Source organism: Streptococcus sp. A25, from assembly GCF_043674095.1.
In the GTDB taxonomy this organism is placed as follows: Bacteria; Bacillota; Bacilli; order Lactobacillales; family Streptococcaceae; genus Streptococcus; species Streptococcus suis_V.
On sequence record NZ_JBIMJO010000004.1, the window covers coordinates 57,672 to 115,342 of the forward strand.

The window sequence follows — 57,671 nt, forward strand, 5'->3', positions numbered from 1 at the left end:
TGCAAAGAAGAAATAAGATGAAAGACAGTCATTTGGCTGTCTTTTAGGTTTTTATAGTTTTTTCTGCTATAATTATCTCATGAATGATTTTATTATCAAGTATTTTTCTCAATTTAATATTGAGGTCATTGTGACAGCAGGTCTAAATAAGGTTCTATCGCTAGTTTTACTCTTTGTTGCATTTTACATTATCAAGAAGATAGCCAAAGCTTCTGTGAAAAAGGTTTTGGTTCCCTCTCTAAAGGTATCTACACAAGACATTGGTCGCCAAAAAACGATTAGCCGTCTGGTGGAGAGTATTCTGAATTATTTGCTCTACTTTATTCTCATTTATTGTATCTTGAGCATTTTAGGCTTACCGGTATCTAGTCTTCTTGCAGGAGCCGGGATTGCCGGGGTAGCTGTTGGGCTGGGGGCACAAGGTTTTCTCTCAGACTTGGTCAATGGATTCTTTATCTTAATTGAACGACAGTTTGACGTCGGAGATGTGGTTAAGTTAACCAACGGTCCCATTACTATTTCAGGCACCATTGTGAGCATGGGTATTCGGACGACACAAGTACGTGATGCAGATGGGACCTTGCATTTTATTCCCAATCGTAATATCCTTGTCGTGTCCAATCAATCTCGTGGAGATATGCGAGCTCAGGTAGATATTCCGCTTAAATTTAACACCGATTTGGAGCAGGTAAGTCGAGTAATTGAGGAAGTCAACCGTAGAGAAGTTGGCAACTTTGATCAGATTACAGGTGTGACAGTTCTTGGACCGCAAAATACGACCAATGGTCAGTTTGTTTTCCGTGTCAATCTATTTGTAGCACATGGTCAACAAAGCAATATCTACCATCAATTTTTAGGATTTTATCAAGATGCCCTACGCCAGGCAGGCATCGACCTGCCTACAGCCAGCTTGAAATAAGGAGTTCCTATGCAGCAGAAAGATTTCGTCGTCGAAGACGGCTATATGTACTATCCTAAGAAAGCTCTCTACAAACAGCCCCTCTTTTGGACCACCATAATTGGCGCTGTAGCCAGTCTTGTGCTAGGGGTGACTTGCTTGTTACTCATCATTGGTCTTGGCTTTAGCGAGCTTTCTCTGGACCAGCCTTCTACGGAATTTGATAGCACCAGGACCTATCGAGAGCACGAGGTCGGAGAAAGTGTTGACTTTGCGGATGGCCTGCGCGTGACGGTGCAATCCATGGGACAAGACGACAGCGTGGATCTGGTGGATGATTATTACCCTTCGGCCTATGTGGTAGATTTGGAAGTGGAAAATCCTGGTCAGGAAGATATTTACTTTGACGAATATTATTTTAACCTGATTGACCTTTCAACGGACTTCCCTTTGACCCTGGACTTACGGACCTATGATGTCAATCTGGCTGAGAAAATAAAGGCCGGTGAGAAGATATCTGTCCGTCTTATCTATGGTTTGGACGGTGAGACCAATCTTGGTTTTGTCTATGATGATGTCATGTGGACGGAGCAGCTGATTGGCCAGGGGATTTGATACTCTTCGAAAATCATCTTATCCGTTGTCAAGAGCCTTGGTGAGTGAAAAGATCCGGGGGAGGTTTTCAGCCTGTCGCCTTGAAACGAGAGAGCGACAGAGTTCTACCTTCGGCATTTTTGAGGCGAACAAGTTCGCTCTATTTCCAGCCTTCAACTGTTCCCCAAACAGTTGAAGCTGGGCTAGATTGATTTTCATTGAGTATGAGTAAAGCGGGTAATTAACATAAAATTATATGTAAGTTAAAAAGCTGAAACTTCAGCTTTTTTTCAGTTCTTTCTCAAAACTCTCCGACCTTGCTTCTACACTAATTTCTTCGAGTGTCAGTGGGTGGGTCAGGCTGAGGCGGGCTGCGTGGAGCATGAGGCGGGGAGCGCTGACTTTGCTATAGAGTGGGTCGCCAATGAGGGCATGACCGTGGTGGGCTAGGTGGACGCGGATTTGGTGGGTGCGTCCAGTTTCTAAGCGACAGGAAATCAGGCTGTTCTTGCCGACTTTTTCCAGTTGTTTGACATGAGTGACAGCCTCCTGACCCTTGCGGTGATCGACCAATCGTTTCCTGCGATCATGACGGTCGCGCCCGATTTTGTCTGTAATGGTCCAACTCTCCTGCTTGAGATGACCTTGGCAGAGGGCTAGATAATCGCGATAGATGACCTTATCCTCTAAGAGACGGTTGAGAATGGGCAGGATAAAGGGATTTTTGGCAAAAAGAATGGCTCCGCTGGTCTCCATATCCAGCCTGTGGACCACATAGCAGGTTTGACCGACATAAGCTGATACATGGTTGAGCAAGGCGATTTCCGTCGGCTCATTGCCGTGGGTCTTCATTCCTTCGGGCTTGTTAACGATAATCAGATGTTCATCTTGATAGAGCTCTTCGACCAAGTCTGCCTGCCCCATAGGAATCGTCTTTTCCGGATAATCTTCCTCATCAAAGGTCAATTCTAGCAGGTCACCGGGAGCAATGGAACTCTGCCAGTTAACGGTTTGCCCATTGACGGTGACGTGTTTTTTGGTGCGGAGGAAGTGGCGGATTTTTCTGGGAATGAGAAAATAATCTTCCAAGACTTCTTTGACAGTCAATTCTGGAAAGGCTTGGGGAATGCGAATGTTAATTTTCATCATAGGCTGGTTGAGTGTTTTGGTTGCACTTTTTCGTTTGGATTGATGTAGTTCATGGCATTGTTGACGGCAGTCGGAGCCTCGCCAAAGCCTGTAGCAATCAGGTCAACCTTGCCTTCGTAGTAGCAACAATCGCCGATAGCATAGACGCCGGCCTGTGAGGTTTCCTGTTTGCTGTTGACTAAAATGCGGTGACGATGCAGGTCTAATCCCCATTCTTTCAGGGTTCCGACCGATGATTTGAAACCGTAGTTGACAAAGAGGTGGTCGAAGTTCAGGGTGAGCTGGTCCTCGCTCTTGACCTTGTCGAAACGAATAGCAGCAGCTCTGCCATTTCCCCCAGAAAGTTCCTTAGGAACATAGGGAGTGTGGATGGCGACGCTAGACTTTTTTAGGTCCTCGACGCTGTGCTCTAGGGCACGGAAATTGTCGCGTCGGTGGACGATGCTGGTGGTTTTGGCGATTTTTTCAAAGGCCAGAGACCAGTCAACAGCGGAGTCGCCACCACCCAAGACAAGGACGTCCTTGTCTGCGTACTGCTGGATATTGGACACATGGTAGTGAACGTTTTCATAGCTGTCAGCTCCGTCAATCTCCAGAGGACGGGGCTTGAAGGCTCCGCCACCCATGGCGATGATGACCGACTTGGTCTGGTGGGTGTCCTTGTTGGTTGTCAAAGTGATGACTTCACCCGGTTGGATAGCTATCAGGGTTTCATTGAGGCAAATAGTGGTGTCAAATGGGGCTAACTGGGCAAGCAGGTTGTCCGTCAATTCTTGACCAGTCAGGCTTGGGAAGGCAGGAATGTCCAGGATGGATTTTTCAGGATAGAGGATGGCGGGTTGTCCACCGAGTTGGGGCAGCGAATCAATCACTTTGACTTTGGCCTGGCGCAGATGGGCGTAGAAGGCAGCAAAGAGCCCAACAGGACCACCGCCGATAATGGTAATGTCGTAGATTTCAGTCATAGTCTTTTCCTTATCAATAGAGAATAGTCCTATTCTACCATATTTTCAGTCCTAAGACCGATTTTATGGGCTGTCACAGTTCAACCAAAGGATTGGTAGCTGAAAAATTTGGGCCGATATAGTATAATAGTCCAAAACTAGAGAAAGAGGAGGGGGCATGGACAAGGACGATTTGCAGTTTGAGCCCATTGAAGTGCCAGAGGATTTCGAGTCTCTGGACCAGACCAAGGCCTATACTAGCGACCAATTTACAAGCGCAGAGTCTGACATGGGAGAAACGAAAAACATAGACCTACCAGGTTTAGAAAGTGGGAAGAAAATCAGATTTAGTCGTCGCTCAGCCCGAGGCAGTCGTGACAGGTCCGATAAACCTAAAAAGGAAAGTCGGATTCCAGAGCCTGCTCGCAAATTTTGGCGCCGTTACCAGCTGACTAAAATTCTGCTGATTATTCTGGGTGTTTTGATACTGACGGTGGGAGGCTATCTCTTCTTCCTAGCCAAGACCGCAAATGTTGGCGATTTGCAGGAGGCCCTCAAGGCCAAGACGGTTATCTATGACAAGGACGGTTTGGAAGCTGGTACCCTGTCGGGGCAGAAAGGAACCTATGTGGAGCTGGATGCCATTTCGGATAATCTGGAAAATGCCGTCATCGCTACGGAAGACAGGACTTTTTATGAAAATTCTGGTATCAACTACAAGCGGACCCTACTGGCCTTCCTCACCTTGGGCCGGTCTGGCGGTGGTTCGACCATTACCCAGCAGTTGGCCAAAAATGCCTTCCTGACTCAGGACCAGACCATTAGCCGGAAGGCGAGGGAGTATTTCCTGGCCCTTGAAATCAATAAAAAATATAGCAAGCAGGAAATCCTGACCATGTACCTCAACAATGCCTATTTTGGCAACGGGGTCTGGGGGGTTCAGGATGCTAGTCTCAAGTATTTTGGGGTTAATGCTAGCGATTTGAGTCTGGAGCAATCGGCTGTTTTAGCCGGCATGCTCAAGGGGCCTGAGATTTACAATCCTTATTATTCCATTGAAAATGCGACCAACCGCCGTAATACTATTTTGCAGGTCATGGTGGATGCCCAGTTTATTGATCAGGCAACTGCTGATGCAGGAATGCAGGTGGACGTGGGCAGTCAGCTCTACGATGCTTATGCGGGCAAGGCTAGCAACTATGCCTATCCCTCTTATTTTGATGCGGTTATTGCAGAGGCCATTGACCGATATGGATTGAAAGAAAGTGACATTATCAACAACGGCTACCGGATTTATACGGAGATGGACCAGACCTCTCAGGCTAATCTCCAGGTGATTTTTAATGATGAGAGTCTCTTCCCGCAGTCTGCCTATGATAGTTCCTATGCTCAGGGGGCAAGCGTGGCCCTGGATCCGTCTACAGGTGGCGTTCGAGCGCTGGTTGGGCGGGTTAATTCATCCGAAGATTATGCCTTCCGTAACTTCAATTTCGCAACCCAGGCCAAGAGAAGTCCGGGTTCGACCATCAAGCCCTTGGTTGCCTATGCTCCGGCAGTGTCGGCAGGCTGGGAAATTGATAAAGAGCTGGACAACCACACGACGACCTACGGGACCTATACCTTGCAGAATAATGACCTGTCTACATCGGAATCTATTCCAATGTACCAAGCCTTAGCCCTGTCTTACAATTTGCCTGTGGCATCCATTGTCGACACCTTGGGGATTGACACCGCCTTTGAATACGGGAAAAAATTTGGCCTGAACATGAATAAGGTTGAAAAGGTACTAGGAGTGGCTATAGGATCTGGTGTGGAGACCAATGCCCTGCAAATGGCCCAGGCCTATGGTGCCTTTGCCAACCATGGGACCATGAAGGATGCTCATCTGATTAGCCGTATTGAAACGGCCAATGGCAAGGTCATTGTGGACCACCGTTCTCAGTCGACCAAGGTGATCGATAAGTCAGTGGCAGACAAGATGACCTCTATGATGCTGGGAACTTTTACCAACGGTACAGGGGTCAATGCGGATGTCTACGGCTACAATCTAGCCGGAAAGACGGGGACTACCGAGACCAACTTTGATGTCTCTCTTATCAATGACCAGTGGATTATCGCCTATACACCTGACTTGGTTATCAGCCAGTGGGTTGGTTTTGAAAAGACTGACGAGACCCACTATATCGATGCCAATAATTCCTGGAAGGCGCCTGTGCTCTTCCAAACAGTTGCGGCCAATCTCTTGAGTCAGACCAGCGGGACACCATTTACAGTGGACAATGCTTACGCCATGAATGGCATTGTGCCTATCAATCAAGTGGAGACAGGACCGACAGAGCCGGTCATCAGCCCAGAGCAAATCCAGGAAATCAGTGACCGAGCAAGACAGCTTCTAGAAGAAACCAAGCAACAAATCATTGATGCCCAGCTACCTGAGCGAGCACGCACCCTCATAGACAATATAAGAAGTTGGTTTGAGTAGTTGTCAAATGAGCTAAAACATGATAAAATAAGGTTTATTGGAGGGCTATATGGCACTAAAAAAAGCAAGCCTAGCTTGTACAGTTTGTGGATCTCGTAACTATTCTATTTCCCTATCGAGCAATCCCAAGCCAACACGGTTAGAAGTAAATAAATTTTGTAAACACTGTGGTCAGTATACGGTCCACAAGGAAACTAGATAGGAGTAGCAGGTGAAATTCGTCGCAGATATTTTCCGTATTTTAAAAGACACTGCCTGGCCAACGCGCAAGCAGAGTTGGAAAGATTTCTTCTCAGTCGTAGAATACACAGCCTTCTTCGTGGTACTTGTGTATATATTTGACCTCATTTTGTCCAAGGGCTTGATGAGCTTGATCAATCTTTTCTAGTAAAATACTTGCCATTTGTAAAATGGAAGTGGTATAATAAAGAAAAGCGAAAGCCTTCGGGCTTTTTTTAGCGTCTTCAATACAGCTTTCAAAAGAAAGGAACGACTATGTACGATAGTTTTGATAAAGGCTGGTTTGTTCTACAAACCTATTCAGGATACGAGAACAAGGTAAAAGAAAACCTTCTCCAACGTGCGCATACCTACAATATGTTGGAAAACATCTTGCGCGTGGAAATCCCAACCCAGACGGTTCAGGTAGAAAAGAACGGCGAGAAGAAAGAAGTGGAAGAAAATCGCTTCCCAGGTTATGTCTTGGTAGAGATGGTCATGACTGACGAGGCTTGGTTCGTGGTTCGTAATACGCCAAACGTTACAGGTTTCGTGGGTTCTCACGGTAATCGTTCCAAACCAACTCCACTCTTAGAAGAAGAAATCCGCCAAATCCTGGTATCTATGGGACAAACAGTCCAAGGAGATATCGATGTCAAGGTGGGCGACACAGTCCGCATCATTGACGGTGCCTTCACAGACTACACTGGTAAAATCACTGAAATCGATAATAACAAGGTTAAGATGGTTATCTCCATGTTTGGTAATGATACCATTGCAGAAGTGAATTTGAGCCAGATTGCAGAATTATAATATCCATCAGACAGAACAGTTAACAACTGTTTTGTCTTTTTTATTAAAAATACTTGACCAGTTAACTATTTTTATGTTATAGTTAACTGGTTAACGAAAAAACAAGGAGAAATCTAATGAAGTGGATGAAATATCTCTTTTTATCACTCATGCTACTAGTCCTCTCGGCCTGTGGCCAGCAGAGCCAGTCTAGCCAAGTCCAATCTGGTCTGCGGATTGTGACTTCCTTTTACCCAATTTATTCACTGGTTAAGGAAATTTCTGGTGACTACAATGACATCCGTATGATTGGCTCCAGAAATGGGATTCATTCTTATGAGCCCTCGCCAGCAGATGTCAAGGGAATATACGACGCAGATGTCTTTATCTACCATTCTAAGATTTTGGAGTCCTGGGCCGGTCGCCTGGAGCCGAATGTGCAAGGTTCCAAGGTCAAGGTCCTGGAGGCCTCCAGTGGTTTAGAGCTACAGCGAGTTCCTGGTCTGGAGGATGTGGAGGCGACAGAGGGCATGGACGAGGCCAGTCTATACGACCCCCATACCTGGTTGGACCCAGTTCTGGTGGGGCAGGAGGCGGTCTTGATTGGTAATTTACTGGCTGAGGCAGACCCTGAGCGGGCTAGTTACTACAACGAAAATGCCAGCAAGCTCCAGCAGCAATACCAGGATTTGGCAGACAAATACAAGCCTATCTTTGAAAAAACAAGATCCAAGACCTTCGTCACCCAGCACACAGCCTTTTCCTATATGGCTAAGCGCTACGGCCTCCAGCAACTGGGCATAGCTGGTGTGTCAGAGGAAGAGCCTAATCCACGAGAATTGGCAGAAATCAAGGAATTTGTCGATACCTACGATGTCAAAACCATTTTTGTGGAAAAGGGCAAGTCAGACAAGCTGGCCCAGACCTTGAAGAGCTCCACAGGTGTTGACCTGAAAATCTTGGACCCGCTTGAGGCAGATCCAGAAAACAATCTAACCTATCTGGAAAATCTAGATGCCGTCTTAGACACCCTCGCCAAGGAATTACAGTAAAGGAGAAAACATGAAAAACAAGAAATTAGTTGGTTCAGTAGCCGCCCTGGTTCTGGGCATGAGCATTTGTAGCTACCAGCTGGGACGTTACCAAGCCACGGAAGACAGCAAGAACCGAGTAGCCTACATCGAAGACAGCCAGACAGAAAAGAGTATGCTGGCTGAACAGTTGACGCCAGAGGAAGTTTCTGCCAAGGAAAATATCGACGCCGAGCAGATTGTGGTCAAAATCACCGACCAGAGCTATGTGACTTCTCACGGTGACCATTTCCATTACTACAATGGCAAGGTGCCCTTCGACGCGATTTTCAGCGAAGAGCTGATTATGACCGACCCAGCCTATGTCCTCCAAGACAACCACATTGTCAATGAAGTCCAGGATGGCTATGTGATTAAGGTAGATGGCCAGTATTACCTCTATCTCAAAGATAAAAAGCAGCAGAAAAATGTGCGGACCAAGGAGGAAGTTCAGAGACAGAAGGGGGTATCCTCTTCGGACAAGACCTATCAGGAGGCTGGTGGCGGCCGGACAGCAGATGGTCGCTATAAGACCGATGACGGCTATGTCTTCAACCCTACTGATGTGATTGAGGACACGGGAGACGGCTTCATCGTGCCTCACGGTAGCCACTTCCATTTTATTCCTAAGAAGGACCTGTCTCCGTCCGAGTTACAGGCAGCCCAGGCCTATATTGACGGCAAGTCCTCAAACAAGGGTCAGTCGACCAAGGACACTTACCCGTCTCAGGGCCAGACTGGCTCGACCGCCCTTTCAAGCCACTCAGGTCAAGATTTGAACAGCCTCTTGGCCCAGCTAGATGCTACACCGCTCTCCCAGCGCCATGTAGAGGCCGACGGTCTGGTCTTTGACCCACGCATGATTAGTAAAAAGACCGCTGCCGGCGTCATCATCCCCCACGGCGACCACTATCATTTCATCCCTTACAGCCAGATGTCGCCACTGGAGGCTCGGATTGCTCGGATGATTGGGGAAAATAGCAGAGCAGGCTCAGGGCATACAGCTGCCCAGCCTACGCGGACTGACTATCCGACAGGCACAACCCAGCCAGCCACACCAGCCAATCCCCCTCATCAATCCCAGCCAAGTCCTGCACCAAAACAAGGTCCTACTGATTCCCAAGCCACTAACCAGCCATTTGTTACCTATCTAGGTCGTCGCATCCCTGCCTACGGCAAGGGATTGGATGGCAAGGTCTATTTCACCAGCGACGGCTACACCTTCAGCAAGGCCAGCATCACATCTGTTGATGACCAGGGCTTGATTGGTAGCCACGGTGACCATTTCCACTATGTCGGCTTTGGCGAATTAGAAGACTTTGAAATCAAGCAAGTCGAAGAATGGGTTCGGGAAAAGAAAGGCTTGACAGGAAATACTAAGCCTGCTAATAAACCAGCCACTCCAAAACCAAGTCAGCCGACGGCGCCGACACTTCCAGTCCTGCCAAGCCAACCAGCTCTTCCTGAACAACCGGCTCAACCAAGTCCAGTTGATACGAGCGTAAACAAACCAGTCTTTGATCCGCAAGCCGTGACTGGCAAGCAGCTTGAGGCAGGCAAGGTCTTCTACCAAGTTCAGTTGGACGGCAAAAGCTACCGTTACAGCCGAGATGAATTGGACCTGATGAAAATTTCCTTTGCAGAATTGCGCCTGATGGAACTGGACAAGGACTACCGCTTTGACACGGCTCCACAGGTTGCTGGAGATTTGGCACCAGCTATGCACGTCAGCATTGACAAGATCCCAATGAAGGGAGCCAACGCGACCTACGATACAGGCGAGTCCTTTGTCATTCCCCATATCGACCATATCCACATCCTGCCTTATAGCTGGCTGAGCAAGGAGCAGATCGCGACCATTCGTTACATTATGCAGCACCCAGAGGTTCGTCCTGCAGCTTGGACCACAGCAGGTCATGGCGATGATGTCATGGATCCAAATGCCCTGAAACCGATTGCCAATGCGACCGACCAGGCTCAGCGTACCGGCCTGAAAAACTGGCAGATTATCCACACGGCTGAGGAAGTGGCAGCAGCACGCGCCCAGGGCCGCTTTGCTACCAACGACGGCTATATCTTTACCCCAGAGGACGTCCTGGATCCGGCCAGCTTTATCTTCAGCGGCGCCTTCAGCCTGCCACGGGCGACCGGTGGTTCCCTCCGATCTATCGCCAAAAAAGAGCTGTCAGACCAGGAGTTGGCGGCAGTCCAGGCTCTCTTGGACCAGTGTGATGCAGAAATACTGGCTAAAAATGTTACACCGATTGAAAAACGTGAAGGGTTGAAAAACTGGCAGATTGTTCACTCTGCAACAGAACTGGCTGAAGCTAAGTCTGCAGGGAAATACACAACAAAAGATGGCTATATTTTTGATCCAGCAGACCTATTAGATCCCAAAGTGAAAATAGGTACGGATAACTATCGCATCCCACGTGTAATTACAGATGGTTACCGTCGGATTAACAAGAGTGATTTGAATTACTTAAGCGAGCTAATCCCAGCAGAGGCTATGGTGGCTCAACGTGAGAAATCTAATTCTAGTTCACCGTCAACACCTGTACCAACTGAAACAGAAGCAAGTGCAGGCGAGACAACAACGCCAGAACAGCCGCAAGTTGCCAAAGAAACAGCAGAGGAAATTTACAACCGAGTTGAAGCGAAGAAAGTCGTTCCTTTCGAAGCACTGACCTACAATGCTGGCTATGCGACCGAAGTACGCAACGGGACTCTGGTAATTCCGCATCAAGATCACTATCACTATGTATCCTTTAAATGGTTTGACCAAGGTAGTGCAAGAAGTCCTGAAGGGTATAGTCTAGAAGATTTCCTAGCAACAGTTAAATACTACATGACTAATCCACAAGAACGCCCAGTTTCAGACGATGGCTGGGGAGTATTTACACCAAATACACCATCTGAATCGACAGAAGAAATAGAGACGGAAGAAAGTGATGAAGAAATTATTTCTGAGGAAACTGAGGAAATTGACGAGTTTACAGAAGAATTAAAACGAAGAGCAGAAGAGTTTGGCATGGACTTCAAAACCTTTGAACAAAGTCTGGTCACACTCTCAGACCGTTACAGAGTTTCTTTTGAAGCTTTCGAATATGATGCAGCAAGCAAAGTTGTTCGACTTGTAGATAAGGATGGGGTCAAACGGACCATCTCCCTTCCAAGTTTAGAAGAACAAGTATAGTAAACAAAATACCTGTAGCGCTGAGCTCTGCAGGTATTTTTTACAGAAAAACGATAAAGATTATCTTTGACTATTTGCTTTTTTTAGCGTAAAATAGAAAGGAAAGACAAAAAAGGAGAAAAGCCTTGGAACTTAACGTATTTGCAGGACAAGAAAAAAGCGAACTTTCCATGATTGAAGTAGCTCGTGCTATTTTGGAAGAACGTGGACGTGACAATGAAATGTACTTCAATGACTTGGTCAATGAAATTCAGAATTATTTAGAAAAATCAAACAGTGAGATTCGTGTAGCCTTGCCAACTTTCTATTCTGACTTGAATGTGGACGGTAGTTTCATTCCGCTAGGTGAAAACAAATGGGGTCTTCGTTCATGGTATGCCATCGATGAGATTGATGAGGAAGTTATTACTCTCGAAGAAGATGATGAAGATGCGCCAAAGCGTAAGAAAAAACGTGTCAATGCCTTCATGGATGGTGATGAGGATGCTATCGATTATGGCAACGATGATCCAGAAGATGAAGATAGTTACGAAGACAAGCCTGGTTCAGAATACGATGATGAAAATCCAGATGATGAGAAGGATGAAGTAGAATCATACGACTCAGAAATCAATGAAATTATCCTCGATGATGAATTGACGGATGATGAAGAAGTTGATGTCGGTGAAGAAGATGACGACTATTCTGACGACGAGTCGACAGAAGACTAAGTTCAAGATTGACAAACGCATCGAATTGAGTTAGTATATTATCGGGCACCTCTTTTGAGGTCAGGGCTCCCTAGTTGATAGGGAGCTATTTTTGTTTTTTCTTCATGTTGCTTACCCCCTCCATGCGACATGAGCAGAGGAAAGGAGTTTGCATGACAAAATATATTTTTGTAACTGGTGGTGTGGTTTCGTCGATTGGTAAAGGAATTGTGGCGGCAAGTCTGGGTCGTTTGTTGAAAAATCGTGGTCTCAAGGTGACCATTCAGAAATTTGACCCCTATATCAATATTGACCCAGGGACGATGAGCCCTTACCAGCATGGTGAAGTGTTTGTTACGGGTGACGGTGCGGAAACGGACTTGGATTTGGGACATTATGAGCGGTTTATTGACATCAATCTTAATAAATATTCCAACGTGACAACAGGGAAAATTTACAGCGAAGTCCTTCGAAAAGAACGCAAGGGCGAATACCTTGGGGCTACTGTGCAGGTTATTCCACATATCACGGATGCTTTGAAGGATAAGATTAAACGCGCTGCTCGGACAACAGATGCCGATGTGATTATTACAGAAGTCGGTGGAACTGTCGGTGATATTGAAAGTCTGCCTTTCCTTGAGGCTCTGCGTCAGATGAAAGCAGACGTGGGCGCGGACAATGTCATGTATATTCACACGACGCTCTTGCCCTATCTCAAGGCGGCTGGGGAAATGAAAACCAAGCCGACCCAACATTCGGTCAAAGAATTGCGCGGATTGGGCATTCAGCCCAACATGTTGGTCATTCGTACAGAAGCGCCAGCCGGCCAAGGGATTAAAAATAAATTAGCCCAGTTCTGCGATGTGACACCGGAGGCGGTTATTGAGTCACTCGATGTGGAGCATCTTTATCAAATTCCGCTCAATTTACAGGCCCAGAATATGGACCAGATTGTCTGCGACCATTTGAAATTGGATACACCGCCAGCGGATATGACAGAGTGGTCAGCTATGGTTGACAAGGTACTCAACCTCAAGAAAAACGTTAAGATTGCTCTTGTTGGAAAATACGTCGAACTCCAAGATGCCTACATTTCAGTTGTAGAAGCCTTGAAACACTCTGGCTATGCCAACGATGCTGCGATTGAGTTGGATTGGGTCAATGCCAACGACCTGACAGCAGAAAATGTAGCTGACCGACTTGGACAAGCCCAGGGAATCATCGTACCTGGTGGCTTTGGTCAACGCGGTACCGAAGGAAAAATTCAAGCCATTCGCTATGCGCGTGAGAATGATGTGCCTATGTTAGGCGTCTGCTTGGGCATGCAGTTGACCTGTGTGGAATTTGCTCGCCACGTTCTTGGATTAGAAGGAGCCAATAGTTTTGAGTTGGATCCAGAAACCAAATACCCAATCATTGACATCATGCGTGATCAAATTGGTGTCGAAGACTTGGGCGGCACCCTCCGCCTTGGCCTCTATCCAAGCAAGCTCAAACGAGGCTCCAAGGCTGCTGCAGCCTATGACAACCAAGAAGTTGTCCAGCGTCGCCACCGCCACCGCTACGAGTTTAACAATGACTTCCGTCAGCAATTTGAAGAAGCTGGTTTTGTCTTCTCTGGTGTATCGCCAGACAACCGCTTGGTTGAGATTGTTGAAATTCCTGAGAACAAGTTCTTTGTGGCCTGTCAGTATCACCCAGAACTCCAATCTCGTCCAAATCGTCCTGAAGGACTCTATACTGCCTTTGTCACAGCTGCAGTTGCGAATGAAAGCAAATAAGTATTGACAAGCGCATTTGAGTTGAGCACCCTTAGGATGCTCAACTTTTTGGAGCAAGGCTTGACGAATTAGTGGATTCTGTTAGTTTTTTAATATGTGTAATGAGTGATCTAGGAAAAGGAGGGAGAAGAAGTGAGGAACCTTCATTTTATCGCGACATTGGTGGCGATTAGCTTGGTAGCAGGATTAAACGTGCTCTTTAACTACCAGATAGCAGGAATAACCGATAGTTTAACTAGTGGGGATAGGGCTGGTTTTATGGTACAGATTTGGCAGTTGCTTGCGATTTTATGCTTGATGCTGCTAGCAGAGTTTGTTCGTCAAGTCTGCAATCAGCGATTTTTGAATAGGGTTGGTTACAAGATTCAGGCTACTCTAGTCAATCGTTTTTTGCAGGGGCCCAGCTTGCTCAAGCAATCAGAAGTAGCGGAACGGGTTTCAGCTATTCATAATGATAGCGAGATGGTCAAGGAACTCTACTATGATACCCTGTTTTCCCTCTATCAAGGAGTGGTGTCCTTCTTGTTTGCCTGTCTGGCTCTCTTTGGTTTGGATAGCCAGGTATCCATAGCAATCCTGCTTTTGACCTTGGTACCGATTGGGCTACCCTACCTTTTTCAAAATAGTCGGCAAAGGGTTCAGGAGGCCATCTCGCGGGAGAAGGCTGTCTATCAGATTCTGCTCAATGACCTCCTTTCAGGTCTAGCCATTATCAAAAATGCCAATCGTAGCCAGTATTTTTCTGACAAGACAAATGATCAATACAAACGAATCTATCAACTGGAAGACCGGAGGGCTTTTCTGTCAGCCTTGTTGAATGTCCTATCTGGTTTGTTCTTCTATCTATTGACGGTTCTGATTCTCTTTTTGGGAGGTCAAAGGATTTTGGCAGGTCAAATGACAGTAGGAGCCTTGGTGGCAATTTATAGTATTTCTTTAGAATTGACCATGCCGATTAGTTTGATTGCATCGTCTATCGCAGATATGGCTTCTGTTCGTAATCTACGTGAACAGCTCTTAAAACAGGAATCAGCTCCGCCTTTTTCCAAAAAAATCAAACACCCATTCACCTCTCTTCAGGTGCGCAATCTTTCTTTTTCTGTAGAGGGAACTCCCTTGTTTTCGGGGTTGAGTCTAAACTTTGAGCCTGGGAAGAAGTATCTGATTCAGGGAGAGAGCGGCGTAGGTAAATCGACCTTAGCTTACCTCCTGATGGGACAAATGGGTCAGGGTGATGAAGGGGTCTATCTGAATGGGCAGCCTTTGAAGGAAGTGGTAGAAGAGGTGGTTCAAGCTAATCTTGCCTTTCTGCCACAAAAAGTGAAACTCTTCCATGCCAGCATCTGGGAGAATATTAGTTTGGGAAGGGATATTGACGAGTTGGAGGTTCTTACTTGGTTGCAGTTGGTAGGCTTGGGACAACGTTTTGCAAGTCGTCAGCAGTTGGAAAGTGAGCTATTTGATGCAGAATCAACTCTTTCAGGTGGGCAACAACAACGCTTGGCCTTGGTGCGGACCCTCTTGCTCCACAAACCTGTCTTGCTCCTAGATGAATCCCTTTCAGGTTTAGATGATCGGACCTTTGCCATGGTGGAACAAGCCCTGCCTGACTTGGAGAGGACAACGGTCATTCATATTAGTCATCGTTCATATCATGAGGCAGACTATGATCAGATAGTGGTGCTGGAGAGAAGAAAGTAATAAATATGAACTTTTTTTCAAAAAAGTGTTGACAAGGGTATTACCCCGTGATATACTTATCTAGTGTTCAGCGGGGATGGCGGAATTGGCAGACGCGCAGGATTAAGGATCCTGTGACCGCTTTAGGTCGTGAGGGTTCAAGTCCCTCTCTCCGCATAGGACTTTCAGACTGGTTTAACCAGTCTTTTTTTTTTGTGCCTGAAAGTTATGTGAAAATTTTCTCATACGGATACAGTTTCAGCTAGCATTTTTTTGAGAATCGTGTTAAAATAAGAGGGTATGGGGGATGACTCCCAAAAAATATTAGGAGGCTCTTAGAATGCCATTAGTTTCAGCAGAAAAATTTGTCCAAGCAGCGCGTGACAACGGTTATGCAGTTGGTGGATTTAACACAAACAACCTTGAGTGGACTCAAGCTATCTTGCGTGCAGCAGAAGCAAAACAAGCTCCAGTTCTTATCCAAACTTCTATGGGTGCGGCTAAGTACATGGGTGGTTACAAAGTAGCTCGCAACTTGATCGCAAACTTGATCGAGTCAATGAACATCACAGTTCCAGTTGCTATTCACCTTGACCACGGTCACTACGAAGATGCACTTGAGTGTATCGAAGTTGGTTACACTTCTATCATGTTTGACGGTTCACACCTTCCAGTAGAAGAAAACCTTTCAAAAGCAAAAGAAGTTGTAGAATTGGCACACGCTAAAGGTATCTCAGTTGAAGCTGAAGTTGGTACTATCGGTGGTGAAGAAGACGGTATCGTTGGTACTGGTGAATTGGCTCCAATCGAAGATGCAGTAGCAATGGTTGCAACTGGTATTGACTTCTTGGCAGCTGGTATCGGTAACATCCACGGTCCATACCCAGAAAACTGGGAAGGTCTTGACCTTGACCACTTGCGTAAATTGACAGAGGCTGTACCAGGTTTCCCAATCGTATTGCACGGTGGTTCTGGTATTCCAGATGCACAAATCCAAGAAGCAATCAAATTGGGTGTTGCTAAAGTTAACGTTAACACTGAGTGTCAAATCGCATTTGCAAACGCAACTCGTAAGTTTGCAGCAGCTTATGAAGCAAACGAAGCAGAATACGACAAGAAAAAACTCTTTGACCCACGTAAATTCTTGGCTGACGGCGTAAAAGCTATCCAAGCATCTGTTGAAGAGCGAATCGACGTATTTGGTTCAGCGAACAAAGCTTAATGTTATATAAGTAATGCTATCTAAACCAACCGCAAGGTTGGTTTTTTGAGTTTTATCTAATCTACTGTTTCAAACAGTCCTATTCTGTGAAGCAATCTCTGATTGCGAACAAGGAAATCCGTTTTTTCAATGGCTTGTCCTTAGAAGATTTGAAACAAGCTTGGTCAAATGTCAATTCTGTCTGATAGACAGGCTTCAATATTCTTGGAGAACTGTCGAAAGAAAAAAATAAAAATATTCCTTGCCAACTTCATTCTTTTCTGTTAGAATAGTATGGTATGTGGTGCTAGCACATCCGATATATTTGATCAAATGAGGAGGAAGATACAATGGCTAAAGTATGTTATTTCACTGGTCGTAAGACTGTATCAGGTAACAACCGTTCACACGCAATGAACCAAACTAAACGCGCAGTTAAACCAAACCTTCAAAAAGTTACTGTTTTGATTGACGGTAAACCTAAAAAAGTTTGGGCTTCAGCTCGTGCCCTTAAATCAGGTAAAGTAGAACGCGTTTAAGAAATGACCCTTTTGGGTTATTTTTTTTGCCAAAGAAACCTAGTCTTCCGTCTGCTGTCACAAGCTTGTTTTTTACAGAATGGCGAAAGTATGGTAAAATGGAGTGATAAAACTATTTGAGGTAAAGTAATATGACTGTTAAAATCAATACAAAAGACGGCCAAATTGAATTGACTGACGACGTGATTGCCACAGTTGTCGGTGGAGCTACGACCGAGATTTTTGGTGTGGTCGGCATGGCTAGCAAATCCGCCATCAAAGACAATTTCCAGGCTCTTTTGAGAAAGGAAAACTATGCCAAGGGCGTTGTCATCAAGACCTTGGAAGATGGTCGTATTGCAGTTGATGTCTACACTGTTATGAGCTACGGTGTAAAAATCAGTGAAGTATCTCGCAATATCCAAGAACGTGTCAAGTTCAACTTGGAAAATCAATTGGGTATCTCTGTGGATGCCGTTAATGTTTTCATCCAAAATATTAAAGTCGTAGGAGAATAATTGTGTCTAAAATTACTACTAGTTTATTTCAAGAAATGGTGCAGGCAGCATCAACTCGTCTGAATAAACAAGCTGAATACGTCAACTCACTTAATGTTTTCCCTGTTCCAGATGGGGATACTGGTACCAATATGGGTATGACCATTACCAATGGAGCCAAAGAAGTTGCGGATAAGCCAGCAAATACAGTTGGTGAAGTCGCTCAAATCTTATCAAAAGGTTTACTCATGGGTGCTCGCGGAAACTCTGGCGTTATTACGTCACAATTGTTCCGCGGTTTTGGCCAGTCTGTTAAAGGCAAGGTTGAATTAGATGGTAAGGATTTGGCACAGGCCTTCCAACATGGTGTAGAAGTGGCTTATAAGGCCGTTATGAAGCCAGTTGAGGGTACCATTTTGACCGTTTCTCGTGGTGCAGCGACGGCTGCCCTAAAAAAAGCAGAAGAAACAGATGATGCCATTGAAGTCATGCGTGCAACTCTTGAAGGTGCCAACCGTGCCCTCAAGAAAACACCTGATATGCTTCCAGTCTTGAAAGAAGTTGGGGTTGTTGACTCTGGTGGTCAAGGTCTTGTTTATATCTACGAAGGTTTCTTGTCAGCTTTGACTGGTGAATACATTGCTTCTGAGGATTTTGAAGCAACTCCAGCAGTCATGACAGAAATGATTAATGCAGAACACCACAAGTCAGTTGCTGGTCATGTAGCGACTGAGGACATTACCTTTGGTTACTGTACGGAAATCATGGTTGCCCTTCGCCAAGGTCCTACTTATGTGAAAGACTTTGATTATGAAGAATTCCGTAACTACCTCAACGACCTAGGAGATTCACTCCTTGTAGTCAATGATGATGAAATTGTAAAAGTTCACGTCCATACAGAAGATCCAGGCTTGGTTATGCAAGCAGGTCTCCAATATGGTAGCTTAGTCAAGGTAAAAGTAGACAATATGCGTGAACAACATGAAGCGCAAGTTGAAAAAGAAGAAGCCTACCAAAAACCAGCTGAGCAAAAAGAATACGGCATTATCGCTGTTGCAGCTGGAGAAGGATTGACAGAGATCTTCAAATCACAAGGCGTTGATTATGTGATTTCAGGTGGTCAGACCATGAACCCTTCAACAGAGGATTTTGTCAATGCTATTGAATTGGTCAATGCTCGCAATGTCATCTTGTTGCCAAACAACAAGAACATCTTGATGGCGGCTCAGACTGCAGCAGAAGTTGCTGAAGTGGCGGTTAAGGTGGTAGAAACCAAGACTCTACCACAAGGCTTCACTAGCTTGCTTGCCTTTGATCCAAGTCGTGATTTGGACAGCAACTTTAAAGCGATGACGGCATCACTTGCAGAAGTGAAAAGTGGTAGCGTGACAACTGCAGTCCGTGACACAACTATCGATGGTCTGGAAATTCATGAAAATGATAACTTGGGTATGGTTGATGGCAAGATTGTGGTTTCTAATCCAGATATGATGGAGACGCTTGTTGCTACCTTTGATAAAATGTTGGATGAAGATAGTGAAATCGTGACTATCTATATTGGTGAGGATGGTGACGAGGATACAGCACAAGCCCTTGCTGATCAATTGGAAGAGAAATTTGAAGATGTAGAGGTTGAAATCCATCAAGGAAACCAACCAGTCTATCCATATCTATTTAGTGTAGAATAATCCATGAGAAGAGCAGTCTGACTGTTCTTTTCTTGTGTATTTTGTGGATGTTTTTCTTGCTATTTGGTCCAAATATGATATAATAGTTTCTTGTGAGTATCCCTCACTTCCCACAGGCTAGGACCTGGGGGCATTAGACCAAAAGGAGGAACATATCAATGGCTAAATACGAAATTCTTTATATTATTCGTCCAAACATTGAAGAAGAAGCTAAAAACGCTTTGGTAGCACGCTTTGACTCTATTTTGACTGACAACGGTGCAACAATCGTTGAATCAAAAGCATGGGAAAAACGTCGCCTTGCCTACGAAATCCAAGATTTCCGTGAAGGTTTGTACCACATCGTTAACGTTGAAGCGACTAACGACGAAGCTCTTAAAGAGTTTGACCGTTTGTCAAAAATCAACGGCGACATTCTTCGTCACATGATTGTGAAACTTGACGCGTAAGAAGGTTTTATATGATAAATAATGTAGTATTGGTTGGTCGTATGACCCGCGATGCAGAACTTCGTTACACTCCGTCAAACCAAGCTGTTGCGACTTTTACACTTGCAGTTAACCGTAATTTTAAAAATCAAAATGGCGAGCGTGAAGCGGACTTTATCAACGTAGTTATCTGGCGTCAACAAGCTGAAAATTTGGCGAATTGGGCTAAGAAAGGTGCTCTCATTGGCGTGACTGGTCGCATTCAGACCCGTAGTTACGACAATCAGCAAGGGCAACGCGTTTATGTAACTGAGGTAGTTGCTGAAAGTTTCCAACTCTTGGAAAGCCGTACTGCCCGTGAAGGTCAAGGTGGCGGATATTCTGCTGGTAATTCATTTGCTGGTGGCAATGATTACAATTCACCTTATCAAGCACCTGCACAATCTACACCGAACTTCGCTCGAGAAGAAAGTCCATTTGGTGCATCAAACCCAATGGATATTTCAGACGATGACCTACCATTTTAGGTCGATACTAAATATATAAAGGAGAAAACACATGGCTCAACAACGTCGTGGCGGTTTCAAACGCCGTAAAAAAGTTGACTATATCGCAGCTAACAAAATTGAATATGTTGATTACAAAGATACTGAGCTTCTTAGCCGTTTCATTTCTGAACGTGGAAAAATCCTTCCACGTCGTGTAACTGGAACTTCAGCTAAAAACCAACGTAAAGTAACAACAGCTATCAAACGTGCTCGCGTTATGGCATTGCTACCATTCGTAAACGAAGATTAAAAAAATGACCCCAACGGGTCATTTTTTCTTGCGCTCTAGAAATGTGTAAAGCGCAATGACAGAGTGGACCATTTTTTCATGAGCTTGAAAATATGAGAGCGAATTAGGAGCTTCAAAGCCCTATTTAGCTAGCCCCCTAGAAACTAGATAGGTTCAACACTGATAGGTCGTTTTTACTTGTGCTCGTTAAACTTGAGAAGCACAATTGCGCAGTGAGGAGATTGAACGCCTCTTTGGGACAGCCAACGAGTACCACAATCTTCGTTATACAAGAGAGAAAGGCAAGTCCAAAATGGAAGATAAGGTTGGACTGACTTTGGCGTGTTTAAATCTCAAGAAATTGGTAAAAATGAGGGCAGGGAAGCCTTTTTATATTGTACAAATAGCCACGATTCTGGCAAAAAGACCGACTATCAGACCAATAAACAGAAAAAGACAAACATCAATCGAGATGTTTGTCTTCATTCTGTGGCTAGCTGTCGCTAGCTTTTATCTCCAACTTGAGCAAGTCTATCCGTAGACTTGTTAATGACAGCCGACTCTGGTCGCCTCTATCTCCAACTTGATGGAGCATCTCCCCGGGCTCCGTCAACCACCAACACTCGTAAACTTGGTCATACCATAGCGGAAGAGTTTATAGTTAATCGTAAAGATGATGGCAACAACGAGGGGGAGTGCGAGGCCCCACATGGAGAGGTCCAGGAAGTAGAGGGCTGGGAAGTAGGCGGTAAAGGCATAGGGAAAGACAAAAATCAGTAGGAATTGAATGACTTTTGGATAGATATTGAGCGGGTATTGGGCCATTTGGTTGAGTGCGAAAATCCCCATGGTGAGAGGGAAGGATTCCACGATCCAAAAGGCAAGAGCTGTTGGTCCCAGCTGAATTGCCGCATAGAGCAGACCGATGCAAATGGCAATAAAAACCAACAGGAGAATCTTCCAGACAGACCATTCCAAGCCCAAAATCTGCGAAGACTGCCAGAGAGCCACGCCACCAATCATCGTCGTACCGATGCCCTGAGGCTGAATTCGTTCGCAGACCAGCTGAAAGAGCGGATTGACCGGCAAGAGCAAGAGGCGTTCAAACTCCCCCCGACGAATGTAGCGGCTACCGAACATCCACAGATTATCAAAGAAAATCAAGTGGACCGACCGCCCCACCGTTGCCATTCCATAGATAAACAGCATCTGCCCGTAGTTAAAGCCTGCAATCTCCTTGATATTACTAAAAAGGACATTGAGGAAAATCAAATAGACCACCTGCTCCACCAAAGATGAGACCAGACCGATGAAAAAATCTACCCGAAAAGACATCTGGGCCATCATGAAGACCTTGACATTGTACAAATAAAGACCTATATACTTTTTCATCCTAGCCTCCAAAAATGACAATTTTTCGCTTGGCTTGGGACCATAGAGCCGCGATAAAGCCAGCAAGGACAGGCAACCAGAGCAACTGCAAGCCCAGCAAGGACAGGTCAGTTTCTCTGCCTAAGAGAATAGAAATAGGCACATTGATTGCATAGTTATAGGGCATGAAACTCAAGACTTTTTCGACTTTTTCAGGGTAAAAGCTTAGCGGTAAGAGGGCTCCGGATGACAGGTTGAAGAGTCCCATGCGTAGCAGCATGACTCCCCAAGCATTGACCGTAAAGAAAGTCGCAAAACCAAAAGCCAAGTCTAAGAATTGCACAATAAACATTCCCAAGATAGCAGATAGGAGAAAGACTAATATAGTCTTTCCATCTGGTAGGTAAAAATCACTCTGCACCAAGAGGATGATGAAAAAGACCACCAAAAACTTGAAGAGTTCAATCAATTTTGTCCCTAAATCCTTGAAGAAGAGGGAGAGGATAAAAGAGTAGGGCCGCAAAAATTCCCCAGCAATCTGCCCTTGCAAAATCGAGTGGGACAGGTCTTCACCGATTGAAAAGGAGTTGAGGCTTGCCAGAAGGCTAGCGAAGATGATATAGGTGGTGAAGGTCTGGAGGGTGTAACCATTGACCTCAGGCTGTGTGAAGAAAATAGTCTTCCAGACAAAGAGAGACACCAAAATCCGTGCTAGCACAGATACGAAAGAAGCCAGGAAAAAGGCCTTGTACTGCAGGGCTGTCATCATAGTCAGCCGTGTCATGTAGAGGTACTTATGCATGAATGCCCTCCTCGTAAATCTGACGGACAATGGACTCAATTTCCAGCTCCTTCATGGTCACATCATCGACCTCGATCTGCTCAAAGACCAAGGTGATGACCTGGGCACTGGTCCATTGGTTAGCCTGATAGTGAATGTCGAAGTGGTAATCATCCTTGCGGTCAAATTCCAGACCAGTCGCCTGAATATCTTTGGTCAGCGGATGCTCGGTAGAAAAACTAATGGTTTTGATTTGAGAAAATCGCTCCTTGAGCTGACTGAGTGAGCCGTCGTAGACTTTTTTTCCCTTATCGATGATGAAAATCCGCTCGCAGAGGGTTTCAATGTCCTTCATATCGTGGGAAGTAATCAAGAAAGTCGTGCCGTGCTCTTCATTCATGTAGCGAATAAAAGAACGAATGGTCTCCTTGACACTAGCGTCCAGGCCGATGGTTGGCTCGTCCAGAAAGACCACAGAAGGCTGGTGGAGAAAAATAGCCGCAAATTCACAGCGGACCCGCTGTCCCAGAGACAGATTGCGGATGGACTGCTTCATAATGTCTGCCAAATCCAGCAAGTCAATCAAGCGTGCCAGTCGTTCCTGAAAAACCGCCTCAGGTACATCATAGATTTTGGCATGGAGAATAAAGGACTCCTGCACAGGCAGGTTCCAATCCAGATGTGATTTCTGCCCAAAAAGGACACCGATCTGCTTGTTGACCGCTTTGCGATTATCCTTGGGAACCAGGCCGTTAATGGTGACCGTGCCCTCATCGGCGTGTAGCACCCCCGTCAACATTTTAATCGTAGTTGACTTGCCGGACCCGTTGGATCCGATATAGCCGACAATCTCTCCCTTCTGAATGGACAGGGAGATGTCCTGCACCGCCTGAATGGTTTTTTTCTTGGGCTTGAAGAAGGCCTTAATTGAGCCTTTTAGCCCCACCTCCTTATCGACCACGTAGTAGGTTTTGGATAAATGCTGCGCTTCTATCATAATGATCTCCTTGAGAAAACGTTTGCGTAATCATTATATCACGATTTATTCGCCTGTGATGATGAAAATATAAGAAAATAGCGAAGGATTTTCTGAAAAAAGCAGAGAAGATTTCTGTTCTGTTATTTTTTATCATTTTTTCCATGCATTATTTACAATACCAAGAAAAAGGTGTACAATAAAAGCAATCAATTCTAAGGAGGTTGAGATGTTAGAAGTTCGTCGCTTATGTAAAAGTTACGGGACCAAGGAAGTCTTGAAGGACATTTCCTTTACTATTCCATCTGGAATCATCTGTGGTTTGGTAGGGAAAAATGGTGCAGGAAAAACTACTTTCTTCCATTCCTTACTAGGATTTGTCAGCTACGAGGGAGAGATTGCCCTTGACCAGCAGGCTGTCACGCCAGACTTGTTTTCAAAAATCGGCTATCTACCAGAAGAGCGGAGCCTCATGCCCAAGCTTTCTGTTTTTGAACAGGTCAGGTATTTGGCTAGCCTTAAGGGGATGGCCAGCAAGGAAGTGGCTGAAAAACTACCGTTTTGGATGGAAAAGTTGGAAGTCAAGGGCAAGGTGACAGACAAGATTAAAAGCCTATCCAAAGGAAACCAGCAAAAGATTCAGTTGATTGTAACTTTGCTCCATGAACCAGACCTGATTATTTTGGATGAGCCCTTTTCTGGGTTGGACCCTGTCAACACCGCCCTCCTAAAACGTGTGATTTTAGAGGAAAAGGAGCGCGGGGCAACCATCATCTTTTCAGATCATGTTATGACCAATGTGGAGGAACTCTGTGACCAACTCTTGATGATCCAAGATGGGCAGCTGGTCTTGAATGGAGGCATTCAGGATATTCGTCGGCAGTTTGGTCGGACCCGCCTCTTTGTTTCCTCGGATATTCCGAGAGAGCAGCTAGAAGGCCTGCCCCATGTCCTCTCTGTTCAAATGACCAATCACGATAAATGGCGCCTTGTCCTAGACGATGAAGCAGCAGGTCCAGAGCTCTTCCAGTTGATCAGTGGTGGTCACTATCTGGCAACCTTTGACCAGCAGGCGCCAACCATTGATGAAATCTTTAAAATCAAATCGGGGGTGGCAGAATGAAATCTTTTATCCTAGTCGCAAAAGAGACCTACCTACGGCAGGTCAAATCCTGGTCCTTTGTTTTTATGGTCCTATCCCCTTTCCTCTTTCTCGGCATATCTTTGGGAACAGGCTATCTAACAAGCTCTAGCATGGATGCTGGGTCGGAAAAAATTGGTCTCGTAAGTGAGGACTTTATGGCCCAAATGGCCTTTGCGACACTTGACTTAGACTTGGTTCTTGTGACAGAAGAAGAGGCCAAGCAGCAGCTTTCAGAAGAAGAGTTGGAAGGCTATATCAAGGTCGCAGTAGTGGACCAGCAGTACCAGGCGACCTATCATGGAAATGAGGTCCCTTCTCAATCCGTTCAGCAAACCTTCCAGTCTATTCTAGAGAGCTTGCAGCAGCAGCTCAATGAAGCAAATGCTCAATTGACACCAACTCAGCTTGAATTTCTAGCCATCCAGCCTTCCTATGTGGAGGAAGTTGGTGACCAAGAGGGGCTGGAAAAAATTGGACAGATGATTACCTTCTTTGGCTTGATTTTCCTCATGTACATCATGACTATTGTTTATGCTTCTACAACTGCCCAGGAGGTAGCCAGTGAAAAGGGAACGAAAATCATGGAAGTGATTTTCTCTAGTGTTCCAGCCTGGACCTATTTCTATGGTCGCATCTTTGGCATCTTCCTCGTCATTGCGACCCATTTGGGTGTCTATCTTGTAGGTGGCATCTTGGCCTATCACCTAGCAGGACAATTGGAATTGACCAAGGAAATCTTTGAGTCAAACCAGGTCTTGGTGCAAGCTGTTTTAGACAACTTGGACTGGACCATGATTCTCTTTGCTATTTTCGGTCTGCTCCTAGGAGTAACCCTGGCTTCCTTGTGTGGTTCTCTTGTGGTGAGGCCAGAAGATGTCAACAAGGCTGTGCAACCGGTTATCTATCCGATTATCATCGGCTTTTTAGGGGCCATGACCTTTGGGCAACAAGCACAAGAACATATGGTGGTGAAAATCGGATCGTTTATCCCATTTTTATCCTCCTTCTTTATGCCGATTCGCCAGATAAATGGCTGGGCAAGTAATTGGGAGACCTGGCTATCTTTCTTCATTCTCGCAGCGACCACGATTGGCGCAATCGTCTTTATAGGCAAATCCTATGCAGGCTTGATTTTACAGACCGATGATATCGGCTTTTGGAGAAGCTTGAAGAAAGGCTTAACGAGCAAGTAAGTCTGCCTACAATAGAACGAAAAGACCAACTTAGGAATCCTAAGTTGGTCTTTGTTATCTGTTCGGTCATTTATTTTGGATCACGGAGGTTGATAGTCGCGTTGGTTGCTTCAACGGTTAATTTGTTTTTGCTTTCTTTTTTTTCAACAGTCAGACTAAAACCATCTTCTGTTTCCTTGACCTCTAGTTTTTCATACTGGTCTCTTGTAAAAATACCAATGTCATTCAACTGACTTTCGTCAATCAGACTTGATTCGCTTTGGGCAGTTTCCCACTCTTCATCTGACTCGTAGTAGTAGCCCATAAATTCGCCTAGACTTCTCAAGTCAAGCTTATTTTGAATCTGGAGGTTGATGTCTGCTAATGATTGGTCAGTCAAATCGATATTGGTCACGGTATAAGCTCGGTCTTCGTGTGGGAGGAATTTGTTGTCTCCTAGGAGAGTTCCTTCAATCAAATCCAGTTGGCCATAGTTTTCAACAGAAACATTTTCGAGCTGGGTCTGATAGAAATGGATATTGTCACCTTGTGCAGAGATAGTGGTATTTTTAATCGTTGATTTACTGATATTTGTATAGTAACTACTTACAGTACCTGAATCCAATTGGACATTGTTGAGATAGAGCATCCGGCCCTGCTCGACGGTCATTTCCTTGATATGGACATTTTCAATGTAGAGACTATCGAAGTAGCTATTATAGGTATTGTTACTGATGAGTCTGTCCAGTTGCTTACCTGTTGGAACTTCAATGGTAACAGAGTAGATGTCAATAGTGTCATCGGCTAATCTTTCCCCGAGAACCTGCATGATACCTTGAATGGACAGTTGGGGATTTTTTGAGCTGAGAGCCAGGATGCCATTTTTCTCAGTGACTTCAACTGTGTTGTGGGTGTTATTTTTTGAGTTGGCATAGGACACATGGAAGAGTCCATCGGTTGATTCCTTGATCGTAACTGAATGTGGAAGATCTTTAATCTGGATTTCTGATAGGGAAGTATAGGATGTTTGAACCTGATTTGGCTTTGCGATTTCTTCCAGGCGGTTGAGACCCCCAGAGAAAAATCCAATTCCAACCAGAATCAAGCCAGAAATCAAGCTGACAAAGCCCGTGATGAGGGCGATCGTAAGTTTCTTTTTCATGCTCGTTTACCTCGTTTCAAGATCCATTGGAAGAAGGTTTTGACCAAGCGCCATGCCCAATAGGTGAAAAATCCGGTCAAAAGGTAGAGTAGGATTGCCGCACCAAACAAGGATATGCCAGCACCAAAACCCATGATGAAGACATTGAATCCTTTTGATAGCAAGGTAAATCCTTCCCAAATCAAGGAACCACCAGTAACCATCAAGCCGACTCCTAAACCAAATGCACCAATGATGAAGGCGACAATTATTAATATCAAGCCCAACAAGGCCCCGATCATCAAGAGAAGAAGAGGGATAGTGATCGGAAGGGTAATCAGAGCAAGACTGGCCAACCAAACTGTTTTCCGTGTATGTTTCAATTGCTCTAAGTTTTTACCGATGTAAAAAGCTGCGCTGATAGTGACCAGGAAGATCCCCATGATTCCAAGCAGTGGTTCAACAAAGAGGAAGAAGGTAGAAATGAGAAGGGCAGCGCTCAAAAAAGCTAGGGTAAGCAAGAAACGCTTGTCTTGTGGACTGGTCACATCTTGTGTTGGAGCTGTATCTTCTAATTGACGGTTGAGCATGTTGTTGATCAGTTCATTGGCTGCTTCCTTAGGAGACCCCAACTCTTCCATGATATCGGCTTCACGTTCAGGACCTGCCTCGTCAAAGTATTCTTCAAAAAAGTTTTTGGCTTCCAAGTATTCCTTGTGGGGCAACTTTTTCAAATGTTTTTCAAGTTGCTCCATGTACTCAGTTCTTGTCATGGCGGACACTCCCTTCTATGATGCCGTTGATAGTAGTCGTATAGATATCCCAATCTTCTTTCAGTTGGACCAATTCTTCATGGCCTAGCTGGGTTAAACTATAATATTTCCTCATCCGTCCTTGAAATTCCTGAGAATAGGTGGTCAAGAGATCCTGTTGTTCCAAGCGTTTCAGAATGGGATAGAGAGCGGATTCCTTTATGTTGGAAATCAGCTTGATGGTCTGACAGATCTCATAGCCGTAGGAATCATTGGATTCTAAAATGGCCATAATGAGAAATTCCGTCAGCACTGCAGGTACGGGAAAATGCATGCGGCTCACTCCTTTCGATGATGATCGCCTTTTAAGTTGATATTTGCTATATACTGATTTTTGTATATATCAAAATTCTCTATATATAAAATATACACCCACTAAAATAAATTGTCAAGTCATTTGAGAGAAATTTTTTCAAAAAAAAAATAGGACTGGCATTCCAGTCCATTTTGTGGTTTAGTCCACATAGAGTTTTGATTTATTGCTGAGCCAGCTGTAAAGGAAGCCAATCAGGATACCACCGCCGACGAAGTTTCCAAGACCTGAGAAGAGGAAGTTGATCAATACGCTCATCACCGTCATTCCCTCGACAGCTCCGCCATTTGCAAAGAAAGCAAGAGAGAAGGTTGAGAAGTTGGCAATCACGTGCTCAAAGCCCAAGAAAGCAAAGATGAAGATGATAAAAATGAGGGAGATTACGCGTCCAGCGTCGTCCTTCATCCGCATAGAAATGAAGACAGCGATGTTGACCACGATGTTGGCAAAGATCCCTTCGACAAACTGAGTTAATGGAGTCTTCATCAGCTTGGCTGTCGTTGCTTGGAGCAGGTAGTTATGCTCGTCCAGGTGGCCAACCTTCGTGTTACATAAAATGAATGAACAGATGTTACATCCCAGCTTTGGAAGCCAACAGCTGGGATGTATAAAATATATTTCGTATCACACCGAAATGGAGTGTAGATTATATCGTAGGTGGATCGGATAACCCGAGCACTTTCTATGACGGCTACAACGCGTCGCTTGCAAGTTTGCAACAGTTGAAATGGAATTGAATGATTATTGCACAGGCTGCATGGCGTTGCGGATATTGTATTTCTTTTTCAAGAGATAGCGGATTCCGAAGGCAATAGCACAGATTAAGATAGTGAGAATTGGATGAGGAATTGGGTTGAGGTTGGCTGGAACTAGGGCAGCCAGGAAGAAGACTGCAGACCAGGCCAAAGTTGCCACACCCAGGAACAGAATGGCCTTGAGTAGATTTGGTCGTTTACCGGTTTTAGCTTGCTCTCTGTAAACAAAGTGGTACATGAAGTACATACCTGCACCCACACCGAATCCGATAACCAGCAGGGTCACCAAACCATACTGAGCGCCTTGATTAAAGAGATTCATCAGACCATTGATACCGGCAATGATGGCCAACATAAAGAGACTAGAGTCCAGCCACATGAGCCATGGATTTTCATTGTATTCGACCGTTTCTTGCTTTTCTTGGCTGGGAGCAGCAGACTTGCTTGCGGCCCATTCACTAGGTGCACCAAAAAGACTACGGGCAGTTTGGCCTGTTTTTTGCTTTTCGATGATGGTCGGCAGGATTTCTTCCAAAAGCCCCTTGATTTCGGCATCCGTCTTGCCATCCTTGATCAATTGGTTGGTAGCAATGTGGATAAATTCCTGGTTTTTCTTGGTTAATTCTTTAAATTCTGTAAATGACATAGCAATCTCCTTGGATTAGAACCATTTCTTTCTTATGAAATAGAAGGTTAGTGATAAACTGATAGCAAAGGCAAACAAGATAATCCACCAGAAGGCATGGGGAATATCATTGAAGGGAATAATATTGTCCTTGAAGTTCATGCCGTAAGCCGAGAAGACCATGGTCGGTATGGACATGACGATGGTCATGAGGGCCAGGGTTTTCATAATGGTATTCTGGTTGTTGGAAATGATTGAGGCAAAGGCATGGGTCATGGAGTTCAGGATAGAACCATAGATGTCCGCCATCTCAATAGCCTGTTGGGTTTCGACCAGGGTATCTTCCAGCAAGTCCTCATCCTCCTCGTATTTGCGGAGGAGGCGGGTGGAGCTGGCCAGTTTTTTGACCAGGCGTTCATTGGTTTTGAGAGAGGCCTTGAAGTAGACGATAGTTTTTTCCAATTCCATGAGGACAATCAGTTCTTCATTTCGAGTGGCTTCGTGGAGCTGTTTCTCGATTTCCTCACTCTTTCGGTCAATGGTCCGCAGGGCAGACAGGTAGAGCTGGGCATTTCGATAGAGAATTTGGAAAACGAAGCGTGACTTCATAAAGGTAAAGAAGTTGCGCAGGCGTCTGTGGATAAATTGATCAAAGAGCGGCAGTGGCTCTAAACAGGTCGTGATAATGGCGTCATCTGTCAGGATAATACCAAGCGGAATGGTGATATAGTAGGTCTTGTTATTCCGCTCTTCCAAGATGGGAACGTCGACGACAATCAAGGTGTAGTCATCTTCGACCGTGATACGAGAAGTTTCTTCTGCATCGAGCGGTGCCCTCAGATCGGCGATATCAATCTTGTAATGCTCGGACACTTCCATGGACTCACTCTGGGAGGGGTTGACCAAGTTGATCCAAGCGCCTGGTTCAAAGGTTTGGATTTCTTCTAAATCAGTCATCGTTGATAGAAAAATCTGTTTCATATTAGTGCCCTCCTTTTCATTCTTGCATGTAAACGTACCCTTTATTATACCAAAAAATGCAGGAATACGGAATGATTTTTTTGAAGTGTGATATAATGGGGTATATTTTATGCTGGATAGGATGCGTGCCTATTTATAGCTGATTTTGAAAGGAACTGAACACGCCCTATACGCTGTTTGAAAAATTGTTGGTTTCTTCATGTTTAAGCGTGTGGAACTGGCTTCTGCGTCGTAGACATCTGTGCTTTCTTCGGTTTTCGACCTGTGAAAGCACTAGTTGTCTTGACGGGGGTGCGTCTTCGAAATCACAGATTTCGGACTTACCGCCTATTTTCACCGTGCGTTTTACGGGCTCTATATCTTAAATTATGCAAGAAAATATTGTGATTCATGGGGCGCGTGCCCATAATTTGAAAAATATTGATGTGACCATTCCGCGTGAGAAGTTGGTGGTGGTGACTGGTTTGTCGGGGTCTGGTAAGTCGAGTTTGGCTTTTGATACTCTGTATGCCGAAGGCCAACGTCGTTATGTGGAGTCTTTGTCTGCCTATGCTCGTCAGTTCTTGGGCAACATGGACAAGCCTGATGTGGATTCCATAGAGGGGCTCAGCCCTGCTATTTCCATAGACCAAAAAACAACCTCGCGGAATCCGCGTTCGACGGTTGGAACGGCAACAGAAATCAATGACTATCTCCGCTTGCTTTATGCTCGGGTAGGGGTGCCTTACTGTATCAATGGGCACGGGGCCATTGCGGCTTCTTCGGTGGAGCAGATTGTCGATGAGGTTTTGGAATTGCCAGAACGCCAACGTTTGCAGATTCTAGCACCGATTGTTCGCAAGAAAAAGGGTCAACACAAGACCATTTTTGAGAAGGTGCAGAAGGATGGCTATGTGCGGGTCCGTGTCAATGGGGATGTCTATGATGTGTCTGAAGTGCCTGAATTGTCCAAGAGCAAGGCTCATAATATTGAGGTCGTGGTCGATCGAATTGTCATCAAGGAGGGCATTCGTTCTCGCTTGTTTGATTCGATTGAGGCTGCTCTTCGAATTGCGGACGGTTATGTCATCATTGACACCATGGATGAGAAGGAACTGCTGTTCTCTGAGTACTATGCCTGCCCAGTTTGTGGTTTTACAGTGCCCGAGTTGGAGCCTCGTCTTTTCTCTTTCAATGCTCCTTTTGGATCTTGTAGCGATTGTGACGGTTTGGGCATGAAGCTGGAAGTGGATACGGATTTGATTGTCCCAGATGCCAGCAAGACCCTGCGTGACGGTGCCTTGGCTCCTTGGAATCCTATTTCTTCCAACTACTATCCTCAGATGTTGGAGCAGGCCATGAACCACTTTGGTGTGGACATGGACAAGCCTTTTGAGGAATTGACGGAAGAGGAGAAGAACCTGATTTTCAACGGTTCTGACGGAAAAGAATTCCATTTCCATTATGAAAATGAGTTCGGTGGGGTGCGTGATATCGATATTCCCTTTGAAGGCTTGATTACCAATATCAATCGCCGCTACCGTGAAACCAACAGTGACTATACGCGGACAGTCATGAAGACATACATGAACGAATTGACCTGTGGAACCTGCCACGGCTATCGCCTCAATGACCAAGCCTTGTCTGTCAAAGTCGGTGGCGAACAGGGACTGCATATCGGGCAGTTATCTGACTTGTCCGTAGCGGATCATTTGCAAGTCATTGAAAATCTGACCTTGTCTGAAAATGAAGCGACGATTGCGACGCCCATTGTCAAGGAAATCAAGGATCGCCTTTCCTTCCTTAACAACGTTGGTCTAAATTACCTAACGCTTTCACGAGCAGCAGGTACGCTTTCGGGTGGTGAGAGCCAGCGGATTCGTTTGGCGACCCAGATTGGGTCCAACCTGTCAGGTGTCCTCTATATTCTGGATGAGCCGTCGATCGGTCTGCACCAACGGGATAATGACCGCCTTATTGCCAGTCTTAAGAAAATGCGTGATTTGGGAAATACCCTGATTGTGGTAGAACACGATGAGGACACTATGCGTGAGGCAGACTGGCTGATTGACATCGGTCCAGGTGCGGGTGTCTTCGGTGGAGAAATCGTGGCTTCTGGAACGCCTGCCCAAGTAGCTAAAAATAAGAAATCCATTACAGGCCAGTACCTGTCTGGCAAACGTGAAATTCCAGTTCCTTTGGAACGTCGTGTTGGTAATGGTCGATTCCTGGAGGTAACAGGTGCCAAGGAAAACAACCTGCAAGATGTGACTGTTCGTTTCCCGCTTGGAAAATTTGTAGCGGTGACAGGGGTGTCTGGCTCAGGCAAATCAACCCTGGTCAATTCCATTTTGAAAAAAGCTATTGCTCAGAAACTCAATCGCAATTCGGACAAGCCAGGTAAGTTCAAGTCCATTTCAGGAATTGAACACTTGGATCGCTTGATTGATATTGACCAAAGCCCGATTGGACGGACACCGCGTTCCAACCCAGCCACCTATACAGGTGTTTTTGACGATATTCGGGACCTCTTTGCCCAGACCAATGAAGCTAAAATCCGTGGCTACAAGAAAGGACGCTTCTCCTTTAACGTCAAAGGTGGTCGTTGTGAGGCTTGTTCTGGTGACGGGATTATCAAGATTGAAATGCACTTCCTGCCAGATGTTTTTGTTCCTTGCGAAGTCTGTCATGGACACCGTTACAATTCTGAAACCTTGGAAGTACATTACAAGGAGAAAAATATCGCCCAAGTCCTTGATATGACCGTCAATGATGCGGTCGAGTTCTTCAAACACATTCCGAAGATTGAACGGAAACTTCGCACCATTCAAGATGTAGGTTTGGGCTACGTTACTCTAGGTCAGCCAGCAACGACCCTATCAGGTGGGGAAGCCCAGCGGATGAAGTTGGCTTCTGAACTCCACAAGCGGTCAACTGGTAAATCCTTGTATATCTTGGATGAGCCGACGACAGGTCTGCATACGGAGGACATTGCCCAGTTACTCAAAGTCTTGGCTCGCTTTGTTGATGATGGCAATACCGTGCTGGTCATCGAGCACAATCTGGATGTCATCAAGACAGCTGACCACATTATCGACATGGGACCAGAAGGCGGTGTCGGAGGTGGTACCGTTGTTGCGACAGGAACACCAGAAGAAGTAGCAGCTAACCCAGCTAGCTTTACAGGCCAGTATTTGAAAACTAAGTTGAAGTAAAAAGTCGCCAAGCGGCTTTTTCTTGTTTGCTGGAAGTTTATTGGTAATTCTGTGCATTTCTGCTATAATAGTTACAATATCTTTGGAGGTAGGTTATGCAAAAACGACTTGAAAAACTTCGTGGAAAAATGGCAGAGCAGTCGATAGAGGCTCTCTATGTGACCAATTTGAAAAATGTTTATTATTTGACAGGATTCTGGGGGTCGGCAGGAGTGGTGCTGATTACACCTAGCCGCCAGGTTTTGATTACAGATGACCGCTATATCACCTACGCCCAATCTGTTGTCACAGACTTTGAAGTGATTTCCAATCGAGATGAGTTGGGAACGGCAGCTGGTTTGGTCAAGGACATGGGCATCAAGGAAGTGGCCTTTGAGGATGAGATTTCAGTAGCCTATTTCAAATCCATGGAAGCTGTCTTTGCTGGAACGACTCTTAGACCAACAACCAATCTGATTGCGGATCTGCGGATGATTAAGGATGCGGCAGAGATTGCCACCATTCAGCGAGCTTGTCAGATTTCAGACCAGGCATTTATTGACGCTTTAGACTTTATCAAACCAGGTAAAACAGAGATTGAAATTGCCAATTTCTTGGACTTTCGTATGCGGGAAATGGGGGCAGAAGGGGTGTCCTTTGATACCATTGCTGCTTCGGGTTACCGCTCTGCTATGCCCCACGGACGTGCGTCCAATAAGGTAATTGAGGCTGGTGAGGCTTTGACGCTGGACTTTGGCTGCTTGTATGACCACTATGTCAGCGATATGACGCGGACGGTCTATGTCGGTTCGGTTAGTGATGAAGAGCGAGAGATTTATGAAACCGTTCTGGCGGCGAATCAAGCCTTGATTGCGACGGCTAAGGCGGGTATGGAATACAAGGAGTTTGACGGTGTCCCACGTCGTGTCATCGAGCAGGCTGGTTATGGTCCTTACTTTACCCACGGTATCGGGCACGGTATGGGCTTGGATGTCCACGAGTATCCCTACTTTAGCCGAACGGCTACGGATACCATTCAGGCGGGTATGGTCTTGACTGATGAGCCGGGCATTTATCTCGAGGGCAAATACGGTGTCCGTATCGAAGACGACCTACTAATTACGGACACGGGTTGTAAGGTGTTGACTTTGGCCCCCAAAGAATTGATTGTCATTTGAGAAATCTGTCAGTTTGTGGTAAAATAAACCGAATAAATAAAATTTGAAGAGGTATTCAATACAATGATTGAAGCAAGTAAACTTAGAGCAGGTATGACCTTCGAAGCAGAAGGTAAGTTGATTAAGGTTTTGGATGCAAGTCACCACAAGCCAGGTAAGGGCAATACCATCATGCGTATGAAATTGCGTGATGTGCGTACAGGTTCAACTTTTGACACGACCTACCGTCCAGATGAGAAATTTGAACAAGCTATCATCGAAACCGTCCCAGCTCAATACCTTTACCAAATGGATGACACTGCCTATTTCATGAATACTGAGACTTACGACCAGTATGAAATTCCAGTAGCAACAATTCAAGAAGAATTACTTTACATCTTGGAAAATTCTGACGTGAAAATCCAATTCTACGGAACGGAAGTGATTGGTGTTACTGTTCCAACTACTGTTGAGTTGGTGGTTGCAGAAACCCAGCCATCTATCAAAGGAGCGACTGTAACAGGTTCAGGTAAGCCAGCAACCATGGAAACCGGTTTGGTTGTAAACGTGCCAGACTTCATCGAAGCAGGTCAAAAACTCGTTATCAACACAGCAGAGGGAACTTACGTATCACGCGCTTAATTGCCCCTCTTAGAAAAGGAGAGCCTATGACAACAGAATACCAAGGCGAAATCGTTATTGCACCACGCGTTCTTGAAGTAATTACAGGCATTGCAGCAGCAAAAGTTGAGGGGGTCCATTCTCTTCAAAATAAGCGGGTTGCAGATAGCCTGTCAAAATCATCTCTCAACAAGGGTGTCTACCTTCATACAGATGAGGAAGGGCAAGTGACGGCTGATATTTACGTTTACCTGGAGTATGGCGTCAATGTCCCTGCTGTATCAATGGATATCCAGCGAGCTGTCAAGACTGCTGTCTTTAACTATGCAGAGGTGGAGTTGGCTGCGGTTAATATCCACGTCAACGGCATCGTTCCAGATAAGACACCAAAACCAGCCCTGAAAGACTTGTTCGGAGAGGATTTCCTCGATGAAGAATAATAGACATGCCCTGCGGAAGTGCGCTTTGCAGGCGATTGTATCCCTAGAATTTGGCCAAGAGCCTGTCCAGGCTGCTCAATTTTCTTACCTCTATGACCGTGAGGAAGAGACAGAAGGTGTGGAAATTCCTCTCTTTCTCCTCAACTTGGTCAATGGTGTGGCAGCCTATCGAGAAGAATTGGACAAGGAATTGTCTAGCAAGCTCAAGTCTGGCTGGACCCTGGACCGTTTGACCTTGATTGATAAAAATATCATGCGTTTGGGCTTATTTGAAATTCAATATTTCCAAGAAACACCAGACCGCGTCGCAGTCAATGAGGCCATCGAGCTAGCCAAGGAATTTTCAGACGAGTCATCCGCTAAATTCGTAAACGGCGTATTAAGCCAATTTATCCAAGAAGAAGCCTAATCAGGTTTCTTTTTTTCGTTTCTTTTTGAGTTGGAAAAGGGAGATTACTCTCAGAAAGAATTCAGCCCACCTGACTTAATAAACGCTCAGTTTCGGAAGGATGCCATGAAATGTTCAGAGTTGACTAGTTTGGCTGTTTGTTGGATGATACAGGAGAAGTAGAATTTGACAAAAAAGACAAGCATTACACAATACTTGTCTTATATACTAGCTCCGGCGGATAGGCTGACTGGCAAAACGTAGTTCCGTTTATCCAGTTCCTTGCCCTCGATTTTATCAATCAACAAATCCACCATCAATTTGGCGATGTCAGTCAATGGCTGCTTAATGGTTGTCAGCTGTGGGTAATAATTTTCAATGAAATAAGTCCCATCGTAGCCAATCAATTTGAGGTCTTGCGGAATAGTCAAATTGAGCGATTGGGCAACGTTCCAGACCAGCATAGCTGTCAAATCGTCTGACACAAAGATGCCGTCGGGGGCGTGCTTTTCCAGAATGGACTTGATTTCCATTTCCTTGCGAATGGGTGTAAAGTCGCTGGCAACGTGATAGACGGTTTCATCTGGTAAGACGGAGAGGAAACCAGACCGACGCAGACCAGTAGGGGAGTCGGAATTATCATTCCCCGAAATCATGATAGGTCGTTTGCAGCCTGCCTTTTTCAGGGTTTGGGCCGCCAAGACTCCTCCTCCGTGGTTATCAGAAGAGACAACGGGAATAGTAGGAGAGAGATTGCGGTCAAAGGCAATAATTGGGGCGGAAACCCGGTCATAGTCCTTGATACCCAGGTTGTGACTGCCCGAGATGATGCCGTCAACCTGATTGGCCGCTAACATCTCTAGATACTCTCTTTCCTTGTCCGATTCATGCTGGCTGTTGCAAATAATGGTCTTATAACCTCGGTTGAAGAGTTGGCTTTCCAGGTGTCCAATCAGCTCGGCATAGAAAATATTATTGATAGTAGGGAAGATGAGTCCGACCAGCTTGGCCGATTTTCCCTGCAAGCTCCTCGCCAAATTGTTGGGCTTGTAGCCCAATTCCCGCATGGCATCCTGCACTTTTTTGACAGTTTTTTCTGACAAGTAGCCTTTTTTATTGATGACGCGGGACACGGTTGTGGGACTGACACCGGCTAGGGCAGCAACATCAGTTAGTTTTGCGACCATAATCTAAATGGTAGTAAGTTCCGGTTGGGTTGCCACTGGTAATGGCAATGCCATTTTGATCAGCATCAGGGAAGACGCGACCAGAAAATACTTTTTCTCCTTTATTGATGAAAATTTCAAAGACAGACTTGTCTATGAAAATATTGGCAGTCAAAGCTCCAGACTCAATGTCACAAGTTCTGCTTGTTCCATATTCAAGGGCAAAGGGCTGACCACAATGTTCGCGGTCCAAGCTAATCTGTCCCTTTTCTGTATCAACTGTCAGCACCAAGCCTTTTTGGTCTGCATTGGCAAAGAGGACGATTTCATGCTTGCCATTGGCAGCAAAGTCCAGCTCCAATTCGTAGACATTGTTGGTTTCTTTTTTCGCTGAAAATGGCTGTGCTTCTTGACGAAGGCTTGTGATGGCTTCAACAGGGTACTGGTAAAGTTTACCGTCCTTGATAGACAATTCTTTGACTAAGGACAAGCAACCTTGATAATCATAAGCATCCGTAGGATATGCCACATCTGGCAGGGCCAACCAGCTGACAGATAAGGTGCGACCTTCTGGTGCGTTAAATGCCTGTGTTGCATAGCACTCAAAACCGTAGTCAAGGTTGATTAACTCACTCGGTGCTACAATTTTTCCTGTTTCAGGGTCAAATGCCTGGCCAATCTTGTACATATTTGGATAGATGTTGCCGTAGTCCAGAACAGACTTGTCCAGACCCTGTGGGCAGTAGAGCAGGACGGGTTGGTCACCGACGAAGGCAATGTTTGGACATTCCATCATGTAGGCCGTCAGGTCATTTTCAAAATCCAAATCCGCCACATAGGTCCAATTGAGGTAGTCGTTGTTTTCAGCCTTGTAGAGCTTAACAATCCCCTTCAAATCCAGATTTTGTCCACCGACGATGGCGTAATATTGTCCCTTGTAGTTGAAAATCTGTGGGTCACGGAAATGGTCTGTCGTGTCCTCTGGCTGCTCAATCAAGACCTTGTCAATCTTCTCGATCTTGCCATCCTTGTCCATGAGGGCGCCAATCTGATAGGTGTGGCGTTGCCAATTTTCATCGCGGACATTTCCTGTATAGAATAAAAAGAGTTTATCGCCGAATTCCATAGCAGAACCAGAGTAGGCACCGTGGCTGTCCAGAGGCGTGTCAGGGTAGACAACTGTACCAGTCGGCTCAAAATGCACCAGGTCAGTTGACTCAGTATGGACCCAAGATTTGAGACCGTGAGCTGCACCAAATGGGAAATACTGGTAGAAGAGGGTCCATTTTCCATTAAAGTAAGAAAAACCATTAGGGTCATTGAGCAAACCGTGAGGTGTTTCGATGTGGAAGTTAGTTCTCCAAGGTGAGCTTGCAGTATTTTGTTTAATTTTTTCAATGTATTCTGGCGACCAGTCAGCATAAGCTCGGTAGCGCTCTTCAGTTGTAAAAGCCATTTGTCTACTCCATATCTTCTAATTATTCATTTAATATAGTAAACGTTTTCTTGAAAAAAATCAAGCTTTTACTGTGATTCTTGGAATTTTTTAAAAAAATCTGCAAAACGTTTGACATATTCGTAAAAACCATATATAATAAAAACATCGAAAGAGTGAAAACACTTTCAATAATAAAAATATACAAAAAGGAGATTTTTGTAAATGGATTATAAAAAAGTTTCTGCCGAAGTGATCGAAGCGGTTGGGAAAGATAATCTAGTTGCGGCAGCACACTGTGCTACTCGTCTTCGTTTGGTTCTGAAGGATGAATCCAAAGTGAACCAAAAAGCCCTCGATGACAATGCAGATGTCAAAGGGACATTCAGTACGAATGGTCAGTATCAAGTTATCATCGGACCTGGTGATGTAAACTTTGTATATGCAGAGCTCATCAAGGCTACAGGCTTAAAAGAAGTTTCAACAGATGATTTGAAACAGATTGCAGCGCAAGATAAGAAGTTCAATCCATTGATGGACTTAATCAAGCTCTTGTCAGATATCTTTGTGCCAATCATTCCGGCTCTCGTTGCTGGTGGTCTATTGATGGCGCTTCGTAACTTCTTGACTTCCCCAGATTTATTTGGTCCAAAATCAATTGAGGAAATGTATCCTGCTATCCAAGGCATTTCTGCGATGATTCAATTGATGTCAGCAGCTCCATTCATGTTCTTGCCAGTCCTTGTAGGTATCTCCGCTGCGAAACGCTTTGGTGCAAACCAATTCCTCGGTGCGGCTATTGGTATGATCATGACCACTCCAGATTTGGGTGGTAAAGAAGCTTTTTGGGATATTTTTGGTTTCCAAGTAGCTCAAACAAACTATGCATATCAGGTTATTCCAGTTCTTGCAGCAGTTTGGCTTCTTGCGACGCTTGAAAAATTCTTCCACAAGAAGTTGCCATCAGCAGTTGACTTTACATTCACACCATTATTGTCAGTAATGATTACAGGTTTCTTGACATTTACATTCATCGGTCCTGTGATGTTGACTGTATCTGATGCGATTACTAACGCAATTGTTTGGTTGTACGATACAACTGGTGCGTTGGGTATGAGTATCTTTGGTGGTACTTACTCATTGATCGTAATGACTGGTCTTCACCAATCATTCCCAGCCATCGAGACACAACTTTTGTCTGCTTACAACAATAATGGTACAGGATACGGAGACTACATCTTTGTAGTTGCTTCAATGGCTAACGTTGCACAAGGTGCTGCAACTCTTGCTATTTATTTCTTGACAAAAAATGCAAAAACAAAAGGTTTGTCCGGTTCAGCAGCAGTTTCTGCCTTCCTTGGAATTACAGAACCTGCCCTCTTCGGGGTTAACTTGAAGTACAGATTCCCATTCTTCTGTGCTCTTGCAGGTTCGGCTATCGGTGCCCTCTTTGCAGGTTTGACTCATGTTATCGCTGTATCTCTTGGGGCAGCAGGTTTTATTGGCTTCCTCTCAATCAAAGCATCTTCTATCCCAATGTATGTAGTTGCTGAGTTGATTGCTTTTGCTGCAGCCTTTGCCTTTACTTACGTTTATGGTAAGACAAAAGCATCAGCAGTTTTCGCTGATGAAGCAGCAACAGCTGCTGCGGCAGCAGTGACAGCGTCTGTAGTTGAAACTTCAGAAAAAGTTGAAGAAACTGCAGAAATCTCTACTGCACAAGAAACTCTTGTATCTCCACTTTCAGGTGACGTTGTAGCTCTTGAAAATGTGAACGACCCAGTATTCTCATCAGGTGCTATGGGTAAAGGTTTGGCAGTTAAGCCAACTGAAGGTGTTGTCTATGCTCCAGCGGATGCAGAAGTAACCATCGCTTTTGAAACAGGCCATGCCTACGGTTTGAAAACAGCGACTGGTGCTGAAATCTTGATTCACATCGGTATCGATACAGTTTCTATGAACGGTAACGGTTTTGAGAAATTGGTTGCTGCTGGTGACAAGGTAAAAGCTGGTACACCACTTGCTAAATTTGACGCAGCGAAAATTGCTGAAGCAGGTCTTGATGATACAACCATGATCATCGTGACAAACACTGCAGACTTTACAGAAGTAGCTCCACTTGCTGAGGGTACAATCGCTCATGGTGCGGACTTCTTGAAAGTTGTTAAATAATCCGTAAAATAAGCACAGAAAAAGGCGGTAAGCCTTTTTCTTCTATTTCTATCTATGGTATAATGAAAAAAACAAAAAGGGAGAAAATTCATGACAAAATTATACGGAAGCTTGGAAGCTGGTGGTACAAAGTTTGTTTGTGCGGTTGGTGATGAGAATTTCCAAGTAATTGAAAAAACGCAATTTCCGACAACAACGCCCTATGAAACCATTGAGCGTACGGTAGAATTTTTCAAACGCTACGAAGATCGTTTGGCTGGGATTGCTATTGGTTCGTTTGGTCCGATTGATATTGATCAAAACTCACAAACCTATGGCTATATCACTTCAACGCCAAAACCTCATTGGTCAAATATTGACTTGCTGGGCTTGATTGCAAAAGAATTCAACATTCCTTTCTACTTTACGACAGATGTAAACTCTTCTGCTTTTGGTGAGACCTTGGTGCGCAAGGGTGTGAAGAGCCTGGTTTATTATACGATTGGTACAGGTATCGGTGCTGGGGCTATTCAAAATGGTGAGTTTATCGGCGGTCTCGGCCATACCGAAGCAGGTCATACTTACGTTGCACTCCACCCTTACGATGTAAAAAATGAATTCAACGGCGTTTGTCCTTTCCACAATGGCTGTTTGGAAGGTCTGGCAGCTGGTCCTTCCTTGGAAGGTCGTACAGGCATCCGCGGTGAGTTGATTGAGCTCAACTCTGATGTCTGGGATGTACAGGCTTACTATATTGCCCAAGCCGCAGTGCAGGCAACACTTTTGTATCGTCCGCAAGTCATCGTTTTCGGTGGTGGTGTGATGGCGCAGGAGCACATGCTTAACCGTGTCCGTGAGAAATTTACAGGCCTCATGAATGACTATCTGCCAACACCAGATGTCAAGGACTACATCGTGACACCTGCTGTTGCGGAAAATGGTTCTGCGACACTCGGAAACTTTGCTTTAGCCAAAAAAGTAGCTGAAAAATAAGTCTGACATAAGAGAGAAGCTTGGCTCTGCCAGGCTTTTCTGTGGCTCTTCATTGGCATTTATTGGGAAATTTGATAAGATAGGGCTAGAAGAATTGAGAAGGAGACTATTATGGCACAACCATTATTTTTAAACTCCGTCATGCAGGAAAAAATCTGGGGTGGGAATCGTTTAGAGACCGAATTCGGTTATGAAATTCCCAGCCAGACGACCGGTGAATTTTGGGCCATTTCGGCTCATCCCAACGGCGTTTCCGTCGTAGCCAATGGCGATTACAAGGGTACTCCCTTGGACAAGTTATATGCGGAGCGTCGTGATTTATTTAGCGACAGTGACTGTCCAGTTTTTCCGCTTTTGACCAAAATTCTGGATGCCAATGATTGGTTGTCTGTTCAGGTTCATCCGGACGATAGCTATGCTTTAGAGCATGAGGGCGAATTGGGAAAGACTGAGTGCTGGTATGTGATTGCGGCGGATGAGGGAGCTGAGATTATCTACGGTCACGAGGCCAAGAGCCGTCAAGAATTGGCCCAGATGATTGAGGACAAGGAGTGGGAAAAATTGTTGACCCATGTGCCGGTCAAGGCAGGTGACTTTTTCTATGTGCCAAGCGGAACCATGCACGCTATCGGCAAGGGAATTATGATTTTGGAAACCCAGCAGTCCAGCGACACGACCTATCGGGTCTATGATTTTGACCGCAAGGATGATGTTGGCAACCTCCGTGATCTCCATATCCAGCAGTCTATTGATGTCCTGACCATTGGTGAGCCAGCAAACAGCCACCCCGATACTATTGAAGCTGGGGCGTTGAGGGCCACAACTTATGTCAGCAATGAATTTTTCACGGTTTACAAGTGGGAAATCGAGGGTGCGGTCATTTTCGAAAAACAAGCTCCCTACTATCTAGTCAGCGTCCTTGATGGTGTAGGCGAATTGCAGGTTGATGGTCAAGTCTACGAGATTGAAAAAGGAAGCCACTTTATTTTGCCAAGCAATGTGCTGGAATGGGAATTTTCAGGGCAATTGGAAATGATAGTTAGTCATCCATAGAATCTGGAAGGCAGTCCTGCTAAGGGGCTGTTTTCTTTGTGAAAAGCGTGTTTGAGAGTTGTTCCAACCTTGAAAAAAACCAAATCTTGTGCTAGAATATATTATTGAACTATGTCATCTGGCCTGGAATTTTTAGGTTCTTGTCAAATGGTTGTCAGCTATTGATGGATGTAGCTTACCCAAAGACGGAAGGGTATCCTTGTGACAGGTCAGACAAGCAAAATCAAGTTAAGTAGGAAGTACAGAATGGTTAGAAATATGCTCCGCTCCATTATTGAAAATGATAAGGGTGAGCAAAGAAAATTAGAAAAAATGGCGGACAAGGTTTTCTCTTATGCAGATGCCATGGAAGCCTTGACGGATGAGCAGTTGCAGGCCAAGACGCAGGAGTTTAGGGACCGCCTTGCCAAAGGTGAAACCTTGGATGAACTCCTCTATGAAGCCTTTGCCGTTGTTCGTGAGGGTGCGCGTCGTGTCCTGGGTCTCTATCCTTATAAGGTTCAGGTCATGGGTGGTATCGTTCTCCACAATGGTGACGTTCCAGAGATGCGTACTGGTGAAGGGAAGACCTTGACGGCGACCATGCCGGTTTACCTCAACGCCCTGACAGGTGAAGGGGTACATGTAGTAACGGTCAATGAGTACCTTTCTACTCGTGATGCGACTGAGATGGGTGAGCTTTATTCATGGTTGGGTCTGTCGGTTGGGATCAACTTGGCAGCCAAATCACCTTTTGAAAAGCGTGAAGCCTATAACTGCGATATCACTTACTCCACCAACTCGGAGATTGGTTTCGACTACCTTCGTGATAATATGGTGGTGCGTGCAGAAGATATGGTACAGCGCCCGCTCAACTATGCCTTGGTCGATGAAGTTGACTCAATCCTGATTGACGAGGCCCGTACACCTTTGATCGTTTCAGGTCCTCAAGGCTCAGAAACCAACCAGCTCTATTTCTTGGCGGATAAGTTGGTCAAATCTTTGGATCGCGACGACTATATCATCGATGTACCGTCTAAAACTATTGGTTTGGCGGATTCAGGGATTGACAAGGCTGAGAAATTCTTCAAGCTGGACAACCTCTATGATATTGAGAACGTGGCTATTACCCACTTCTTGGACAATGCCCTCCGTGCCAACTATATCATGACCTACGATGTTGACTATCTGGTCAATGAAGAGCAGGAAGTCATGATCATCGATCCATTTACAGGTCGTACCATGGAAGGACGTCGCTATTCTGACGGTCTGCACCAGGCTATTGAAGCCAAAGAAGGTGTACCTGTCCAGAATGAATCCAAGACGTCTGCCTCTATCACCTATCAGAACCTCTTCCGTATGTATAAGAAATTGTCTGGTATGACGGGTACTGGTAAGACAGAAGAGGAAGAATTCCGAGAAATTTACAATATCCGCATCATTCCTATCCCAACCAACCGTCCAATTCAACGTATCGACCATGAAGACTTGCTCTATCCAAACTTGGAATACAAGTTTAATGCTGTAGTGCGTGATGTCAAAGAACGTTACCAAAAAGGTCAACCAGTTCTTGTCGGTACCGTTGCGGTTGAGACCTCTGACTTGATTTCTCAAAAATTGGTGGCTGCAGGGGTTCCGCACGAGGTTCTTAATGCTAAGAACCACTACCGTGAAGCCCAAATTATCATGAACGCTGGTCAGCGTGGTGCTGTTACTATTGCCACCAACATGGCCGGTCGTGGTACGGATATCAAGTTGGGCCCTGGTGTGCGTGAACTTGGCGGTCTTTGCGTTATCGGTACGGAGCGCCATGAGAGCCGCCGTATCGATAATCAGCTCCGCGGACGTTCCGGTCGTCAAGGGGATCCAGGTGAATCACAATTCTACCTATCCTTGGAAGATGATTTGATGAAACGCTTTGGTTCAGAGCGAATCAAGGCCTTCATGGAGCGGATGAACTTGTCTGAAGAAGAGTCTGTCATCAAGTCTGGCATGTTGACCCGTCAGGTTGAGGCGGCGCAGAAGCGTGTCGAAGGAAACAACTACGATTCTCGTAAACAGGTCCTTCAGTATGATGATGTTATGCGTGAACAGCGCGAGATTATCTACGGCCAACGCCATGATGTGATTACTGCTGAACGCGATTTGGGACCTGAAATTCGCTCTATGATTCAGCGGACAATTGAGCGCCTGATTGACTCCCATAAGAGCTTCAGTCGTGAAGAGGCCTTGGATTCAATTCTCAAATTTGCTCATGCCAATTTGGTTGACGAGGAAAGTTTGCGCCTATCTGATTTGGAAGATCTCAGCTATGGGGAAATTGCAGATGAATTGTACGACAGAGCCATTGCGGTTTATGATTCACAGATTGCCAAATTAAAAGATGAGGACCGTATTCGCGAGTTCCAAAAAGTCTTGATTTTGCGTGTAGTGGATAATAAATGGACAGATCATATCGATGCTCTGGATCAATTGCGAAATGCAGTTAGTCTGCGTGGTTATGCTCAGAACAATCCGATTGTCGAGTACCAGTCAGAAGCCTTTACCATGTTCAATGACATGATTGGTTCGATTGAGTTTGATGTGACGCGTTTGATGATGAAGGCTCAGATTCACGACAATATTGAACGTGAACGTGCAGCGCATGAGGCGCATACAACAGCAGTTAAGAATATCATCCCACCGACTCGTGCAGTTCCGAAAGAGGCCTTTGAGGGTGTCGATCGCAATGCACCATGTCCATGTGCTTCAGGGAAGAAATTTAAAAACTGTCACGGAAGACAGTAACAGCTTTTCGAATAGATAAAGAATAAACAGAACAGGAGCGTGGTGGGGCAGGAATGAGTAGCCTCCCCGCTCTATTTTTTAGGTGAAAATGATTATTGGTCACGGTATAGATTTACAGGAAATCGCAGCGATTGCGGCAGCAATGGAGGGCAAGCCCCGTTTTGTAGAAAAGGTGCTGACTGAATCAGAGAGAGAACGGTTTTCGAGCCTGTCTGGGCGCAGACAAGTTGAATTTTTGGCTGGTCGTTGGGCGGCAAAAGAAGCCTTTGTCAAGGCCCTGGGAACGGGGATTGGAAAAATCGGTTTTCAGGATTTGGAGATTTTGCCGGATGAGAAGGGGCGTCCAGTGGTCACAAAATCGCCTGTAGCCTGTAAAGTTTGGCTGAGTATCAGTCATTCAGGGAATTTTGTCCAGGCCAGTGTCATTTTGGAGGAAGAGGATGAAAGCTAGCATACATCGGCCCACAGTAGCTAAGGTGAAGGTGGGCAATATTGGTCACAACTTTGATAGGCTGACAGAGAATCTGCCAGCTCGAACGAAGAAGTTTGCGGTTGTTAAGGCCGGTGCCTATGGACATGGGGCTGTGGAAGTGGCGCGTGAATTGTCATCCAAGGCAGATGGCTTCTGTGTTTCCAATATGGACGAGGCCTTGGAGCTCCGCCAGGCCGGTCTGGAACATCCAATTTTGATTCTTGGTGTGGTCCCAATCGACTGCATTCCTCTGGCCCGCCAGACAAATATTAGTCTGACAGTGTCTAGTCTGGATTGGTGGCACTTGGTGCAGGAGGCAGGATTGGAACTGGACGGCCTGTCTGTCCATATCAAGGTGGATACAGGTATGGGGCGTCTGGGTTTTCGGAATGTTGAGGAAATCACTGAACTGATTGAAGAATTGGCAGCTGCTGATGTAGATTTTGAAGGTATCTTTACCCATTTTGCGGCTGCAGACCAGGCGGACGATTGCTATTATCAGGAACAGTTGCAAAATTTCCAGAGCATTCTGGACCAATTGACAAGCCTGCCGGATTTGATTCATGCTAGTAATTCTGCGGCCAGTATCTGGCATCCAGATGCTGTTTTCAATATGATTCGCCTGGGGGATGCTCTCTATGGCCTCAACCCAAGCGGTCGGGAGTTAGAACTGCCCTATGCTCTTCTGCCGGCCCTGAGATTGGAGTCCCAATTGGTACAGACGAAGCTCTTGGACGCGGGCCAAAAGATAGGTTATGGTATGACCTACGAGAGCCAGGGGGACGAGTATATCGGGACGGTGCCAATTGGCTATGCAGATGGCCTGTTGCGGGCTATGCAGGGATTCTCAGTTCTTGTTGATGGGCAGCCTTGTCCGATTGTTGGTCGTGTCTCCATGGATCAGATTACCATTCGTCTACCAAAACCTTATCCCCTGGGGACCAAGGTGACCTTGATTGGTCAGGATGGGGACCGAGAAATCACCGTCCAAGACTGGGCAGATTATGTGGGGACTATCAATTATGAGGTGGTTTGTCTGCTGTCTTCACGCATTTATCGACAATATATAGAATAGTTAGATGGGCTGGGAATATTCTCAGCTCTTTTTGCTTGTTGTAAAATTTGGGAAAGAATGACCGATTTTTCGGTTTCTACTTGACAAGTGAAGCATTATACAATATAATAACAAGTGGATATAACCAGTTTAATAGGAGGAATAGCATGCCAACCTATATTAAAGCAAAATCAATTATTCTTGCTGAACAAGAGATAGAAAACGCTTACTTAGAAATTACAGAAAACGGTCAGTTCGGTCAAATCTTGACAGAAGAGCCGACGGGCGGTCAAATCATTGACCATTCAGCTTATCACCTTGCACCGGGATTGGTCGATACGCATATTCACGGCTACGCTTCTCACGATGTCATGGACAATGACTTTGAGGGGATTAAGACTATTTCAGAAGGTCTGTTAGCTTGCGGTGTGACCTCTTGGCTTCCAACAACCCTGACAGATTCCACAGAAAATCTGGATGCAGTATGTGAAACCATTGGGAAATATGCTGGTGAGGAGACCGGTGCGAAAATTCAAGGAATCTTCCTCGAAGGACCATTTTTCACTGAAAAATACAAGGGTGCCCAAAATCCGAAATACATGAGTGATCCCTCTATTGAGAAATTGGACAAGTGGTACACTCTCTCCAATGGTCTGGTCAATAAGATTGCCATTGCGCCAGAGCGCGAGGGCGTTAAGGAATTTATCGAATTTGCCAATAGCAAGCAAATCCATACAGCGCTAGCGCATTCGGATGCGACTTTTGCACAAGCACAGGCAGCGGTTGATGCAGGTGCCAATATCTTTGTCCATGTCTACAACGGTATGAGCGGTCTTCATCATCGTGAACCGGGTATGGTGGGCGCTGCGCTTAGTCTCAAAGATGTCTACGCAGAAATGATCTGTGACGGCCATCATGTCCACCCTGCAGCAGCTGAAATTGTTGTCAAAGCCAGAGGAGCGCAGGAAACGGTCTTGATTACGGACTGTATGCGGGCTGGTGGTATGGGCGAGGGCGAGTCTCGTCTGGGTGAATTTGAAGTCGTGGTCAAAGACGGCACAGCTCGCCTCAAAGACAGCGGTAGCTTGGCTGGTTCTATCTTGGAGCTTATCCAAGCGGTGCAAAATGTGGTCGAGTGGGACTTGGTCAGCCTGCCTGATGCCTTGAGAATGGCCTCTCTTGTACCAGCACGGTCTGTCAACATTGACCATGTCTGCGGTCAAATCGCTCCAGGTCGCGCAGCAGATTTCATTGTCGTGGATGGTCAAGGTCAGCTCAAAGCGACCTATCTGGACGGTGTGAAGCGCTTCGGCTAAATTTCGTCATTTCGTTTATCTTTTATTATTTTGTTATTAATTTGTTAGGCGCTAGGCTAGCCTACTTAACTTTGTTTATCTCATTTTCCCAAGGAGGATTCTAATGACAAAACTACAACTTTCGCAAGCTAAGTTTGATCACATGACACGTTTGTCAAACAGTGATCAAGTCATTGCGGCTCTTGCTATTGACCAACGCGGTGCTTTGAAACGCCTTTTGGCGGCAGCTGCTGGTGGTGGTGAATTCGGCGACGATATTTTGATTGATTTCAAAAAAGTGATTTCAAGTGACCTGACACCTTATGCCAGCTCTATCCTTTTGGATGCAGAATATGGTGTACCTGCGTCAGAATTGCGCCATGCGGACTGTGGCTTTATCGCTGCCTATGAAAAAACAGGTTATGATGCCTCAACTCCGGGTCGTTTGCCAGATTTACTGCCAAACTGGTCAGCAAAACGGATCAAGGAATTGGGTGCAGATGCCGTGAAAATCTTGCTCTACTATGATGTGGATGACAAGCCAGAAATCAACGACATCAAACACGCTTGGGTTGAACGCATCGGTAGCGAGTGTTTGGCAGAAGATATTCCTTACTTCGTGGAAATCTTGACTTACGATGCCAGCGATATGGACGTTACTTCTCGCGAATATGCTGCCCTCAAACCGCACAAGGTCAACGGTGCTATGCGTGAATTCAGCAAGGCGCGCTATAACGCTGACGTTCTCAAGGTGGAAGTACCTGTCAACATGAACTTTGTGGAAGGCTACACAACAGAAGAGCCAGTCTACACTGCAGAAGAAGCAAAAGCCTACTTCAAAGAGCAGTCTGAAAGCACGCATTTGCCATATATCTACCTCAGTGCGGGTGTATCTGCAAAACTCTTCCAAGAAACGCTTGTTTTTGCCAAAGAGGCAGGTTCAGACTTCAACGGTGTTCTCTGCGGACGTGCAACTTGGAAAGATGCTGTGGCAATCTTTGCCAAAGAAGGTGAAGAGGCTGCTAAGGCATGGTTGGCAGACCAAGGTCGTCGTAACGTGGAAGAACTCAATGGAGTTCTAGCTACAACAGCCCGTCCTTGGAAAGAAAAAGTAGAAGTGAAATAATCGTGAATCACTAAGAGCCTGGGTTCAAGCCTAGGCTCGCTTTCTTTAGTTCGTGTTAACATCTTAGCGCAGGGTTGATTGGCTTTCACAGTTTGGGGAACTGAGAAAGGTGGGAAATTGGGATTGTGAAACAATCCCCAGCACTTCGTGTTTAAAGCTCCAAACCTATCTTAACGAATGATACGAACTCCGTTCGTTCAATTTCCAACCTCCAAAGGTTTCCCAAACCTTTCTGATGCGAACAATGTTCGCCTTATCTCCAAGCTCCAACAGTCACTACTCTGACTGTTGGAGCTGTGCGGGGTGGGTTAAAACGGTCTGGGGATAGACCGTTTTAGGTCAACAACAAGAAATAAAGACTTGTTGACGAATTCTTTTTAGCTTTGTCGAGTTGAGCCCACTCCCTTTTTAAGTGGTTGAAAGCTCTAAAAATCTCGATAGGATCACTAAGTTAGGCTTAACAATAAATCTGTTTTTTGCTATAATCAAGGTATAGAATCCGTTTTCAAGAGGTGTCATTATGGAACTAAAAGAAGTCATGCAATTGTTGGAAGAGATGAAGTTGGGGGTTTTTGCGAGCTTGGATCAAGATGGAAATCCGCATGCCCGTCACATTCATATCACAGCGGCCACTGAGGATGGGATTTTCTTCATGACCAGTCCCGAAACTCATTTTTATAAGCAATTAATGGGGGATCCGCGTCTCGCTTTGACAGCCATGTCAGAAGATGGTTATCTGCTTCAGGTCGTGCGGATTGAAGGCTTGGTTCGTCCGGTGGAAAATGATTATTTGAAGACCATTTTTGCGGACAATCCTTATTACCAGCATGTTTACAAGGATGAGGATAGCAATGACATGCAGGTCTTTCAATTGTATGAGGGGAAAGGCTTTTACCATAGTTTAACCCAGGGACATAAGTATGTCTTTTCAATTGGTAAGGGTGCATCTGGCACCATTCGGACCTTGTAAACTAGCCAAGAGGTGTAGATTTCTTCAAATTGTGGTAGAATAACAATTATATTATCTAAACAATGGGGGAAGACTTGTGAGAGAGGATATTAAACTCAACGAGAGAGCCGAGGTGCTGTCTGAGCAGCTAATTGCTGTTTTGGAAACCATTTATGATCCAGAAATTGAATTGGATATCTACAATCTTGGTTTGGTCTATGAAATCACTGTGGATGAGGCTGGTCTATGCAAGGTCATCATGACCTTCACGGATGCAGGTTGCTCCTGTGCAGATACCATGCCGGATGAATTGATTGCGGCTCTAAAAACCATTGACGGAATCGAAGATGCCCAGGTGGAAATCGTATGGTCGCCGGCCTGGAAAATGACCCGTATCAGCCGTTTGGGACGCATTACACTGGGGATTAGCCCAAGATAAAGGAAAAAAGTTGAAGATGGAGTGTCTTCAACTTTTCTTTGTACGACGGGCACGTCGTACATCTGAGGTGGAAGTCCTCTGTGGGGAGTCGCTACCGGTGAACCCGCTAGCGACTCCCAAGCCTGACTATCGTGAGGTAGTGGATTAAAACGGTCTGAGGAGAGACCGTTTTAAGTCTGACGCTAGAAACCAAGACCATCAGAGGAAGGGATAGCGACATCGTGGCACTACGAACAGAAACGTGATACAAAGGCGTATATAGCGGATAAGGTGGCAAAGAACACCAAAGTCCAAAAAGGTAGTCGTAGGCCTATCCGACGGTGGTTGCCGAAAGGAACCACAAAAACGACCCCGAAAGAAGTCGCTTTTATCGAAAATTGGATCAATAACTATCCCAAAAAATGTTTGGGCTACAAGTCACCGAGAGAATTTCTTATAGGTGGCTAACTCGGAATTGAAATTTGCCGTCCTTAAGATGAAAAATAAATAAACAAAAAAATTGTACGAACCATTATGAGACGATATAATTGTATGTATAATTAGCGATTATTGGAGAAAATATGAAAAACATTTTTAATGAAAAGCGAGAACGATTTGCTTTCCGTAAATTATCCATTGGACTTGTTTCTGCAACCCTAGCAAGTCTATTTTTTGTGACTTCTATTGCTACTGCCCCTTCAGTCAGTGCGCAGTCTATCAATTACACCTATGTGACCGAAGAAGAATTGACTGATGCGGAAAAAGAATTGATTATTCGCGACTTGCCAGGTTTGGTACAAGAAACGGATTCTACCTACTATTTGGTTTATCGTCCTGTAGTGTCTACAGGTTCTGATTCAAAAATCTTACCTGAAACAGGTGTATTGGAAAATAGTGCGATGGTTGTTGCAGGTCTATCTCTCCTGATTATTGCTGTAAAATTAGGCAAAAAAGGGAAGAAAGAATTTGCGGGAGTAATCATTCTTGCCGCAACGGGTGCAAGTTTCTTGGCACCGACAGGTTCAGCATTAACTAGCCATATTCTGGCTCAATTCAACCATGCGGTGGAACGTTCTGCAGGTCAGGCCTTGCCAGCGCCAGCTGAGATTGAAGGCTATGTTTATGTGGGCTATTTTAAAGATAGCAAGGCGGTAGAAGGGCTTCCAGCAGAGGAGGAGAAACCAGCTGATAATGGGAACCAAGAAATCGTAACCGAAGTTCCAAATACTGCTCCAAGTCATGAGCTACCAGCAGCTGATATTACTGAGAAGACTATCACAAAGATGGAAATCGTAGCCTTTGAGACTCAAACGGTTGAAAATCCAGCCTTGGCCGAGGGGACAGAAAAAATTGTTCAAGAAGGTCAAAATGGCGAGCGGACCATTACCATCAAGCAAACACTTGTAGACGGTCAGGTTCTGAAGGAAGAGGAAGTTTCATCCGAAATTACCAAAACTGCTACTCCAAAAATTATTGAAATTGGGACAAAGAAGTCTGAAGAGTCTATCGTAACTGGTCTTCCAGATACAGCACCAACGCACGAAAATCCAGCCTTGGAAGTTACAGAGAAAGGTGTTTCGCATACAGAATCGATTGCCTTTGAAACTGAGGAAGTCTATGATGATACTCTTCCAGATGGAACTAGATTGTCTGTGCAGTCTGGACAAGCAGGTCAAAAGACAATTGAAACCAAGCAAACATTTATCGGTGATGTCTTGGTGAAGTCTGAGGCTGTGTCCGAAGCGGTTAGCCAAGCTCCTGTTAATCAAATCGTAAAAATTGGTACAAAACCAATTACTGCTCTTCCAGATACAGCTCCGACGCATGAACTACCAGAAGTTGCCTTGACAGAAGATACGACGACCAACAGCGAGTCCATTCCCTTTGAAAGCCAAATTATCTATGATGCTACTCTGGCTGAGGGAACTCGAAATGTGGATCAAGTTGGGCAAGCCGGTGTTTGGATGACAATTACCAAGAATTACTATGCTGACGGTGTCTTGATCAAGTCTGAGCAGGTTTCAAGCTCGGTGACAAGCTCACCAGTAACTGAAATTGTTCGCATTGGTACAAAGAAAGCTGATACAGTCACAACTCAGACGGAATCAGCTACAAAAGTCATTCCATTTGAAATCAGCTACCAAGACGATGCGACCCTTCCAGTTGGTGAAGAAAAAATTATTACGGCTGGTCAAAATGGACTTGCTACTGTTACAACAACCTACACTCTTGTAAATGGTGTTCGCCAAGCAAATCCTACAGTGACTGAAAATGTAACGACTCAGCCTGTGACTCAAGTAGTTGCACGTGGTACGAAAGCTGTTACTCCAACTCCAGTTGAGGGAACAGAGGTTGTAAAAGAAACGGTTGACATCCCATTTGAAACCAAGACAAGGGATTCGTCTGACCTCTATGTTGGCGAAGAAAAGGTTGTTACCGAAGGTAAAAATGGTAGCAAAGACATCACAACAACCTATGTAACAATCGACGGTGTTCGCCAGCCAAATCCAACTGTGACAGAAAAAGTTACAGAAAAGCCAACGACCAAGGAAGTTCTCAAAGGTACCAAACCAATCGAAGGAACAGATTCAGTCACCGAAACCGTTGAAGTTCCATTTGAAACCAAGGTTACGGAATCTGCTGATTTGTATACCGATGAAGAACAAGTCGTTGTTGAAGGTAAGGCAGGAACGAAAGAAATTACCACCACCTACCAAACTATCAAAGGCGTTCGTCAACCTAATCCAACTGTGACAGAAAAAGTTACAGAAGAGCCAACGACCAAGGAAGTTCTCAAAGGTACCAAACCAATCGAAGGAACGGATTCAGTCACCGAAACCGTTGAAATACCATTTGAGACAGAATATGTAGACGATCCAACACTCTTGGTTGGTAAGACTAAAGTTGTGACCAACGGAGTAAATGGTTCTAAGACAGTAACTACAACATATCAAACCATTAAGGGTGTTCGTCAGGAAAATCCGACAGTTACCGAAGAAATTACCAAACAACCGGTAAATGAAGTGATTGCGCGTGGTACAAAAGTTGAGAAAGTACCACAAGTGATTATCACAGATTTGGTGGAAAATGATGACGCTAAATCAGCAACGGTCAGCTACAAGTTAACAGATGAAACATCTAATTTCCTCAGAGCAGTTGCACTCTTATATGACAATACAGGTGCTTTGGTTAAAGAGCAAGCTATTGACGATCCAAATGGTGAAATTACCTTAGAAAATCTTGAATTCTATACAGACTATACTGTGAAAACCAAGATCTTCTACACCCTAGATGAACAAGAACAAAGTTCCGAACAAGAAGCTATTCTTGAAAGCATGCGCAAATTTGATTTGGTCTACAAAAAGATTGAAATCAAGGATATTGATGTGGTGACTGTTTACCGTCGTAAGAATGGTAGCTACATCGGTCAAGAATTCTTGGAAGAGCTACCAACATCTACTGATGAATTATTCATTAAAGTTACTTCAGATCGCTTCAAAGAAGTCTATCTTCCAGTTTCTAGCATTGAAGAAACTACGTTAGATGGCAAAACAGTCTTCAAACTAGTTTCATCATTTGATGAATTAGTTCAAGATAAGGATGCCCAATACGTTGCCAACCGTGAATTCTACATTCCAAAAATGGCGACGGATGCCAATACCTATACATCCTTCAAAGCCTTGATCGACGCTATGAAAGCAAATCCAAGCGGTACCTTTAAACTAGGTGCACATTTGGACGCAAGTGAAGTCCCTGTTGGAGATATTCCATCTTATGTGACTGGATTTAGCGGTACTTTGGATGGAGTAAATGACGGCTATGCCTTCTCAATCAGTAATTTGAAAGCTCCACTTTTCTATAACCTCGGTGGTAAAGTTCAAAACTTGGACATCAAGAATGCCAGTCTAAATACAACGTCTAAGAACCCACTTGCGACAATTGCAATCAATGCCAACAATGCAACTATCACGAACGTAGCAGTAGAAGCGTCACTTAAAGGACCGCATAATGTCTCAGGCTTGATTCACTCAGCGTGGAATACAACCATCAAAGATGTTACCTTCAAAGGAAGCATCGAAACAACTGGTACAGACGGAAGTTTGACAGGTGGTATTTTAGGTAACGGTATGATGTCAAGTGTCGGCAATGCGAAAGTAGATGCAACGATTACTATTCCAGGTAATGCTAATCAGTTTGCAGGTGGTATCGTCGGTAGAACTATGCTCGTTTATGACGTACCAGGAAGTGTCTATAATTCTTATGCAACTGGTTCCATTGTGACAACTGAATCGGCAGCCATTGTCGGCGGCATTGCAGGTGCCAACCAAGTGACGGGTGCCTATGCTCCATATAGTGGTAATGTGAATAATGTTATCAGCGATATGACTGGTACGACAAGCATTATCGGTCAACCAGATAACCCAACTGGTAAGATTAAGGGCGGTTTCACAACAACAACTGATAGTTTGACCAATGTTACTGTTATCTCTGATGAAGATGCACAAGCCAAAGTAGAAGCAATGGGAATTCAAGCGACAATTGATGATTCTGTTTCGCTTAATCTCAATCAATATTCAGTAGATTATCTAACCGTGGATAAGGCTCAGGCTGACCATGAAATCGCCTACTACAACATGGAAAAAATCCTTCCATTCTACAACAAGGAACTCCTTGTATACTATGGAAACAAGATAGCTGTCGATGATAAGCTCAATACCGTTCGTCTCTTGGATGTTGTTCCGATGAAGGATGATGCCTTTGTGATGGATGCCTATACTGAGAAGGCAAACATCAACAAAATCATGCTTCATTATGCGGATGGTACCCTTGACTACAAGGCGGTTTCCTATAAAGAAGATTTCAAGAACAACCATGTAGTGGAGTATACCATTTCAGGAACAGACTTTATTTACACGCCAGAGTCCTTCTTGAATGATAGAAGCGCCCTTGTTACCGGCTTGGTAAGCAATCTGTCTGCTGTCACCCTAGATTCTGAAGCCATGAAGAAAGTAATCGGCTATCCAACAACATTGGATGCCAATACTCAAACAGGAACCATTAAAGATTTCTATTTTGCAGACAGCTATGAAAAAGTTATGGCAAACCTAGAAAGCAATGTTCGTAAATTGTTAGTTGCTAGTCTTAATGGCCAAGGCCAGGCTTCAGAGACCTATATCAAGGAAAAAATTCTTAATAATAAAGAAGCCTTTCTTCTAGGTTTGACTTACTTGAACCGCTGGTATGACATCAACTACGGAACTGTGAATACCAAGGAATTAACCATTTTCGAGCCAGATTTCTTTGGAAATGATGCCGCATCAGCACTGGATATGATCTTGGCAATCGGAAATGGTGGCTACGATGTTCTTCGGGCCCATAATAACGTAACCACTTTTGTGTCTGCAATGGCCAAACAAAACGCGAAGGCATCTGTCTTTGACCTGGTCGAGTCTTATCGTCAACTTTTCATGCCAAACTTGACAGATAATGAATGGTTTAAACAAACCACAAAAGCCTATATCGTTGAAAGTAAATCACAGGTAGCAGAAGCAGCCAAGCAAGATGCGGCAGAAAAACACAGCAAGTATGCTCTTGCAGTCTATGACCGCATCACCAATCCAAACTGGGCTTACCGTCAAATGCTCTTGCCACTCTTGACCCTGCCACAGGAAGACATTTTCATCATTAGTAATCTGAATACCATGGCAATCGGTTCGTATGAGCATTATGTTGAAGACTATTCAACAACAGAAAACCGTGATAAGGTTCGTCAGATGGTTGATTTGGCAGCTGAACGCCAACGTGACAATGCCGATTTCTGGTATAAGATTCTTGACGAGACCAACCGTGACAAACTCTTTGGTAGTCTTCTTAACAATGAAGGCTATATGATGTTCGGTCCTGATGGTAAGAAAGCCTACCGTAATTTGACTGCGGAAGTTGATGCTATCCAAGACTTCTACGGTCCGATTAACAAGTGGTATCGTGAACATTCATCTATTAAAACTGCATATGCAGACGGAAAAGAAACTTACTATATCACCTATGATATGCTCGGTGATTATGGAACGACACTTTATAGCCATGAAATGGTCCACAATCAGGATGGCTCTACCTATCTCCATGGCTATGGTCGTCGTATCGGTCAGGGAATGGAAGTTTATGCAGATGGATTGCTACAAAACGTTTCCTCGCTGGATAAGATGATTCTTGGTTTCAATGCCTTCTTCACAGATGATGTAGTCAACCGTGTCCATGTGGCTGATCCGGTGGAACGATTTAGCAATGAAGCGGACTTCAATGCTTACTTCCATAACCAATTTGATGCCCTTTACTTGTT

Annotated in this window: 49 protein-coding genes, 1 tRNA gene and 3 pseudogenes (2 of these 53 cut by a window edge); 40 read left to right on the forward strand and 13 right to left on the reverse strand. The window is 45.0% G+C overall.

What is annotated here, in order from left to right:
- The 3 genes from ACHBID_RS02740 to ACHBID_RS02750 all read left to right on the forward strand — a co-directional run.
- Positions 1-16 carry the 3' end of a sodium:alanine symporter family protein gene (locus ACHBID_RS02740; protein ID WP_125266549.1) on the forward strand. Its footprint begins 1,319 nt before the window's first position, so the window shows 16 of its 1,335 coding nt (coding positions 1,320-1,335); its start codon lies beyond the left edge, outside the window; it ends in the stop codon at positions 14-16.
- Positions 17-79: 63 nt separating this feature from the next.
- Entirely contained in the window at positions 80-919 is an 840-nt protein-coding gene (locus ACHBID_RS02745; RefSeq protein WP_105161227.1) for a mechanosensitive ion channel family protein, read from the forward strand.
- 9 nt (positions 920-928) lie between these two features.
- Entirely contained in the window at positions 929-1,513 is a 585-nt protein-coding gene (locus ACHBID_RS02750; protein WP_105161228.1) for a DUF4352 domain-containing protein, read from the forward strand.
- Between the two features lie 258 nt (positions 1,514-1,771).
- On the opposite strand, the gene ACHBID_RS02755 is transcribed toward ACHBID_RS02750, so the two are convergent.
- Complete coding sequence (locus ACHBID_RS02755; protein ID WP_125266554.1) at positions 1,772-2,638, reverse strand: RluA family pseudouridine synthase; 867 nt, start codon at positions 2,636-2,638, stop codon at positions 1,772-1,774.
- Entirely contained in the window at positions 2,638-3,606 is a 969-nt protein-coding gene (locus ACHBID_RS02760) for an NAD(P)/FAD-dependent oxidoreductase (RefSeq protein WP_394731622.1), read from the reverse strand. The genes ACHBID_RS02755 and ACHBID_RS02760 overlap by 1 nt, the downstream gene beginning before the upstream one ends.
- 268 nt (positions 3,607-3,874) lie before the next feature.
- On the opposite strand from ACHBID_RS02760, the gene pbp2a reads away from it, so the two are divergent.
- The 18 genes and pseudogenes from pbp2a to ACHBID_RS02850 all read left to right on the forward strand — a co-directional run.
- Entirely contained in the window at positions 3,875-6,067 is a 2,193-nt protein-coding gene (pbp2a, locus tag ACHBID_RS02765) for a penicillin-binding protein PBP2A (protein WP_394731641.1), read from the forward strand.
- A gap of 49 nt (positions 6,068-6,116) precedes the next feature.
- Positions 6,117-6,269 carry a 50S ribosomal protein L33 gene (gene rpmG / locus ACHBID_RS02770; protein ID WP_002940258.1) on the forward strand — a complete coding sequence of 51 codons (153 nt, stop codon included), beginning with the start codon at positions 6,117-6,119 and terminating at the stop codon, positions 6,267-6,269.
- 9 nt (positions 6,270-6,278) lie between these two features.
- Positions 6,279-6,455 (forward strand): preprotein translocase subunit SecE, encoded by a 177-nt coding sequence (secE, locus tag ACHBID_RS02775; protein WP_105111754.1) that lies wholly within the window; start codon positions 6,279-6,281, stop codon positions 6,453-6,455.
- A gap of 107 nt (positions 6,456-6,562) precedes the next feature.
- Positions 6,563-7,099, forward strand: coding sequence for a transcription termination/antitermination protein NusG (nusG, locus tag ACHBID_RS02780; protein ID WP_105111755.1), 537 nt, complete (start codon positions 6,563-6,565; stop codon positions 7,097-7,099).
- Between the two features lie 116 nt (positions 7,100-7,215).
- Positions 7,216-8,130 (forward strand): metal ABC transporter solute-binding protein, Zn/Mn family, encoded by a 915-nt coding sequence (locus tag ACHBID_RS02785; protein ID WP_394731623.1) that lies wholly within the window; start codon positions 7,216-7,218, stop codon positions 8,128-8,130.
- A 10-nt stretch (positions 8,131-8,140) separates the two neighbouring features.
- A complete protein-coding gene (locus ACHBID_RS02790; protein WP_394731624.1) occupies positions 8,141-11,344 on the forward strand; it encodes a pneumococcal-type histidine triad protein in 3,204 nt (1,067 codons plus the stop codon).
- A 125-nt stretch (positions 11,345-11,469) separates the two neighbouring features.
- Positions 11,470-12,054, forward strand: a complete 585-nt coding sequence (gene rpoE, locus ACHBID_RS02795; protein WP_105122387.1) for a DNA-directed RNA polymerase subunit delta — start codon at positions 11,470-11,472, stop codon at positions 12,052-12,054.
- A 152-nt stretch (positions 12,055-12,206) separates the two neighbouring features.
- Positions 12,207-13,814: a CTP synthase gene (locus tag ACHBID_RS02800; RefSeq protein ID WP_394731625.1), complete on the forward strand. Its 1,608-nt coding sequence runs from the start codon at positions 12,207-12,209 to the stop codon at positions 13,812-13,814.
- Between the two features lie 132 nt (positions 13,815-13,946).
- Positions 13,947-15,515 carry an ATP-binding cassette domain-containing protein gene (locus ACHBID_RS02805; protein ID WP_394731626.1) on the forward strand — a complete coding sequence of 523 codons (1,569 nt, stop codon included), beginning with the start codon at positions 13,947-13,949 and terminating at the stop codon, positions 15,513-15,515.
- A 70-nt stretch (positions 15,516-15,585) separates the two neighbouring features.
- A tRNA-Leu gene (locus ACHBID_RS02810) sits at positions 15,586-15,671 on the forward strand.
- A gap of 163 nt (positions 15,672-15,834) precedes the next feature.
- A complete protein-coding gene (locus tag ACHBID_RS02815; protein ID WP_208562947.1) occupies positions 15,835-16,716 on the forward strand; it encodes a class II fructose-bisphosphate aldolase in 882 nt (293 codons plus the stop codon).
- A gap of 329 nt (positions 16,717-17,045) precedes the next feature.
- The gene (gene rpmB, locus ACHBID_RS02820; RefSeq protein ID WP_001140948.1) at positions 17,046-17,234 is read left to right on the forward strand and encodes a 50S ribosomal protein L28; all 189 of its coding nucleotides are present in this window, start codon (positions 17,046-17,048) and stop codon (positions 17,232-17,234) included.
- A gap of 131 nt (positions 17,235-17,365) precedes the next feature.
- Positions 17,366-17,731: an Asp23/Gls24 family envelope stress response protein gene (locus ACHBID_RS02825; protein WP_105111305.1), complete on the forward strand. Its 366-nt coding sequence runs from the start codon at positions 17,366-17,368 to the stop codon at positions 17,729-17,731.
- A gap of 2 nt (positions 17,732-17,733) precedes the next feature.
- The gene (locus ACHBID_RS02830; protein WP_394731627.1) at positions 17,734-19,398 is read left to right on the forward strand and encodes a DAK2 domain-containing protein; all 1,665 of its coding nucleotides are present in this window, start codon (positions 17,734-17,736) and stop codon (positions 19,396-19,398) included.
- 158 nt (positions 19,399-19,556) lie between these two features.
- Positions 19,557-19,847 (forward strand): 30S ribosomal protein S6, encoded by a 291-nt coding sequence (gene rpsF, locus ACHBID_RS02835; protein ID WP_105111495.1) that lies wholly within the window; start codon positions 19,557-19,559, stop codon positions 19,845-19,847.
- A gap of 11 nt (positions 19,848-19,858) precedes the next feature.
- Entirely contained in the window at positions 19,859-20,353 is a 495-nt protein-coding gene (locus tag ACHBID_RS02840; protein WP_002942409.1) for a single-stranded DNA-binding protein, read from the forward strand.
- Positions 20,354-20,384: 31 nt separating this feature from the next.
- Complete coding sequence (rpsR, locus tag ACHBID_RS02845) at positions 20,385-20,624, forward strand: 30S ribosomal protein S18 (protein WP_002939250.1); 240 nt, start codon at positions 20,385-20,387, stop codon at positions 20,622-20,624.
- 202 nt (positions 20,625-20,826) lie between these two features.
- Positions 20,827-21,144: pseudogene (locus ACHBID_RS02850) on the forward strand (transposase); the annotation flags it as partial.
- A gap of 68 nt (positions 21,145-21,212) precedes the next feature.
- Here the strand turns inward: ACHBID_RS02850 and ACHBID_RS02855 are convergent.
- The 3 genes from ACHBID_RS02855 to ACHBID_RS02865 are packed head-to-tail and all read right to left on the reverse strand — an operon-like array spanning position 21,213 to position 23,752.
- Complete coding sequence (locus ACHBID_RS02855; RefSeq protein ID WP_105122490.1) at positions 21,213-21,995, reverse strand: ABC transporter permease; 783 nt, start codon at positions 21,993-21,995, stop codon at positions 21,213-21,215.
- A 1-nt stretch (position 21,996) separates the two neighbouring features.
- Positions 21,997-22,776: an ABC-2 family transporter protein gene (locus ACHBID_RS02860; protein ID WP_105122491.1), complete on the reverse strand. Its 780-nt coding sequence runs from the start codon at positions 22,774-22,776 to the stop codon at positions 21,997-21,999.
- Positions 22,769-23,752 (reverse strand): ATP-binding cassette domain-containing protein, encoded by a 984-nt coding sequence (locus tag ACHBID_RS02865; protein ID WP_105122492.1) that lies wholly within the window; start codon positions 23,750-23,752, stop codon positions 22,769-22,771. Before ACHBID_RS02865 ends, ACHBID_RS02860 begins: the two co-directional genes overlap by 8 nt.
- Positions 23,753-23,960: 208 nt before the next feature.
- Between ACHBID_RS02865 and ACHBID_RS02870 the strand changes: the two genes are divergently transcribed.
- Entirely contained in the window at positions 23,961-24,854 is an 894-nt protein-coding gene (locus ACHBID_RS02870; RefSeq protein WP_394731628.1) for an ABC transporter ATP-binding protein, read from the forward strand.
- Positions 24,851-26,068 (forward strand): ABC transporter permease, encoded by a 1,218-nt coding sequence (locus ACHBID_RS02875; protein WP_105122494.1) that lies wholly within the window; start codon positions 24,851-24,853, stop codon positions 26,066-26,068. The genes ACHBID_RS02870 and ACHBID_RS02875 overlap by 4 nt, the downstream gene beginning before the upstream one ends.
- A gap of 70 nt (positions 26,069-26,138) precedes the next feature.
- Here the strand turns inward: ACHBID_RS02875 and ACHBID_RS02880 are convergent, their stop codons facing one another.
- From ACHBID_RS02880 to ACHBID_RS02905, 6 genes and pseudogenes are all read right to left on the reverse strand, one after another.
- Complete coding sequence (locus ACHBID_RS02880; RefSeq protein ID WP_105122495.1) at positions 26,139-27,209, reverse strand: DUF4097 family beta strand repeat-containing protein; 1,071 nt, start codon at positions 27,207-27,209, stop codon at positions 26,139-26,141.
- Positions 27,206-27,961, reverse strand: a complete 756-nt coding sequence (locus tag ACHBID_RS02885; protein WP_105122496.1) for a DUF1700 domain-containing protein — start codon at positions 27,959-27,961, stop codon at positions 27,206-27,208. The genes ACHBID_RS02880 and ACHBID_RS02885 overlap by 4 nt, the downstream gene beginning before the upstream one ends.
- Positions 27,948-28,274: a PadR family transcriptional regulator gene (locus tag ACHBID_RS02890; protein WP_105111503.1), complete on the reverse strand. Its 327-nt coding sequence runs from the start codon at positions 28,272-28,274 to the stop codon at positions 27,948-27,950. Before ACHBID_RS02890 ends, ACHBID_RS02885 begins: the two co-directional genes overlap by 14 nt.
- 180 nt (positions 28,275-28,454) lie before the next feature.
- Positions 28,455-28,895 (reverse strand): annotated as a pseudogene (locus ACHBID_RS02895) (formate/nitrite transporter family protein); the annotation flags it as partial.
- A gap of 159 nt (positions 28,896-29,054) precedes the next feature.
- Positions 29,055-29,714: a DUF1129 domain-containing protein gene (locus ACHBID_RS02900; RefSeq protein ID WP_105111504.1), complete on the reverse strand. Its 660-nt coding sequence runs from the start codon at positions 29,712-29,714 to the stop codon at positions 29,055-29,057.
- 15 nt (positions 29,715-29,729) lie between these two features.
- Positions 29,730-30,674, reverse strand: a complete 945-nt coding sequence (locus tag ACHBID_RS02905) for a magnesium transporter CorA family protein (protein ID WP_105111505.1) — start codon at positions 30,672-30,674, stop codon at positions 29,730-29,732.
- Between the two features lie 368 nt (positions 30,675-31,042).
- On the opposite strand from ACHBID_RS02905, the gene uvrA reads away from it, so the two are divergent.
- From uvrA to nusB, 5 genes are all read left to right on the forward strand, one after another.
- Positions 31,043-33,868, forward strand: coding sequence for an excinuclease ABC subunit UvrA (gene uvrA / locus ACHBID_RS02910; protein WP_222292748.1), 2,826 nt, complete (start codon positions 31,043-31,045; stop codon positions 33,866-33,868).
- Positions 33,869-33,963: 95 nt separating this feature from the next.
- A complete protein-coding gene (locus ACHBID_RS02915; RefSeq protein WP_394731629.1) occupies positions 33,964-35,025 on the forward strand; it encodes a M24 family metallopeptidase in 1,062 nt (353 codons plus the stop codon).
- A 63-nt stretch (positions 35,026-35,088) separates the two neighbouring features.
- Positions 35,089-35,646 carry an elongation factor P gene (gene efp / locus ACHBID_RS02920; protein WP_105122500.1) on the forward strand — a complete coding sequence of 186 codons (558 nt, stop codon included), beginning with the start codon at positions 35,089-35,091 and terminating at the stop codon, positions 35,644-35,646.
- A gap of 26 nt (positions 35,647-35,672) precedes the next feature.
- On the forward strand, positions 35,673-36,065 hold the full coding sequence (locus tag ACHBID_RS02925) for an Asp23/Gls24 family envelope stress response protein (protein WP_105111510.1): 393 nt from the start codon (positions 35,673-35,675) through the stop codon (positions 36,063-36,065).
- On the forward strand, positions 36,055-36,474 hold the full coding sequence (gene nusB / locus ACHBID_RS02930; RefSeq protein ID WP_394731630.1) for a transcription antitermination factor NusB: 420 nt from the start codon (positions 36,055-36,057) through the stop codon (positions 36,472-36,474). The genes ACHBID_RS02925 and nusB overlap by 11 nt, the downstream gene beginning before the upstream one ends.
- A gap of 200 nt (positions 36,475-36,674) precedes the next feature.
- Here nusB and ACHBID_RS02935 read toward each other — a convergent pair whose 3' ends face one another.
- Positions 36,675-37,640: a LacI family DNA-binding transcriptional regulator gene (locus ACHBID_RS02935; protein WP_105111512.1), complete on the reverse strand. Its 966-nt coding sequence runs from the start codon at positions 37,638-37,640 to the stop codon at positions 36,675-36,677.
- Positions 37,621-39,075: a sucrose-6-phosphate hydrolase gene (locus tag ACHBID_RS02940; RefSeq protein ID WP_394731631.1), complete on the reverse strand. Its 1,455-nt coding sequence runs from the start codon at positions 39,073-39,075 to the stop codon at positions 37,621-37,623. The genes ACHBID_RS02935 and ACHBID_RS02940 overlap by 20 nt, the downstream gene beginning before the upstream one ends.
- 204 nt (positions 39,076-39,279) lie before the next feature.
- On the opposite strand from ACHBID_RS02940, the gene ACHBID_RS02945 reads away from it, so the two are divergent.
- From ACHBID_RS02945 to ACHBID_RS03000, 12 genes and pseudogenes are all read left to right on the forward strand, one after another.
- The gene (locus ACHBID_RS02945) at positions 39,280-41,226 is read left to right on the forward strand and encodes a sucrose-specific PTS transporter subunit IIBC (protein ID WP_172008914.1); all 1,947 of its coding nucleotides are present in this window, start codon (positions 39,280-39,282) and stop codon (positions 41,224-41,226) included.
- A gap of 90 nt (positions 41,227-41,316) precedes the next feature.
- On the forward strand, positions 41,317-42,198 hold the full coding sequence (scrK, locus tag ACHBID_RS02950) for a fructokinase ScrK (RefSeq protein ID WP_174852623.1): 882 nt from the start codon (positions 41,317-41,319) through the stop codon (positions 42,196-42,198).
- Positions 42,199-42,309: 111 nt separating this feature from the next.
- Entirely contained in the window at positions 42,310-43,251 is a 942-nt protein-coding gene (manA, locus tag ACHBID_RS02955; protein WP_394731633.1) for a mannose-6-phosphate isomerase, class I, read from the forward strand.
- 246 nt (positions 43,252-43,497) lie between these two features.
- Positions 43,498-46,017, forward strand: coding sequence for a preprotein translocase subunit SecA (gene secA, locus ACHBID_RS02960; RefSeq protein WP_172008910.1), 2,520 nt, complete (start codon positions 43,498-43,500; stop codon positions 46,015-46,017).
- A gap of 88 nt (positions 46,018-46,105) precedes the next feature.
- Positions 46,106-46,468 (forward strand): holo-ACP synthase, encoded by a 363-nt coding sequence (gene acpS, locus ACHBID_RS02965; protein ID WP_172095375.1) that lies wholly within the window; start codon positions 46,106-46,108, stop codon positions 46,466-46,468.
- Positions 46,458-47,564: an alanine racemase gene (gene alr, locus ACHBID_RS02970; protein ID WP_394731635.1), complete on the forward strand. Its 1,107-nt coding sequence runs from the start codon at positions 46,458-46,460 to the stop codon at positions 47,562-47,564. The genes acpS and alr overlap by 11 nt, the downstream gene beginning before the upstream one ends.
- A gap of 146 nt (positions 47,565-47,710) precedes the next feature.
- A complete protein-coding gene (gene nagA / locus ACHBID_RS02975) occupies positions 47,711-48,859 on the forward strand; it encodes an N-acetylglucosamine-6-phosphate deacetylase (protein ID WP_394731636.1) in 1,149 nt (382 codons plus the stop codon).
- Between the two features lie 103 nt (positions 48,860-48,962).
- Positions 48,963-49,964 carry a tagatose-bisphosphate aldolase gene (gene lacD, locus ACHBID_RS02980; RefSeq protein ID WP_394731637.1) on the forward strand — a complete coding sequence of 334 codons (1,002 nt, stop codon included), beginning with the start codon at positions 48,963-48,965 and terminating at the stop codon, positions 49,962-49,964.
- 520 nt (positions 49,965-50,484) lie between these two features.
- Entirely contained in the window at positions 50,485-50,934 is a 450-nt protein-coding gene (locus ACHBID_RS02985; protein WP_172008902.1) for a pyridoxamine 5'-phosphate oxidase family protein, read from the forward strand.
- A gap of 76 nt (positions 50,935-51,010) precedes the next feature.
- The gene (locus tag ACHBID_RS02990) at positions 51,011-51,352 is read left to right on the forward strand and encodes a metal-sulfur cluster assembly factor (RefSeq protein WP_105122899.1); all 342 of its coding nucleotides are present in this window, start codon (positions 51,011-51,013) and stop codon (positions 51,350-51,352) included.
- 306 nt (positions 51,353-51,658) lie between these two features.
- Positions 51,659-51,799 (forward strand): annotated as a pseudogene (locus ACHBID_RS02995) (IS30 family transposase); the annotation flags it as partial.
- Positions 51,800-51,912: 113 nt separating this feature from the next.
- A protein-coding gene (locus ACHBID_RS03000; protein WP_394731638.1) for a ZmpA/ZmpB/ZmpC family metallo-endopeptidase crosses the window boundary here: on the forward strand, positions 51,913-57,671 show its 5' portion. The gene runs 835 nt beyond the window's last position; only the first 5,759 of its 6,594 coding nucleotides appear in the window; the start codon lies at positions 51,913-51,915; the stop codon falls past the right edge of the window.

What these genes read in the sequence shown, in the direction of transcription:
- ACHBID_RS02945 (WP_172008914.1), top strand. Translation starts at nt 39,280, where the DNA reads ATGGATTATAAAAAAGTTTCTGCCGAAGTGATCGAAGCGGTTGGGAAA.
- ACHBID_RS02860 (WP_105122491.1), bottom strand. Translation starts at nt 22,776, where the DNA reads ATGCATAAGTACCTCTACATGACACGGCTGACTATGATGACAGCCCTG.
- ACHBID_RS02840 (WP_002942409.1), top strand. Translation starts at nt 19,859, where the DNA reads ATGATAAATAATGTAGTATTGGTTGGTCGTATGACCCGCGATGCAGAA.
- ACHBID_RS02825 (WP_105111305.1), top strand. Translation starts at nt 17,366, where the DNA reads ATGACTGTTAAAATCAATACAAAAGACGGCCAAATTGAATTGACTGAC.
- ACHBID_RS02935 (WP_105111512.1), bottom strand. Translation starts at nt 37,640, where the DNA reads ATGGTCGCAAAACTAACTGATGTTGCTGCCCTAGCCGGTGTCAGTCCC.
- ACHBID_RS02785 (WP_394731623.1), top strand. Translation starts at nt 7,216, where the DNA reads ATGAAGTGGATGAAATATCTCTTTTTATCACTCATGCTACTAGTCCTC.
- ACHBID_RS02870 (WP_394731628.1), top strand. Translation starts at nt 23,961, where the DNA reads ATGTTAGAAGTTCGTCGCTTATGTAAAAGTTACGGGACCAAGGAAGTC.
- ACHBID_RS02925 (WP_105111510.1), top strand. Translation starts at nt 35,673, where the DNA reads ATGACAACAGAATACCAAGGCGAAATCGTTATTGCACCACGCGTTCTT.
- ACHBID_RS02915 (WP_394731629.1), top strand. Translation starts at nt 33,964, where the DNA reads ATGCAAAAACGACTTGAAAAACTTCGTGGAAAAATGGCAGAGCAGTCG.
- nusB (WP_394731630.1), top strand. Translation starts at nt 36,055, where the DNA reads ATGAAGAATAATAGACATGCCCTGCGGAAGTGCGCTTTGCAGGCGATT.
- ACHBID_RS02750 (WP_105161228.1), top strand. Translation starts at nt 929, where the DNA reads ATGCAGCAGAAAGATTTCGTCGTCGAAGACGGCTATATGTACTATCCT.
- ACHBID_RS02855 (WP_105122490.1), bottom strand. Translation starts at nt 21,995, where the DNA reads ATGAAAAAGTATATAGGTCTTTATTTGTACAATGTCAAGGTCTTCATG.
- ACHBID_RS02900 (WP_105111504.1), bottom strand. Translation starts at nt 29,714, where the DNA reads ATGTCATTTACAGAATTTAAAGAATTAACCAAGAAAAACCAGGAATTT.
- manA (WP_394731633.1), top strand. Translation starts at nt 42,310, where the DNA reads ATGGCACAACCATTATTTTTAAACTCCGTCATGCAGGAAAAAATCTGG.
- ACHBID_RS02905 (WP_105111505.1), bottom strand. Translation starts at nt 30,674, where the DNA reads ATGAAACAGATTTTTCTATCAACGATGACTGATTTAGAAGAAATCCAA.
- ACHBID_RS02760 (WP_394731622.1), bottom strand. Translation starts at nt 3,606, where the DNA reads ATGACTGAAATCTACGACATTACCATTATCGGCGGTGGTCCTGTTGGG.
- acpS (WP_172095375.1), top strand. Translation starts at nt 46,106, where the DNA reads ATGATTATTGGTCACGGTATAGATTTACAGGAAATCGCAGCGATTGCG.
- ACHBID_RS02985 (WP_172008902.1), top strand. Translation starts at nt 50,485, where the DNA reads ATGGAACTAAAAGAAGTCATGCAATTGTTGGAAGAGATGAAGTTGGGG.
- rpsR (WP_002939250.1), top strand. Translation starts at nt 20,385, where the DNA reads ATGGCTCAACAACGTCGTGGCGGTTTCAAACGCCGTAAAAAAGTTGAC.
- ACHBID_RS02745 (WP_105161227.1), top strand. Translation starts at nt 80, where the DNA reads ATGAATGATTTTATTATCAAGTATTTTTCTCAATTTAATATTGAGGTC.
- ACHBID_RS02815 (WP_208562947.1), top strand. Translation starts at nt 15,835, where the DNA reads ATGCCATTAGTTTCAGCAGAAAAATTTGTCCAAGCAGCGCGTGACAAC.
- lacD (WP_394731637.1), top strand. Translation starts at nt 48,963, where the DNA reads ATGACAAAACTACAACTTTCGCAAGCTAAGTTTGATCACATGACACGT.
- scrK (WP_174852623.1), top strand. Translation starts at nt 41,317, where the DNA reads ATGACAAAATTATACGGAAGCTTGGAAGCTGGTGGTACAAAGTTTGTT.
- ACHBID_RS02755 (WP_125266554.1), bottom strand. Translation starts at nt 2,638, where the DNA reads ATGAAAATTAACATTCGCATTCCCCAAGCCTTTCCAGAATTGACTGTC.
- ACHBID_RS02885 (WP_105122496.1), bottom strand. Translation starts at nt 27,961, where the DNA reads ATGACAAGAACTGAGTACATGGAGCAACTTGAAAAACATTTGAAAAAG.
- rpsF (WP_105111495.1), top strand. Translation starts at nt 19,557, where the DNA reads ATGGCTAAATACGAAATTCTTTATATTATTCGTCCAAACATTGAAGAA.
- ACHBID_RS02875 (WP_105122494.1), top strand. Translation starts at nt 24,851, where the DNA reads ATGAAATCTTTTATCCTAGTCGCAAAAGAGACCTACCTACGGCAGGTC.
- ACHBID_RS02940 (WP_394731631.1), bottom strand. Translation starts at nt 39,075, where the DNA reads ATGGCTTTTACAACTGAAGAGCGCTACCGAGCTTATGCTGACTGGTCG.
- ACHBID_RS02800 (WP_394731625.1), top strand. Translation starts at nt 12,207, where the DNA reads ATGACAAAATATATTTTTGTAACTGGTGGTGTGGTTTCGTCGATTGGT.
- nagA (WP_394731636.1), top strand. Translation starts at nt 47,711, where the DNA reads ATGCCAACCTATATTAAAGCAAAATCAATTATTCTTGCTGAACAAGAG.
- alr (WP_394731635.1), top strand. Translation starts at nt 46,458, where the DNA reads ATGAAAGCTAGCATACATCGGCCCACAGTAGCTAAGGTGAAGGTGGGC.
- pbp2a (WP_394731641.1), top strand. Translation starts at nt 3,875, where the DNA reads ATGGGAGAAACGAAAAACATAGACCTACCAGGTTTAGAAAGTGGGAAG.
- ACHBID_RS02890 (WP_105111503.1), bottom strand. Translation starts at nt 28,274, where the DNA reads ATGCATTTTCCCGTACCTGCAGTGCTGACGGAATTTCTCATTATGGCC.
- efp (WP_105122500.1), top strand. Translation starts at nt 35,089, where the DNA reads ATGATTGAAGCAAGTAAACTTAGAGCAGGTATGACCTTCGAAGCAGAA.
- ACHBID_RS02790 (WP_394731624.1), top strand. Translation starts at nt 8,141, where the DNA reads ATGAAAAACAAGAAATTAGTTGGTTCAGTAGCCGCCCTGGTTCTGGGC.
- ACHBID_RS02865 (WP_105122492.1), bottom strand. Translation starts at nt 23,752, where the DNA reads ATGATAGAAGCGCAGCATTTATCCAAAACCTACTACGTGGTCGATAAG.
- nusG (WP_105111755.1), top strand. Translation starts at nt 6,563, where the DNA reads ATGTACGATAGTTTTGATAAAGGCTGGTTTGTTCTACAAACCTATTCA.
- rpmB (WP_001140948.1), top strand. Translation starts at nt 17,046, where the DNA reads ATGGCTAAAGTATGTTATTTCACTGGTCGTAAGACTGTATCAGGTAAC.
- secA (WP_172008910.1), top strand. Translation starts at nt 43,498, where the DNA reads ATGGTTAGAAATATGCTCCGCTCCATTATTGAAAATGATAAGGGTGAG.
- rpmG (WP_002940258.1), top strand. Translation starts at nt 6,117, where the DNA reads ATGGCACTAAAAAAAGCAAGCCTAGCTTGTACAGTTTGTGGATCTCGT.
- ACHBID_RS02880 (WP_105122495.1), bottom strand. Translation starts at nt 27,209, where the DNA reads ATGAAAAAGAAACTTACGATCGCCCTCATCACGGGCTTTGTCAGCTTG.
- uvrA (WP_222292748.1), top strand. Translation starts at nt 31,043, where the DNA reads ATGCAAGAAAATATTGTGATTCATGGGGCGCGTGCCCATAATTTGAAA.